The 57,671-nt window shown below is 46.4% G+C and carries 55 protein-coding genes (1 of these 55 running past the window's edge); 49 read left to right on the plus strand and 6 right to left on the minus strand.

Annotated elements, in window-relative coordinates; all coding sequences use genetic code 11:
- The 15 genes from NL647_RS18705 to fliJ form a co-directional block, all read left to right on the plus strand.
- Positions 1-809, plus strand: an 809-nt coding sequence (locus NL647_RS18705; protein ID WP_253650547.1) for a flagellin, incomplete at its 5' end; no start/stop codon positions are given.
- A 298-nt stretch (positions 810-1,107) separates the two neighbouring features.
- Positions 1,108-2,238, plus strand: coding sequence for a flagellin (locus NL647_RS18710; protein ID WP_005448343.1), 1,131 nt, complete (start codon positions 1,108-1,110; stop codon positions 2,236-2,238).
- A gap of 79 nt (positions 2,239-2,317) precedes the next feature.
- Entirely contained in the window at positions 2,318-2,746 is a 429-nt protein-coding gene (flaG, locus tag NL647_RS18715) for a flagellar protein FlaG (RefSeq protein WP_005448345.1), read from the plus strand.
- A gap of 20 nt (positions 2,747-2,766) precedes the next feature.
- Positions 2,767-4,779, plus strand: coding sequence for a flagellar filament capping protein FliD (gene fliD, locus NL647_RS18720; RefSeq protein ID WP_005448347.1), 2,013 nt, complete (start codon positions 2,767-2,769; stop codon positions 4,777-4,779).
- The gene (locus NL647_RS18725) at positions 4,780-5,085 is read left to right on the plus strand and encodes a flagellar protein FliT (RefSeq protein ID WP_005448349.1); all 306 of its coding nucleotides are present in this window, start codon (positions 4,780-4,782) and stop codon (positions 5,083-5,085) included.
- 12 nt (positions 5,086-5,097) lie between these two features.
- Positions 5,098-5,508, plus strand: a complete 411-nt coding sequence (gene fliS / locus NL647_RS18730; RefSeq protein ID WP_005438665.1) for a flagellar export chaperone FliS — start codon at positions 5,098-5,100, stop codon at positions 5,506-5,508.
- Positions 5,509-5,794: 286 nt separating this feature from the next.
- Complete coding sequence (locus NL647_RS18735) at positions 5,795-7,261, plus strand: sigma-54 dependent transcriptional regulator (protein ID WP_005448351.1); 1,467 nt, start codon at positions 5,795-5,797, stop codon at positions 7,259-7,261.
- 193 nt (positions 7,262-7,454) lie between these two features.
- Positions 7,455-8,492, plus strand: coding sequence for a PAS domain-containing sensor histidine kinase (locus NL647_RS18740; RefSeq protein ID WP_005448353.1), 1,038 nt, complete (start codon positions 7,455-7,457; stop codon positions 8,490-8,492).
- Entirely contained in the window at positions 8,492-9,901 is a 1,410-nt protein-coding gene (locus tag NL647_RS18745; RefSeq protein ID WP_005448355.1) for a sigma-54 dependent transcriptional regulator, read from the plus strand. The genes NL647_RS18740 and NL647_RS18745 overlap by 1 nt, the downstream gene beginning before the upstream one ends.
- Before the next feature lie 126 nt (positions 9,902-10,027).
- Positions 10,028-10,339, plus strand: coding sequence for a flagellar hook-basal body complex protein FliE (gene fliE / locus NL647_RS18750; protein WP_005448364.1), 312 nt, complete (start codon positions 10,028-10,030; stop codon positions 10,337-10,339).
- A 14-nt stretch (positions 10,340-10,353) separates the two neighbouring features.
- A complete protein-coding gene (gene fliF, locus NL647_RS18755; protein ID WP_005448365.1) occupies positions 10,354-12,096 on the plus strand; it encodes a flagellar basal-body MS-ring/collar protein FliF in 1,743 nt (580 codons plus the stop codon).
- Positions 12,089-13,144: a flagellar motor switch protein FliG gene (gene fliG / locus NL647_RS18760; protein ID WP_005448366.1), complete on the plus strand. Its 1,056-nt coding sequence runs from the start codon at positions 12,089-12,091 to the stop codon at positions 13,142-13,144. Before fliF ends, fliG begins: the two co-directional genes overlap by 8 nt.
- 116 nt (positions 13,145-13,260) lie before the next feature.
- Positions 13,261-14,061: a flagellar assembly protein FliH gene (gene fliH / locus NL647_RS18765; RefSeq protein WP_005448367.1), complete on the plus strand. Its 801-nt coding sequence runs from the start codon at positions 13,261-13,263 to the stop codon at positions 14,059-14,061.
- Between the two features lie 3 nt (positions 14,062-14,064).
- Positions 14,065-15,384: a flagellar protein export ATPase FliI gene (gene fliI, locus NL647_RS18770; RefSeq protein ID WP_005448368.1), complete on the plus strand. Its 1,320-nt coding sequence runs from the start codon at positions 14,065-14,067 to the stop codon at positions 15,382-15,384.
- A gap of 6 nt (positions 15,385-15,390) precedes the next feature.
- Complete coding sequence (fliJ, locus tag NL647_RS18775) at positions 15,391-15,834, plus strand: flagellar export protein FliJ (protein WP_005448369.1); 444 nt, start codon at positions 15,391-15,393, stop codon at positions 15,832-15,834.
- Positions 15,835-15,862: 28 nt separating this feature from the next.
- On the opposite strand, the gene NL647_RS18780 is transcribed toward fliJ, so the two are convergent.
- Positions 15,863-16,177: an NIPSNAP family protein gene (locus NL647_RS18780; RefSeq protein WP_050933676.1), complete on the minus strand. Its 315-nt coding sequence runs from the start codon at positions 16,175-16,177 to the stop codon at positions 15,863-15,865.
- A 262-nt stretch (positions 16,178-16,439) separates the two neighbouring features.
- Between NL647_RS18780 and NL647_RS18785 the strand changes: the two genes are divergently transcribed.
- The 31 genes from NL647_RS18785 to NL647_RS18935 all read left to right on the plus strand — a co-directional run bounded on the left by NL647_RS18785 (position 16,440) and on the right by NL647_RS18935 (position 45,541).
- A complete protein-coding gene (locus NL647_RS18785; protein WP_253650548.1) occupies positions 16,440-18,554 on the plus strand; it encodes a flagellar hook-length control protein FliK in 2,115 nt (704 codons plus the stop codon).
- Positions 18,555-18,593: 39 nt separating this feature from the next.
- Entirely contained in the window at positions 18,594-19,094 is a 501-nt protein-coding gene (fliL, locus tag NL647_RS18790; protein ID WP_009696009.1) for a flagellar basal body-associated protein FliL, read from the plus strand.
- Positions 19,095-19,101: 7 nt separating this feature from the next.
- Positions 19,102-20,148 carry a flagellar motor switch protein FliM gene (fliM, locus tag NL647_RS18795; RefSeq protein WP_005448375.1) on the plus strand — a complete coding sequence of 349 codons (1,047 nt, stop codon included), beginning with the start codon at positions 19,102-19,104 and terminating at the stop codon, positions 20,146-20,148.
- A 98-nt stretch (positions 20,149-20,246) separates the two neighbouring features.
- Positions 20,247-20,657, plus strand: a complete 411-nt coding sequence (gene fliN / locus NL647_RS18800) for a flagellar motor switch protein FliN (protein WP_005448377.1) — start codon at positions 20,247-20,249, stop codon at positions 20,655-20,657.
- Position 20,658: 1 nt separating this feature from the next.
- Positions 20,659-21,072: a flagellar biosynthetic protein FliO gene (fliO, locus tag NL647_RS18805; RefSeq protein ID WP_005448379.1), complete on the plus strand. Its 414-nt coding sequence runs from the start codon at positions 20,659-20,661 to the stop codon at positions 21,070-21,072.
- Positions 21,059-21,928 (plus strand): flagellar type III secretion system pore protein FliP, encoded by an 870-nt coding sequence (gene fliP / locus NL647_RS18810; protein WP_017817802.1) that lies wholly within the window; start codon positions 21,059-21,061, stop codon positions 21,926-21,928. The genes fliO and fliP overlap by 14 nt, the downstream gene beginning before the upstream one ends.
- A 27-nt stretch (positions 21,929-21,955) precedes the next feature.
- Positions 21,956-22,225, plus strand: a complete 270-nt coding sequence (fliQ, locus tag NL647_RS18815; protein ID WP_005433008.1) for a flagellar biosynthesis protein FliQ — start codon at positions 21,956-21,958, stop codon at positions 22,223-22,225.
- Positions 22,226-22,233: 8 nt separating this feature from the next.
- Positions 22,234-23,016 (plus strand): flagellar biosynthetic protein FliR, encoded by a 783-nt coding sequence (gene fliR / locus NL647_RS18820; RefSeq protein WP_005448385.1) that lies wholly within the window; start codon positions 22,234-22,236, stop codon positions 23,014-23,016.
- 9 nt (positions 23,017-23,025) lie between these two features.
- A complete protein-coding gene (gene flhB, locus NL647_RS18825; RefSeq protein ID WP_005448387.1) occupies positions 23,026-24,156 on the plus strand; it encodes a flagellar biosynthesis protein FlhB in 1,131 nt (376 codons plus the stop codon).
- 226 nt (positions 24,157-24,382) lie between these two features.
- Positions 24,383-26,482 carry a flagellar biosynthesis protein FlhA gene (gene flhA / locus NL647_RS18830; protein ID WP_005448388.1) on the plus strand — a complete coding sequence of 700 codons (2,100 nt, stop codon included), beginning with the start codon at positions 24,383-24,385 and terminating at the stop codon, positions 26,480-26,482.
- Positions 26,483-26,511: 29 nt separating this feature from the next.
- Positions 26,512-28,023, plus strand: a complete 1,512-nt coding sequence (gene flhF, locus NL647_RS18835) for a flagellar biosynthesis protein FlhF (protein ID WP_005448389.1) — start codon at positions 26,512-26,514, stop codon at positions 28,021-28,023.
- Positions 28,024-28,037: 14 nt separating this feature from the next.
- Positions 28,038-28,925, plus strand: a complete 888-nt coding sequence (locus tag NL647_RS18840) for a MinD/ParA family protein (RefSeq protein ID WP_009696006.1) — start codon at positions 28,038-28,040, stop codon at positions 28,923-28,925.
- Positions 28,918-29,652, plus strand: coding sequence for an RNA polymerase sigma factor FliA (locus NL647_RS18845; RefSeq protein ID WP_005448391.1), 735 nt, complete (start codon positions 28,918-28,920; stop codon positions 29,650-29,652). The genes NL647_RS18840 and NL647_RS18845 overlap by 8 nt, the downstream gene beginning before the upstream one ends.
- A gap of 45 nt (positions 29,653-29,697) precedes the next feature.
- Entirely contained in the window at positions 29,698-30,066 is a 369-nt protein-coding gene (gene cheY / locus NL647_RS18850) for a chemotaxis response regulator CheY (protein WP_017635949.1), read from the plus strand.
- A 119-nt stretch (positions 30,067-30,185) separates the two neighbouring features.
- Positions 30,186-30,926 carry a protein phosphatase CheZ gene (locus NL647_RS18855; RefSeq protein ID WP_005448392.1) on the plus strand — a complete coding sequence of 247 codons (741 nt, stop codon included), beginning with the start codon at positions 30,186-30,188 and terminating at the stop codon, positions 30,924-30,926.
- Positions 30,927-30,935: 9 nt separating this feature from the next.
- A complete protein-coding gene (locus tag NL647_RS18860; RefSeq protein ID WP_017189312.1) occupies positions 30,936-33,176 on the plus strand; it encodes a chemotaxis protein CheA in 2,241 nt (746 codons plus the stop codon).
- A 29-nt stretch (positions 33,177-33,205) separates the two neighbouring features.
- Positions 33,206-34,321: a chemotaxis response regulator protein-glutamate methylesterase gene (locus NL647_RS18865; RefSeq protein WP_253650549.1), complete on the plus strand. Its 1,116-nt coding sequence runs from the start codon at positions 33,206-33,208 to the stop codon at positions 34,319-34,321.
- A gap of 8 nt (positions 34,322-34,329) precedes the next feature.
- Positions 34,330-35,109, plus strand: coding sequence for a ParA family protein (locus tag NL647_RS18870; RefSeq protein WP_005448395.1), 780 nt, complete (start codon positions 34,330-34,332; stop codon positions 35,107-35,109).
- A complete protein-coding gene (locus tag NL647_RS18875; RefSeq protein WP_253650550.1) occupies positions 35,099-36,250 on the plus strand; it encodes a chemotaxis protein CheW in 1,152 nt (383 codons plus the stop codon). The genes NL647_RS18870 and NL647_RS18875 overlap by 11 nt, the downstream gene beginning before the upstream one ends.
- 36 nt (positions 36,251-36,286) lie before the next feature.
- Positions 36,287-36,781, plus strand: a complete 495-nt coding sequence (locus tag NL647_RS18880) for a chemotaxis protein CheW (RefSeq protein WP_005438733.1) — start codon at positions 36,287-36,289, stop codon at positions 36,779-36,781.
- Positions 36,782-36,795: 14 nt separating this feature from the next.
- Positions 36,796-37,287, plus strand: a complete 492-nt coding sequence (locus tag NL647_RS18885) for a DUF2802 domain-containing protein (RefSeq protein ID WP_005447967.1) — start codon at positions 36,796-36,798, stop codon at positions 37,285-37,287.
- A 199-nt stretch (positions 37,288-37,486) separates the two neighbouring features.
- On the plus strand, positions 37,487-38,104 hold the full coding sequence (ccmA, locus tag NL647_RS18890; protein WP_005447968.1) for a cytochrome c biogenesis heme-transporting ATPase CcmA: 618 nt from the start codon (positions 37,487-37,489) through the stop codon (positions 38,102-38,104).
- A 1-nt stretch (position 38,105) separates the two neighbouring features.
- Entirely contained in the window at positions 38,106-38,774 is a 669-nt protein-coding gene (gene ccmB / locus NL647_RS18895; protein WP_005447970.1) for a heme exporter protein CcmB, read from the plus strand.
- Positions 38,775-38,883: 109 nt separating this feature from the next.
- A complete protein-coding gene (locus tag NL647_RS18900) occupies positions 38,884-39,627 on the plus strand; it encodes a heme ABC transporter permease (protein ID WP_005447972.1) in 744 nt (247 codons plus the stop codon).
- Positions 39,628-39,638: 11 nt separating this feature from the next.
- Positions 39,639-39,845, plus strand: a complete 207-nt coding sequence (ccmD, locus tag NL647_RS18905; protein ID WP_005447974.1) for a heme exporter protein CcmD — start codon at positions 39,639-39,641, stop codon at positions 39,843-39,845.
- The gene (ccmE, locus tag NL647_RS18910) at positions 39,842-40,327 is read left to right on the plus strand and encodes a cytochrome c maturation protein CcmE (RefSeq protein ID WP_005447975.1); all 486 of its coding nucleotides are present in this window, start codon (positions 39,842-39,844) and stop codon (positions 40,325-40,327) included. The genes ccmD and ccmE overlap by 4 nt, the downstream gene beginning before the upstream one ends.
- Positions 40,324-42,309: a heme lyase CcmF/NrfE family subunit gene (locus NL647_RS18915; protein WP_005447977.1), complete on the plus strand. Its 1,986-nt coding sequence runs from the start codon at positions 40,324-40,326 to the stop codon at positions 42,307-42,309. The genes ccmE and NL647_RS18915 overlap by 4 nt, the downstream gene beginning before the upstream one ends.
- Positions 42,310-42,864, plus strand: coding sequence for a DsbE family thiol:disulfide interchange protein (locus NL647_RS18920; RefSeq protein ID WP_005447979.1), 555 nt, complete (start codon positions 42,310-42,312; stop codon positions 42,862-42,864).
- Complete coding sequence (locus NL647_RS18925; RefSeq protein ID WP_005447981.1) at positions 42,861-43,346, plus strand: cytochrome c-type biogenesis protein; 486 nt, start codon at positions 42,861-42,863, stop codon at positions 43,344-43,346. Before NL647_RS18920 ends, NL647_RS18925 begins: the two co-directional genes overlap by 4 nt.
- A complete protein-coding gene (gene ccmI, locus NL647_RS18930; protein ID WP_005447982.1) occupies positions 43,346-44,563 on the plus strand; it encodes a c-type cytochrome biogenesis protein CcmI in 1,218 nt (405 codons plus the stop codon). The genes NL647_RS18925 and ccmI overlap by 1 nt, the downstream gene beginning before the upstream one ends.
- 198 nt (positions 44,564-44,761) lie before the next feature.
- A complete protein-coding gene (locus NL647_RS18935) occupies positions 44,762-45,541 on the plus strand; it encodes a VacJ family lipoprotein (protein WP_009698566.1) in 780 nt (259 codons plus the stop codon).
- 90 nt (positions 45,542-45,631) lie between these two features.
- Here the strand turns inward: NL647_RS18935 and NL647_RS18940 are convergent, their stop codons facing one another.
- The 4 genes from NL647_RS18940 to NL647_RS18955 form a co-directional block, all read right to left on the minus strand.
- Positions 45,632-46,924, minus strand: a complete 1,293-nt coding sequence (locus NL647_RS18940; protein WP_038898824.1) for an outer membrane protein transport protein — start codon at positions 46,922-46,924, stop codon at positions 45,632-45,634.
- 309 nt (positions 46,925-47,233) lie between these two features.
- Positions 47,234-48,511, minus strand: coding sequence for an outer membrane protein transport protein (locus NL647_RS18945; protein ID WP_253650551.1), 1,278 nt, complete (start codon positions 48,509-48,511; stop codon positions 47,234-47,236).
- A 298-nt stretch (positions 48,512-48,809) separates the two neighbouring features.
- Positions 48,810-49,541, minus strand: coding sequence for a DUF3379 domain-containing protein (locus tag NL647_RS18950; protein ID WP_005447994.1), 732 nt, complete (start codon positions 49,539-49,541; stop codon positions 48,810-48,812).
- Positions 49,534-50,109 (minus strand): sigma-70 family RNA polymerase sigma factor, encoded by a 576-nt coding sequence (locus NL647_RS18955; protein WP_026000239.1) that lies wholly within the window; start codon positions 50,107-50,109, stop codon positions 49,534-49,536. The genes NL647_RS18950 and NL647_RS18955 overlap by 8 nt, the downstream gene beginning before the upstream one ends.
- 631 nt (positions 50,110-50,740) lie before the next feature.
- On the opposite strand from NL647_RS18955, the gene fadI reads away from it, so the two are divergent.
- A complete protein-coding gene (gene fadI / locus NL647_RS18960) occupies positions 50,741-52,048 on the plus strand; it encodes an acetyl-CoA C-acyltransferase FadI (protein WP_253650552.1) in 1,308 nt (435 codons plus the stop codon).
- The gene (gene fadJ, locus NL647_RS18965; RefSeq protein WP_114321043.1) at positions 52,048-54,162 is read left to right on the plus strand and encodes a fatty acid oxidation complex subunit alpha FadJ; all 2,115 of its coding nucleotides are present in this window, start codon (positions 52,048-52,050) and stop codon (positions 54,160-54,162) included. The genes fadI and fadJ overlap by 1 nt, the downstream gene beginning before the upstream one ends.
- A 70-nt stretch (positions 54,163-54,232) precedes the next feature.
- Here fadJ and NL647_RS18970 read toward each other — a convergent pair whose 3' ends face one another.
- Positions 54,233-57,010, minus strand: coding sequence for an insulinase family protein (locus tag NL647_RS18970; protein ID WP_253650553.1), 2,778 nt, complete (start codon positions 57,008-57,010; stop codon positions 54,233-54,235).
- Positions 57,011-57,387: 377 nt separating this feature from the next.
- Here NL647_RS18970 and sixA point away from each other — a divergent pair, with 377 nt between their 5' ends.
- Positions 57,388-57,671: the 5' portion of a phosphohistidine phosphatase SixA gene (gene sixA, locus NL647_RS18975; protein ID WP_061065315.1), read on the plus strand. 181 nt of this gene lie beyond the right edge of the window; 284 of the gene's 465 nt are visible here — the first part of the coding sequence; its start codon is at positions 57,388-57,390; the stop codon falls past the right edge of the window.

The raw sequence follows: 57,671 nt of genomic DNA on the forward strand, positions 1-57,671 counted from the left end.
GTGTTGCGATTCAAGAAGAAGTAACGGCACTAAACGACGAACTAAACCGTATCGCTGAAACAACATCATTCGGTGGTAACCGTCTACTTAACGGTACTTACGGTACTCAGTCTTTCCAAATCGGTGCAGATAACGGTGAAGCCGTGATGCTAAACCTAAAAGACATGCGCTCTGACAACCAAATGATGGGCGGCGTGAGCTACCAAGCTGAAAAAGGCAAAGATAAAGACTGGGGTGTTGAAGCGGGCAAAAATGACCTAAAAATCAGTCTGACAGACAGCTTCGGTAAAGAGCAAGAAATCAACATCAGCGCAAAAGCGGGTGACGATATCGAAGAGCTTGCGACTTACATCAACGGTCAAACAGACCTAGTGAAAGCGTCAGTAGACCAAGACGGTAAACTGCAAGTTTTCGCTGGTAACAACAAAGTTGAAGGCGAAGTGGAGTTTTCTGGCGGTCTTTCTGGTGAGTTAGGTCTAAGCGACGGTAAGAAAGTAACGGTTGATACCATCGATGTAACATCAGTAGGTGGCGCACAAGAATCTGTCGCTATCATTGATGCGGCGTTGAAATACGTAGATAGCCACCGTGCAGAGCTAGGTGCTTTCCAAAACCGTTTCAACCACGCAATCAGCAACTTGGACAACATCAACGAGAACGTGAACGCGTCGAAGAGCCGTATTAAAGATACCGACTTCGCGAAAGAAACGACTCAAATGACTAAGTCACAAATTCTATCGCAAGCGTCAAGCTCAATCCTTGCGCAAGCGAAACAAGCGCCTAACTCAGCGCTAAGCCTACTAGGTTAATTTTCAACCTAAAGGCAAGAACCTCATTGGCTCGTGGTGAGAGATGAGCGAGTAAACCCAGCTTCGGCTGGGTTTTTTTCTGCCTGTTTTAGATTAATAACCCAGCAGCTAGCCAACCCATTGAATATTAGAGATTCATCACATTTCAGTAAGCTAAAGAAAATAATCGCAAAAAATTGAAAATTTCTCCTAAAGGATATTTATAGGTCGCCGTTAAAGGGACTGAGAGAAATGAGATGTACCTAAGTGAGGTGAGAGACACGACGGTGCATCAACTAAAGCCTTAAGGAGATCAATTATGGCGATTAACGTTAATACTAACGTTTCTGCGATGACCGCACAGCGTTACCTAAACCAAGCGGCTGAAGGTCAACAAAAATCAATGGAGCGTTTGTCTTCGGGTTATAAAATCAATAGCGCGAAAGATGATGCTGCAGGTCTACAGATTTCTAACCGTTTGAACGCACAGAGCCGTGGTCTAGACATGGCTGTGAAAAACGCGAACGACGGTATTTCTATTGCACAGGTTGCTGAAGGTGCAATGAATGAATCTACCAACATCCTACAACGTATGCGTGACCTATCGCTTCAATCTGCGAACGGTTCGAACTCAAAATCAGAACGTGTAGCGATCCAAGAAGAAGTAACAGCGCTTAACGACGAGCTAAACCGTATCGCTGAAACAACCTCTTTCGGTGGTAACAAGCTTCTAAACGGTACTTACGGTACTCAATCTTTCCAAATCGGTGCGGACTCTGGTGAAGCAGTAATGCTTTCTATGGGTAACCTACGTTCTGATACTTCTGCAATGGGTGGTAAGAGCTACGCAGCAGAAGACGGTAAAGATGCGTCATGGACAGTGAGCGATAAAACTGAACTGAAAATGACGTACACCAACAAGCAAGGCGAAGAGCAAGAGCTTACTGTCCAAGCAAAACAAGGCGACGATATTGAGCAGCTAGCGACTTACATCAACGGTCAAAGCGAAGATGTAAAAGCGTCTGTTGGTGAAGATGGCAAACTACAAGTATTTGCTTCTTCTCAAAAAGTAACGGGTGACGTTGAGTTCTCTGGTAACCTAGCGGGTGAGATCGGCTTCGGTGACGCAAAAGACGTAACGGTTAAAGACATCGACGTAACAAGCGTTGCAGGCTCTCAAGAAGCGGTAGCTATCATTGATGGCGCACTAAAATCAGTAGACAGCCAACGTGCGTCTCTTGGTGCATTCCAAAACCGTTTCAACCACGCTATCAGCAACCTAGACAACATTAACGAGAACGTTAATGCGTCTAACAGCCGTATTAAAGATACTGACTACGCGAAGGAAACAACGGCAATGACTAAGTCGCAAATCCTTCAACAAGCAAGTACTTCAATCTTGGCTCAAGCGAAGCAGTCACCATCTGCAGCGCTAAGCTTGTTGGGCTAATCGGGTCGACTCAGCCTAGTGATTACGTCACCAAAGCGATAGACCTATCGTTAGCCCATAAGGTGGAAGGGAGATTGTAATGGAAATATCCTCCTACACATCGAACATCCAGCCTTACGGCACACCGAGTGGCACAAAAGTTGCTAAAGAAAATGGCGTAGGCGCGCCTAGCACAGCAAGTTCAAACGGTACCGCTTCGCCTGTAAAAGCGAACGATGCCGAACGCGATCTCTCTGTTCAAGCTGCACTTGAAATGGCGGATACCCGCCAAGAGCTGAACAGAGAAGAACGCGAAAAAATGGTTAAGCAAATGAATGAATTTGTCGACGCCATGAATAAGGGAGTGGCGTTTCGTGTTGATGAAGAATCGGGTCGAGACGTCGTGACGATATACGAAGCCACAACCGGTGATGTTATTCGTCAAATTCCTGATGAAGAAATGCTAGTGGTTTTGCGTCGCCTAGCTGAACACACAGCTAACAGCGGTTTGTTAGTTGAAAAGGTGTAAGTCGTTTTTGAGGTGATTTGATGAGTTTAGGCCCTTTGGGGATGTCTGGCGGCATGGATATCAATTCCATGGTCAGCAAAATTGTGGATGCCGAGCGTGTGCCAAAGCAGCAACGCATCGACAACGAGCGTGCGACAATTGACGCCAGCATCAGTGCCTACGGGCGACTCAGAGAATCGTTGGATACGATGAAGAATCTCATGACGAACTTTCGTCAGGAGAAGGCTTTTGCTGTTCGTACGGTAGATACTACCGACGATGCAGTGGTATCTGCGACCGCAACAACAGACGCTATAGCCGGTAAGTATGCTATCGATGTGTTGCAGCTTGCACAGAGTCATAAAGTGGCTTCTGACGTTTTGCCAGAAGATGCTAAGTTTGGACCTGGTAAGCTGCAGATTTCTCTTGGTGATGACACCTTCGACGTTAATGTCCGTTCTAGTTCTAAGCTAGTTGATGTCGTTCGTGGAATTAACGGCGCTAAGGATAACCCTGGCGTACGTGCTTCCGTTATTAACGACGTAGAAGGGCCGCGTTTGATCCTTGCTTCGAATCTATCGGGCAAGGACCATCAAATTAAAGTCAGTGTGGATGCCGATGCAGGTAACCCGCTGAAACATTTCGAATACAAAACTCTAGAAGACCGAGTGAACGCGCTTGAAGAAGCTCGTGAAGCGGCTGAAGCCGTACTTGGACCTCTAAAAGAACCAGAATCAACAACCGATGCAGACCAACCAGAACAGGTGGATGCAGACGGCAATCCTATACCTCCTGAAGAACAAAAAGCGGCAGAAAGTGCGCAAGATGGCGCATCCGATGAACCGATCTCTGCATCCGGCGCTGCTGCGGCGAAAGCTGGACAAGAAGCGATTGATGCCGCTAACAAGCGTGCAAGTATGCGCCCACAAGACAGCATTCCCGGTTGGACTGAAACGGCTTCAGGAACACTTCTCGATTCTTACCGTCCACCGGAACTCGAACTGGATGAGAAAGCGATTGAGAAAGCGCCAGATGTTCCTGGGTGGGATAACACCGCCTCAGGCACACTCACCGATTCATACGTAACAACGAAAGAAGCGAAACAACAGCTCGAACAAGAAAAAGCGGAAATCGAGCAAAAGATTGCGGATGAAAAACAAGAGCTTGACCAAAAAGTTGAACGAGGTGAGCTAACTGAAGCGCAAGCAAAACAAATTCATCGAGCCAAGCTTGAGCCAGAGGAGCGCGAACGTCTTGAAAAAATAGACGTAGCAGAAGCCAAAATCGCAGAAGCAGAGAAGTCTTTTGAAGCGTACTCGGGCATGATGGAAGTACAAGCTGGGCAAGACTCGCAAGTGATGCTTGATGGCGTTGCACAGCTGTCTAGTCACAACAACGTGATTGAAGATGCTATTGAAGGTGTCAACTTGACCCTTAAAGGCAAGTCCGAAGTAGGTAAACCTCCTGCCGAAATCGGCGTAGAATACGACCGCGGCAGCGTGCGTAATGACATTGAAAACTTTGTCTCTGCTTACAACTCGTTCTATCAAACATCGAAAGCACTATCGAGTGTTGACCCGACCACTGGTCAGAAAGGACCGCTTGCGGGCGACAGTACAGTGCGTAATGCCGATGCGAGACTGAAAGCGGTATTCTCAACGGCGATTGACAAAGCACCAGAAGATTTAAAATCCCTGACTGAGTTCGGTATCACGACCACACGTCAAGGCACATTAGAGATTAACTACGACATGCTGGATCGCCAGTTGAACAGCAACTTTAACGAGTTGGAAAAGTTCTTTGGTGGTAATACTGGTTTTGCCAAACGCGTGGAAGACGCGATTCAGGGCATTACAGGGTTTACTGGCAGTATTCGTACTCGTGAAAAAAGCTTAACTGAGCAGAACTATCGTTTAGGTGATGACCAAGCGGCATTAGATCGCCGTATGGATAGCCTTGAAAAACGCACCCACGCTAAGTTTGCCGCTATGCAAGATGCCACGGGTAAGATGCAAGGGCAGTTGGGCGCATTGATGAACGCGTTGGGTCAATAGATGCGAAGTGAACTCATTGAAATTAGTGATATTGATCAACTAATTGCGCAAGAACTAGAAAAAGTCGACTTTAATGCTGAAGAAATTCTTCGCTTGGTCGATATCAGGGAACGGTTATTGCAAAACCTGCTACCCATTGTCGAGAGCAATCCGTTGGTGAAGCAGGAAGCAGAGTGGCAAGACTTGCTCACTCGTACCAAAAGAATTGTTGAGCTGATGCAAAACGAAACCACGAACGTTGGTAAAGAGCTACATAAGTTCCGTTATGGTAAGCGTTCGCTTCAGCAGTACAAAAAATTTATATAAAAGAGGAATACTATGCGCGGTTCTTTGCAAGCATACAAAAAGGTATCAGTCGACAGCCAGCTGAGTGCGGCGTCTCCGCACAAAGTCATTCAAATGCTAATGGCAGGTGCGATTGAGCGTCTGATCCAAGGTAAAGCAGCAATGCAAGCAGGCAACATTCCAGCAAAAGGCGAGCGTCTAGGTAAAGCGTTAGACATCATAATTGCGCTACGCAGCTGCCTTTCAATGGACGATGGTGGTGACATTGCTTCAAACTTAGATTCACTTTACGAGTTTATGATCACTCAGATTTCTGCCGCGAACCACCAAAACGATCCTCAACCGATCGACGACGTTATCGACATCATCCGTGAGATCAAATCAGCGTGGGACCAGATCCCAACTGAGTTCCACAACCTAACTGCTGCAGAAGTTGGCATTTAATAAAGAAAACAATACCTTACTGATTTGGTAGGGTATTGTGTCTGATTGCACATCAAGTCGTTCAGCAAAGTTACAATCAAGCTCACACCTCTTTATTGCTTGGTTGCCTTATTTTTTTATTCAAATAAAATAGAAGTCATTAGTGGCCCTAATGGCTTTTTTTTGTTGCTGATTTTCCTATTTTGTCTATCGTTAATTGAGAGTGGTCCCACCTTTTCTGACACTCAATTGCGCAAATCAAGGTCTGGCCGCAACAACCCCATAATAAAGGCAATCATTCTTACTTATGCAAGGTTTGGCAAAGCTGCTTGTAATCGATGACGACGCACCAAGTCGTTTAAATATAAGCAATATATTGGAATTTGTTGGAGAAAGTTGCGAAGCTGTCAGTTCTGATCAGCTAGGCGATGTAGACTGGTCTAGTGTTTGGTCAGGTTGTATTGTGGCTAACATCTCTGCCGGTCAGGCTGCGACAGCAGTAATGACACAACTCAACGAAGCGTACCATATCCCTCTTCTCGTCATGGGCTCTTTCCCATTGCCTGTTGATGACTTGCCAAATTTTGTCGGTGAATTAGAGCAACCTCTAAACTACCCGCAACTTAGCGAAGCGTTACGTCACTGCAAAGACTTTCTTGGTCGCAAAGGTGTGAACGTTGTTGCAAGTGCTCGCAAAAACACTCTTTTCCGCAGTCTCGTTGGTCAAAGCCGTGGTATCCAAGAAGTTCGTCATTTGATTGAACAAGTATCAGGTACAGAGGCAAACGTCTTGATCTTGGGTGAATCAGGGACAGGTAAAGAAGTGGTGGCGCGCAATATCCACTATCATTCTGCTTACCGCAACGGTCCGTTTGTGCCAATTAACTGTGGTGCGATCCCACCAGAGCTTTTAGAAAGTGAGCTATTTGGTCATGAAAAAGGTGCATTTACCGGAGCTTTAACGGCACGTAAAGGTCGTTTTGAATTAGCAGAAGGTGGCACGATCTTCCTTGATGAGATTGGTGATATGCCAATGTCTATGCAAGTGAAGCTGTTGCGCGTATTGCAAGAGCGCTGCTTTGAGCGTGTTGGTGGCAATACGACGATCAAAGTAAACGTTCGTGTTGTAGCTGCAACTCACCGTGATCTCGAAACCATGATCGACGATGGCACGTTCCGTGAAGACCTCTTTTACCGCTTGAATGTATTCCCAATTGAAATGCCTGCGCTAAAAGCGCGTAAGCAAGACATTCCTTTGCTGCTGCAAGAGCTAATGACGCGTCTTGAAGCTGAAGGCGGACAACCAATTTGCTTCACTCCTCGTGCTATCAACTCGCTGATGGAACACAACTGGCCAGGTAATGTACGTGAACTTGCTAACCTTGTTGAGCGTATGGTGATCCTATACCCGAATAGCTTGGTCGACGTGAATCATCTTCCGACTAAATACCGCTACAGTGATATTCCTGAGTTCCAACCTGAAGGGAACCCATTCACAACAGTGGAAGAGCAAGAGCGTGATGTATTCCAAGATATCTTCTCTGAAAACTTCAGCTTTGAAGAGCAGAGCGATCTTGACCACAACATGAATGCACCTCAAGCACTGCCACCGGAAGGAGTCAACTTGAAAGAGTTGTTAGCCGATATGGAGGTCAACATGATCAGCCAAGCGTTAGAAGCGCAAGGCGGTGTAGTGGCGCGAGCGGCAGATATGCTCGGTATGCGTCGTACGACATTGGTTGAGAAAATGCGTAAATACAACCTACAGCGCTAGGTTTATCTGATAGCCAAAGTTCACACTTTCAACGGTGATTGGTTATCTTTTCTGATAACGAAAGCACCATTTTCCTAGTGTCAACTTCTTGTCGTTCGCATAACGCTATGATAAATATAGAAAATAGCTTGGTACGCTAATTGCTTACCAAGCTATTTTAGTTTGTAAGTGGCGACAATTCGACAGGCAGTGAATGGACAACAACACTAACCAATCCCATTTAGACTCAGTAGAGAATCAGGTAGAGCGTTATAAACAGGTTCTGGACGTAATGCCGGCTGGCGTGATCTTGTTAGACACGCACGGAGTGGTCCGTGAAGCCAACCCGGAAGCGCATCGAATTCTTGAGATTCCATTAGTCAACGAGAAATGGTTCAACATCATCCAAGCGGTTTTTGATCCGCGTGAAGATGATGGTCATGAAATTTCACTGCGCAATGGTCGCAAAGTGCGTTTGGCTATCTCTGCCTCGGCGACGGGTCAGCTTATCCTGATCACTGACCTAACAGAAACCCGCTTACTGCAATCTCGCGTGAGTGACTTACAACGTTTGTCATCACTCGGTCGTATGGTGGCGTCGCTCGCTCATCAAGTTAGAACGCCTTTATCAAGTGCGATGTTATATGCATCAAATTTAGGTGCGCCGAATCTCCCTCCTGCGACAAGAGAGCGATTTCAGAGCAAATTAATGGATCGACTGCACGATTTGGAGAAGCAGGTTAATGATATGCTGCTTTTTGCCAAAGGTGGTGATAATAAAGTCATTAAGCCATTTAACATTGCTCAGCTGGTGGCTGAATATCAGCCCATGGTGGAAACCGCACTGAAAAACAACAGCATCGATTACTTCCTAGAAGTTGAGGAAGAGCAGACTGAGCTATTAGGTAACGCGAATGCCATTGCTTCAGCATTGAGTAACTTAGTGATGAACGCGATTCAGATGTCAGGCAAAGAATCGCAAATTGATGTCTTTTTCCGCCCGGTAAACGGTGAACTGCGCATTTCTGTGCAAGACAGCGGACCGGGTATACCAAAAGAACTACAAGCCAAAATTATGGAGCCCTTCTTTACCACGCGTTCTCAAGGAACGGGGTTGGGACTTGCTGTTGTTCAAATGGTTTGCCGTGCCCATGACGGTCGATTGGAACTCATTTCAGAGCAGGGTGATGGAGCCTGCTTTACCATGTGCATTCCGCTAGAGCGAGTGCAAGCACATACTGGAGAATCATAATGGCGCAAAGCAAAGTGCTGATCGTAGAAGACGATGAAGGTCTTCGTGAAGCCCTAGTGGATACTCTGGCTCTGGCTGGGTATGAGTGGTTAGAAGCCGATTGTGCAGAAGACGCTTTAGTGAAACTGAAGTCGAACGCGGTAGACATCGTAGTTTCAGATGTACAAATGGCAGGTATGGGTGGCTTAGCGCTGCTCCGTAATATCAAACAGAATTGGCCAAATATGCCCGTTCTGCTTATGACGGCTTATGCAAACATTGAAGACGCCGTGTCGGCAATGAAAGAAGGTGCGATTGATTACATGGCGAAGCCATTTGCACCAGAAGTCTTGCTCAACATGGTAAGTCGCTACGCGCCAATTAAAAGTGACGACAATGGTGACGCGGTAGTTGCAGATGAGAAAAGTCTGCGTCTGCTTGCTCTAGCTGACAAAGTAGCGCGCACTGATGCCAACGTTATGATCTTAGGTCCTAGCGGTTCTGGTAAAGAGGTTATGTCGCGTTACATTCACAACGCTTCAAACCGTAAAGATGGTCCGTTTGTTGCCATTAACTGCGCTGCGATCCCAGATAACATGCTTGAAGCGACGCTGTTTGGCTACGAAAAAGGTGCCTTCACTGGGGCAGTTCAAGCTTGTCCAGGCAAATTCGAACAAGCACAAGGCGGTACCATCTTGCTAGATGAAATCAGCGAGATGGACTTGAGTTTGCAAGCGAAGTTACTACGTGTTTTACAAGAGCGTGAAGTGGAGCGTCTGGGCAGTCGTAAGAGTATCAAGCTTGATGTTCGCGTACTTGCAACCAGCAACCGAGATCTTAAACAGTACGTTTCAGAAGGAAACTTCCGTGAAGACTTGTACTACCGTTTGAATGTTTTCCCAATCGCATGGCCAGCACTCTGCGAACGTAAAGGTGACATCTCGCCACTTGCGCAGCATCTTGCTGAGCGCCATTGCAGCAAGATGGGTATGCCTGTGCCTAAGTTCTCTCAAGTTGCATTAGATAAGCTGCTTCAATACCCATGGCCGGGTAACGTTCGTGAGCTGGATAATGTGGTTCAACGTGCGTTGATTTTGAGTGAAAACGGTGACATAGATGCTGAACATATTTTGCTAGAAGGTGTAGATTGGCAAGATGCAAACAGTCTGCAACATGTTGTTCAGAATGCAGAAATGGTCGTACCGGATGTCAAGCCAGTCGCACAAGCTGAGCCAATCAACCGAGTAGCGTCTGGTGGCGAAGGTCTAGGCGGGGAACTCCGTGACCAAGAATACGCCATTATTTTGGAAACATTGATCGAATGTAACGGACGTCGTAAAGAAATGGCAGAAAAACTGGGTATTAGCCCACGAACTCTGCGCTACAAACTTGCTAAAATGCGTGACGCTGGTATCGATATTCCGGCTTAGTAATCACATAAATAGCCATAAGACGAAAGTGTGGGTAAACTACGGCACTATTGTCTTATGGCACAGTAATTGCTGTGTCAATAATCAGTTTTAGTTAATAGTCAAACTTTTGGCTTAGAGGTGACAATGAAAGTTGATGGTATTCAGGCAGAAATGCGCGCCATGATGGTGGAAGCGAGTAACACTGCTCCTACGGCGACAGGCGCGAAAGTTGGTGCAGATTTTGGTGATCTCCTAACAAAAGCCATCAATAACGTAAACTCACTTCAAAAAGCATCGGGTGACCTGCAAACGCGTTTTGACCGTGGTGATGCCGATGTTTCCCTTTCTGACGTTATGATTGCTCGTAACAAGTCCAGTGTTGCTTTCGATGCCACTGTTCAAATCCGCAACAAGCTCGTTGAGTCCTATAAGGATCTCATGAATATGCCAGTGTAATTTAGGTAATAAGTGTGGCAGACAAGTCTACAGATTTAACCGTCACTGATGGCGGCGCAGATGGTGCACTGATTGCTGGCTCAGATCTGGATGTGGAAAGCCAAAACCCAGATCTTGAAGAGCGCAGTGCGTCAAAATTCGATATGGCAGTAGGCGACCTCGATTTACTTCGTCAGGTCGTGTTAGTGCTGTCTATCTCTATCTGTGTTGCGCTGATCGTGATGCTGTTCTTCTGGGTGAAAGAGCCGGAAATGCGCCCATTAGGTGCTTACGAAACGGAAGAACTGATCCCTGTGCTGGACTACCTCGACCAGCAAAAAATCAATTACAAGCTAGATGGTAATACCATTTCGGTAGAAGCGAGTGACTATAACTCGATCAAGCTCGGCATGGTGCGTGCTGGTGTAAACCAAGCGACGGCGGCGGGCGATGATATTCTGTTGCAAGATATGGGCTTTGGTGTATCACAGCGTTTGGAACAAGAACGTTTGAAGCTCAGCCGTGAACGCCAACTTGCTCAAGCGATTGAAGAGATGAAGCAGGTACGTAAAGCTCGTGTGCTGCTTGCCCTGCCAAAACACAGTGTGTTTGTTCGCCACAACCAAGAAGCGTCTGCTTCGGTATTTTTGACGCTCTCCACAGGTGCGAACCTTAAACAGCAAGAAGTGGATTCTATCGTCGATATGGTCGCGAGTGCTGTTCCGGGCATGAAGACCTCTCGTATTACGGTAACCGATCAACACGGTCGCCTGCTTAGCTCGGGTTCTCAAGACCCAGCGTCAGCGGCTCGTCGTAAAGAGCAAGAGCTAGAGCGAAGCCAAGAGCAAGCCCTGCGTGAGAAAATCGATTCTGTGCTTTTGCCTATTTTAGGCTTCGGTAACTACACCGCTCAGGTGGATATCCAAATGGATTTCAGTACTGTTGAGCAAACCCGTAAGAATTTCGATCCGAATACTCCGGCAACCCGTAGTGAATACGCGCTAGAAGATTACAACAATGGCAACATGGTCGCGGGCATTCCTGGTGCATTGAGCAACCAGCCGCCAGCGGATGCGTCTATTCCTCAAGATGTGGCGCAAATGAAAGACGGCACATTGACTGGTCAGGGTTCGGTACGTAAAGAATCAACGCGTAACTTTGAGCTTGATACCACGATCAGCCATGAACGTAAGCAAACCGGTACGCTGGCTCGTCAAACGGTTTCTGTTGCGATCAAAGACCGCCGTACCGTGAATCCTGATACTGGTGAAGTGACTTATACACCATTGTCTGAATCTGAAATTAATGCAATTCGCCAAGTTCTGATCGGCACGGTTGGTTTCGATCAAAGTCGTGGTGACTTACTCAACGTTTTGAGCGTCAAGTTTGCTGAACCAGAGCTTGAGCAAATGGTTGATCCACCAATTTGGGAGCATCCAAACTTCAACGATTGGGTTCGTTGGTTTGCAAGCGCGTTGGTGATCATCGTGGTTATCTTGGTACTGGTTCGTCCAGCAATGAAGAAACTGCTCAACCCAGCCAACAACGACGAAGACGAAATGTACGGACCAGATGGCTTGCCAATTGGTGCGGATGGCGAAACCAGCCTGATTGGTAGCGACATCGAAAGCGGTGAACTGTTTGAGTTTGGCTCAAGCATCGATTTACCTAACCTTCACAAAGATGAAGATGTACTCAAAGCAGTGCGCGCTCTGGTGGCGAATGAGCCAGAGCTTGCTGCTCAAGTTGTGAAAAACTGGATGAACGAAAATGGCTAACGATATCGTACCTCAAGATGAAAACGGCGCAGGCGTTCCTGCGGAGTTTGATGTCTCTAGCATGACAGGCGAAGAAAAAGCGGCGATCTTGCTGCTCAGCCTGAATGAAGGTGATGCCGCCGGCATTATTCGTCACTTAGAACCAAAACAAGTTCAACGTGTTGGTAGTGCGATGGCACGTGCTAAAGATCTAAGCCAAGACAAAGTGTCTGGTGTGCACCGCGCGTTTTTAGAAGACATCCAGAAATACACCAACATCGGTATGGGCAGCGAAGACTTTATGCGTAATGCGCTGGTGGCTGCTCTTGGTGAAGACAAAGCAAACAACTTGGTTGATCAAATCCTACTGGGTACAGGCTCGAAAGGTCTGGATTCACTTAAATGGATGGACCCTCGCCAAGTGGCAAGCATCATTGTCAACGAGCACCCGCAAATCCAAACCATCGTACTTTCGTACTTGGAAGCGGATCAGTCTGCAGAAATTCTTTCTCAGTTCCCAGAGCGTGTGCGTCTGGATCTGATGATGCGTATTGCCAACCTAGAAGAAGTTCAGCCATCGGCACTGGCAGAGCTGAACGAGATCATGGAGAAACAGTTCGCAGGTCAAGCGGGTGCGCAAGCCGCGAAGATTGGCGGTCTGAAGGCAGCAGCAGAAATCATGAACTACCTAGACAACAACGTCGAAGGTATCTTGATGGAGCAAATTCGCGACCAAGACGAAGACATGGCGACACAAATCCAAGATCTTATGTTCGTGTTCGAGAACTTGGTGGAAGTGGACGACCAAGGCATTCAGAAGTTGCTGCGTGACGTTCCTCAAGATGTCCTACAGCGTGCACTTAAAGGTGCCGACGACTCTCTACGTGAGAAAGTCTTCAAGAACATGTCTAAACGTGCAGCTGAGATGATGCGCGACGATATCGAAGCAATGCCGCCAGTTCGCGTAGCAGACGTAGAAGCGGCGCAAAAAGAGATCCTGGCAATTGCTCGTCGTATGGCAGATGCTGGCGAGATCATGCTATCTGGTGGCGCGGACGAGTTCTTATAATCATTTCTTCGTTCCTTTTCTTCCTTCAAGCTGGGGAGAAAAGGAGCAAGCACTTCCTTAAATAACGCACTTTATTTTCAACATAAGTTTCAACATAAACAGATTGTAGGTTAAGCATGGCTGGCGATAGAAAACGTGGATTTATCCGTCCTGATGAAGACGATGCGATGATCGAACCTCAGCGCTGGGGTTTGCCTGATTATGGCGAGCCAAAAGCAAAACAAGCCAAGCAAACAGCGTTTAACTACGATCCGAGTTGGGTACCAAACTTTGACGAGCCGGAAGAAGAACAAGCGCTTGAACTGACAGAAGAACAGATTGAACTGATCAAGCAAGGCGCTTATCAAGAAGGTCTCTATCAAGGTCAAGAAGCGGGTTTTAAGCAAGGTTACGACAAAGGTAAAGAAGAAGGTGTTCAAGCTGGTCATGCAGAAGGTCTGGAACTGGGCAAAGCCGAAGGCGTAACGGCTGGACAAGAATATATCCAGCAGCAAGTGGAAACCTTTATGAACTTGGCAAACCAGTTCGCTCAACCTTTGGAGTTGATGAATGCTCAGGTTGAAAAGCAATTGGTCGACATGGTGCTATGCCTAGTTAAAGAAGTGGTGCACGTGGAAGTGCAAACCAACCCGCAAATTATTCTCGATACTGTAAAGCAGTCAGTTGAAGCACTTCCAATTTCTGGTCACCCAATCACCTTGCACCTGAACCCTGATGATGTTGCGATCATTCGCTCTGCATACGGTGAAGAAGAACTTGATTGTCGTAACTGGACTTTGGTGGCTGAGCCGTCATTAAACCGTGGCGACGTACAGATTGCTGCTGGCGAATCGAGCATCAACTATCGTATGGAAGAACGCGTGAAAAGTGTGTTAAACAGCTTCTGTGGCGCAAACCGCCATCAAGGGGGCGAGTAATCCATGCAAGCCTTGGCTGACCGTTTAAAAAACTACAAAATCGAAGGGCTAACCACGCGCCCAGTTGCTTCAGGCAAGCTCGTTCGCGTTGTAGGCTTGACCTTAGAGGCGACAGGCTGTCGTGCTCCGATTGGTAGTTTGTGTCTAGTCGAGACCATGTCCGGTCATATGGAAGCGGAGGTCGTGGGCTTTTCTGGTGATAACCTTTTCTTAATGCCGAGTGAGCAAATCACGGGCATTTTACCGGGCGCGAAAGTGACGCCGTTAACCAGTGAAGCCGGTTTGCCAGTCGGAATGGAACTGCTTGGGCGTGTTATTGATGGTGTGGGCAACCCACTTGATGGTCTTGGTCCTCTTTACACGGAGCATCGAGCTTCGTTCAATGCCGAGCCAATAAACCCCCTAGCACGTAAACCTATTTCTGAGCCGCTTGATGTCGGCTTAAAAGCCATTAACGGTTTGTTGACCGTAGGTAAAGGCCAACGTATCGGTCTGTTTGCTGGTTCGGGTGTTGGTAAATCGGTCACACTCGGTATGATGACGCGAGGCACGACAGCACAAGTCGTTGTCGTTGGTCTGATTGGTGAACGTGGACGCGAAGTAAAAGAGTTCATCGAAGAGATTTTGGGTGAAGATGGACGCCGCCGTTCTGTGGTGGTGGCTGCACCTGCCGATGCTTCTCCTTTGATGCGTTTGAAAGGCTGTCAAACGGCACTGACGATTGCCGAATACTTCCGTGACCAAGGACTAGATGTTCTCCTACTAATGGACTCTCTGACGCGTTTTGCTCAAGCACAGCGTGAGATTGCATTGTCTGTGGGTGAGCCGCCTGCAACCAAAGGTTATCCGCCTTCGGTATTTGCTAAACTGCCAGCGCTGGTGGAACGCGCTGGTAATGGTGGTGATGATCAAGGATCAATTACCGCTTTCTTTACTGTTTTGACCGAAGGTGACGATCTGCAAGATCCGATCGCCGATGCATCACGTGCGATCCTAGATGGTCACATTGTGTTGTCTCGTGAAATGGCGGATGCAGGTCATTATCCAGCCATTGATGTAGAGAAATCGGTGAGCCGTGTTATGCCGCAAATCACCACTGAAGAACATGTATTAATGTCGAAAGCGGTCCGTCAGGTGTTGTCGATTTGCCGTAAGAACCAAGATCTGGTATCGATTGGCGCTTACAAACCGGGTACTGATCCTGCTATCGATGGCGCGTTTACCCTTAAGCCAAAATTGGATGAATACTTGCAGCAACGCATGAAAGAGTCTGTGCCTTATGACATGTGTGTCAATATGTTGAAGAGCATCTTGGGTGGGTAATAGCGCATGAATAACGCCATGGAGTTCCTACTTGATCAGGCAAAAGAGCGCGAAGACCAAGCAGTATTAGCGCTCAATAAAGCCCGCACAGAGCTAGAAGATTATTACCGCCAAGTTGAGCAGATTGAAAAGTACCGTTTAGATTACTGCCAGCAACTGGTAGATCGTGGTATGGCAGGACTCACTGCGAGCCAATACGGTCACTTGAATCGCTTTTTAACCCAGCTTGATGAAACGCTTTCCAAACAAAAGCAAGCCGAAAGCCACTTTAAAGAACAGGTGGTTAACTGCCAAGATTACTGGTTAAACATGCGTAAAGAGCGTATGTCTTATGAGTGGATGATCGAAAAGCGCGAGAAGGAAAAGCAAATTGCGGAAGCCAAGCGCGAACAAAAGCAGATGGATGAGTTTTCTACCTTACTGTACAGCCGGAAACCGCAACGATTCTAAATGTTCTTACTCTCGATGCTGGCGTAGATTATATTTCTACCGATTCCAACAAGGTCACTTTGACGGAATCTTGCTCAATTAACTCAAACACTTTTGGTCGAATTTCTCGAATCCACCACTCGTTGTAGGTTTCGGCGTAAAGTGATTGGCGTGCTTGTTCACTGTCAAATTCGCGCAGCCAAACAAAGTAGTCATGTCCATCTTCGCCTGTATGAACATACGTGTTTAATACGCGCATGCCTTTGGAGCGTTGATAGGGAAGTAACTCGTTCTTCATCCACGTTAACCATTGCTCTGTTTTGCCAGTTTTGATTTTGTATTGGCGTAATTCTGTGACTTTCAAAGCGATTCCTTAAAGGTTGAGCGAGGTTTTTTATTTACTCCTCAACGACTCCGCAGTCAAATTAATAAAGTCACTAGATTTACGGCAAGTTTAATCTTTGTTCCATCCGTATCCCTTCTTTGCTCCGTCAGAAATTCCACACTATAGGTTGGCGTGATTTTTGCAATTTAACCGACAGTATCGGGTCTCATGACCCAAGTTTGCCGCCAATGAGCAATCCGACAGCGCCATGCTCAGCGCTGCCGATAACGAGAGTTTCTATATGAATGTGAATTTATCCAATGTTTCTGCAACCAGTAAGGTATCGGTTTCCGATTCTTCGAATAAAGTTGCTGCAGAAGACCCTGAAAGCAAAGGTTTTTTTGAAACCTTAGCAGGGGTGTTTACCGATTCACAAAAATCAGAAAAAGCCGTCGCAAAACCTGATGCGTCAGAAGCTTCGGCAGAAACCACAGATGACGCTGCAAAGGTAGCATCGGTAAGCTCAGAAGGTGAGAGCCAAGAAAAAGTCGTGGCAGACGGTGAAAAAACAACATCGTCAGAGTCCACCGATGCGCTGCTGACACATAATCAGTCAACGAAGTCGTCAGAGGGGGCAGATAATGAGCAAGCTGCCAATTCAGAAAAACCAGGCTCGGCAGCAAAAGTGGCTGCGGTAAATTCGTCGGTAGACGGGCATGTTGTGAAAAGTGAAGACGGATCTGAGTCTGTATCGGCTCTGGCTACATCATCAACGACAAGCCAAACTCAAAACGTAAAAGTTGCTGATACAGAACAAGCTCAAAGTGCTCATGTAAAAAACGCGATGGGAGAAGGTGAGCAACTTCTTGGTCGTATAGAGCAAGCCAACCAGACTCTTAAACCTACTGAGTCTTCAGTTGATAGCGGCAAAGCCTTGCCACCAGAACTTAATGTTACACAAACAGGGAACGATAAGGCGCAAAGTGTACCACTCACTCCTAAGCAGCAGGCGATTCTTGCTGCTGGGTCTGTCCAGCAAGGGGAAGCAGTTTCTTCGACTGGTAATGAGAAGGTCGTATTCGATGCTAATGGTAAGCCTGTCGTCGTTGCTTCTAAAGACATGACTGAGCAACAAGCCTCAAACCTAGTGCAACAACAAACAAGTGCTCAAGCTCCTGCGCAAATTGATTGGAATTCACCTAGTGCGCAAGCTGCCCATACGGAAGCAACGGTGAATGCAACTACGCAAGCCGCAGTGAATGGTCAAGTCGTTGCGCAAGGCGTGCAACCTCAAACAATGCAAGGCGCTGAAGTATTTGCTGGTGCTGAAGCACTAACCGCTTCGGCTGCACTACAACAAGGCTTATCTGGTGACGCAGAAGCGGTACCTGTTAAACGAATTACGCTTGATGAATTACACATCATCGATACCAAACTGGCACAAGGTAAACCACTTTCAAAACAAGAAATTGATGTGATTGAAGGGTTAAAAACGGGTGAGTTGGTTGCGGATATTCCAGAACAAGATCTTGCTCAGTTTGTCGCCTTGCCAAGTGATGTTAAAGCTGCGATGGTGGAGCATCAGGTGGCCCACACTCCGACTCGTGTTACAACATCAGCAGTGGCGGCTCAGCAAGCACATCATATTGTTGCTCAGGACGCTAAACACGCAGCCGCACAAGCCACTGCGCAGCCAGCCGTGGCGACCAACGTTGATAAAGCTGCTATGTCAGCCATGCCAGAAGCTTTGGTTGCTGCAAACATGAATCCGACCGCGCACGCAACATCAAGCGCAGAGTTAAGTAAGAAAGTTATGAACGCGAGCCTTGCAGCCGGTGCGCTAAAAGGAGCAAGCAGTAAACAAGATAAGCCAGAACCACAACATGGACTGGCGGGGCAACTTCAAGCTGCAGCAGGTCAACAAGGTGTGACGGCTCAGCAACAAGCGCGAGTGGATGCAGCTCAACAAGCCCAACTGCCTTTGCAGCTTACCAAAGAGCTCGCTAATGACCAGGTGGCAGAAAAAGTACAAATGATGATGTCGAAGAACTTGAAAAACCTCGATATTCGTCTTGACCCACCTGAGTTAGGGCGCATGCAAATTCGCATGACAATGAACAACGATCTCGCTAACGTGCATTTTACAGTGGCGAATCCACAGGCACGTGATTTGATCGAACAGACAATGCCACGCCTTCGAGAGATGCTGGCACAACAAGGTATGCAGTTGGCGGATTCTTCTGTACAGCAGCAGAGCAGTGGACAGCAGCAAAGTGGTTACGCAAATGCTGAACAGAATGGTCAAGGCGGGCAAGGTCGTGGATTTTCTGGTCAGTCAGATGAAAACTTTGATGCCGACACGAATCTTGATTTGAATGTCGTTTCAAAGCGTGATGGAATTAGTTTTTACGCATAAAATAGCGGTCTAGAAAAAGCAGAACAATAAGAGACAGTAATGGCAGAAGAACAGTTACAAGGTGCGGATGCGCCAAAAGGAAAAAGTAAATTACTGATCATCATTATCGCAGTGGTGGTTTTGCTGGTTGGTGGTGGTGCCGCCGCTTTCTTCTTAATGGGCTCTGATGAGCCAGCGCAAGCGGAGCAGACCGAGCAAGCACAAGCGCAAACAGCGGCTGAGCCGATCGCTTATGTGAATATCGCGCAACCCTTTATTTTTAACGTGACGGGCGACCGTCGTGACAGACTGGTACAAATCAAAGCGCAATTGATGGTGCGTGGCAGTGAAAATGAGCAATTAGCTCGTTACCACTCTCCGTTGATTGAGAGTTCATTGTTGTCAACTTTTGCATCGGCAACCGTTGAGCAGCTTCGTTCCCCTACGGGACGTGTTGAGCTGCGTGACCGCGCTTCTGACGATATCAAAGCTGCACTCAATGCTGCTGTTGGTAAGCCAGTGATTGAAAAAGTACTGTTTACAGATTTTGTGATTCAATAGGTAAAACGTGACCGATCTATTAAGCCAAGACGAGATTGATGCGCTTCTGCATGGGGTTGACGATGTCGATGACGTTGATGAACCCATAGATAACGACACCGAAGGTGCCGTCAATTTCGATTTCTCGTCTCAAGACAGGATTGTACGTGGTCGAATGCCGACGCTCGAACTTATCAACGAGCGTTTTGCACGACACATGCGTATCAGCCTGTTTAACATGTTACGTAAAACCGCTGAGGTCTCGATTAACGGCGTACAGATGATGAAGTTTGGTGAATACCAAAATACTCTGTACGTTCCAACCAGTTTGAACATGGTGCGTTTCCGTCCACTAAAAGGTACGGCATTGATCACCATGGAAGCGCGTTTAGTCTTCATCTTGGTAGAAAACTTCTTTGGCGGTGATGGTCGCTTCCACGCCAAAATTGAAGGTCGTGAATTTACCCCAACTGAACGTCGCATCATCCAGCTTCTATTGAAGATTGTTTTCGAAGACTACAAAGAAGCATGGTCGCCGGTCATGGGGGTGGAATTTGAATACCTTGATTCAGAAGTAAACCCAAGCATGGCGAACATTGTCAGCCCGACTGAAGTGATTGTCGTAAGCTCATTCCATATTGAAGTGGATGGCGGCGGTGGTGACTTCCATGTGGTGATGCCGTACTCAATGGTTGAGCCTATTCGAGAATTGCTCGATGCTGGTGTTCAATCTGACAAGATGGAAACCGACGTTCGCTGGAGCTCTGCACTGCGTGAAGAGATCATGGATTGTCCGGTTAACTTCCGCGTCAATCTGCTTGAGAAAGACATCTCCCTACGTGATTTGATGGAGTTGCAACCGGGCGATGTGATCCCGATTGAAATGCCAGAACATGCGACCATGTTCATTGAAGATTTACCGACTTACCGCGTGAAGATGGGGCGCTCTGACGACAAGCTTGCGGTGCAAGTTTCTGAAGAAATTGAACGCCCACACGTAGTGAAAACCGATTTAGCCTTCTTAGGTAAAGACATTATGTCTGAGCTTGAGAATGACGACGATACAGACGATTAAGAAATCCTTACTCCCTAAGTCGCAACAGCTGCTAGTACTCACAACAGGGACAAAGCAAGCTCACAGTGCGCAAGTAAGGTTTAACACAGGACAGAAAAATGGAACCGAGTGACGATCAAAAGCTAGCAGACGAATGGGCAGCCGCTCTTGGCGAGGACCCGTCTGCGCCTTCAATTGATGTTGATGAAGTATTGGCAGCGCCACTGGAAGAGTTGAAAGACACCTCTAGCCCAATCTCTGATGATGAGCGTCGTAAACTCGACACCATCATGGATATCCCCGTGACTATTTCGATGGAAGTCGGTCGTTCGCAGATCAGCATCCGTAACCTATTGCAATTGAACCAAGGTTCGGTTGTGGAGTTGGACCGATTGGCTGGTGAGTCGCTCGATGTATTGGTTAACGGTACTTTGATTGCTCACGGTGAAGTCGTGGTCGTCAACGATAAGTTTGGTATTCGTCTTACTGACGTGATCAGCCAAACTGAACGCATTAAAAAGCTGCGCTAATATGAGCAGTTCAATCAAAACTCGATTGAAGCAAATAACGGGAGCACTTGGCTTAATGCTAAGTGCTCCTTATGCATTTGCTGCCGCGCCAAGCAACTTAGATTTGGCGACGACACTGGGCTCTTTGGTGCTGGTTATTGGTGTGATTCTTCTGCTCGCTTGGATGCTAAAACGCATGCAAGTGCCAGCATTGGGTCAACAAAAAGGGCTGCGTATTATTAGCCAGTTACCGGTTGGTACTAAAGAACGAATTGCGGTTGTTCAAGTAGGAGAAGAGCAGTTTTTGGTTGGTATTACTAGCCAATCCATTCAAACGCTTGCCAAACTTGAAACGCCACTGAAAGAGGAAGAGTTGGCCACCGGTGCTTTTGCTAGCCAGTTCAGCCAGCTAATAAAAAAACATGACAAAGGATAATTCAATCCGCCTGATGTTCAGCGTGTTTGTGCTGATGGTCGGAATGCTGTTTTCTTCACTTTCGTTTGCTCAGGCAGAGGAGTCGCCGTTACCTGCTAACCTCGCTCAAGGTGACAGCGTGACCGTGAAAGCGATGGAAAGTGAATCAGGCTCAAGTCGCACTATGTCAGTGACCAATGGGGGCGGTATTCCTGCTTTCACTATGACCACCAACGCCGATGGTAGCGAAGATTACTCGGTTACCTTACAAATCCTTGCGTTGATGACGATGCTTGGCTTCTTGCCAGCGATGGTGATCTTGATGACCTCGTTCACTCGCATTGTGGTCGTGATGTCGATCTTACGGCAAGCCATGGGTTTGCAACAGACGCCTTCCAACCAAGTCATCATCGGTATTGCGCTCTTTCTTACCTTTTTTGTCATGTCACCGGTGTTAAATGAGATCAACGATAAAGCGGTTCAGCCTTATTTGAATGAACAAGTGACGGCGCGTGAAGCCTTTGATGCGGCTCAAGTGCCGATGAAAGCGTTCATGCTCAAGCAGACTCGAATCAAAGATTTGGAAACTTTCGTCAATATGTCTGGCGAAGAGGTGACAAACCCAGAAGATGTGTCGATGGCGGTGTTGATTCCTGCTTTCATTACTTCTGAGCTTAAGACCGCTTTCCAAATTGGTTTCATGCTGTTCTTACCATTCTTGATCATCGACCTAGTTGTTGCGTCGGTGTTGATGGCTATGGGTATGATGATGCTATCACCAATGATCGTATCGCTACCATTTAAGCTGATGCTGTTTGTGCTGGTGGATGGGTGGAACCTGATATTGTCGACACTCGCCGGCAGTTTTGCCCTTTAGATTGGCACAGAGAGAAGAGGGTAAGACATGACTCCTGAAATGTTTGTCGAGCTTTTCCGTGATGCACTTTGGATGGTGCTGATCATGGTCTGTGCCATTATTATCCCAAGCTTGCTTATCGGTCTTGTTGTCGCGATTTTCCAAGCGGCAACCTCTATCAACGAACAAACGTTGAGTTTCTTACCTCGTTTGATTGTGACTTTATTGGCGTTGATGTTATTTGGTCACTGGATGACACAGATGTTGATGGAATATTTCTTCGGTCTGATTGAACGTCTTCCACAGGTGCTCTACTAGAGGCGCATATGGAGTATCCTACCGATATAGTCCTCGACTGGATCGCGAATTACTTCTGGCCCTACACACGTATCTCTGCCATGTTGATGGTGATGACGGTGACAGGGGCACGTTTTGTTTCGCCTCGAATTCGACTCTACCTAGGTTTAGCGATCACTTTTGCCGTTGCTCCGGCGATTCCAGCTGTGCCGCAGGATATTGAGCTGCTCTCTTTTCGTGGTTTCATGACCATTGCGGAACAAATCATAATTGGTGTTGCGATGGGCATGGTGACCCAGTTTATGATTCAAACCTTTGTTCTACTTGGTCAGATCTTGGGTATGCAATCGAGCTTGGGTTTTGCGTCCATGGTCGACCCAGCAAACGGCCAAAACACACCTTTGCTTGGTCAGCTGTTCATGTTTTTAGCGACCATGTTCTTCCTTGCTACCGATGGGCATTTGAAAATGCTGCAACTGGTGGTGTTCAGCTTTAAAACCTTGCCGATAGGTTCTGGCTCGCTTAATGCGGTGGATTTTCGCGAAATGGCGGGTTGGCTTGGCATCATGTTTAAGACCGCTTTGAGTATGTCGTTGTCTGGCATTATCGCGCTGCTTACGATTAACTTATCATTTGGTGTAATGACCCGTGCCGCGCCTCAGTTGAATATCTTCTCGCTTGGTTTTGCGTTTGCCTTGATGGTCGGTTTATTGCTTTGTTGGTACATTTTGGCGGGTTTGTACAGTCATTATGAATTGTTCTGGGCAGTGGGTGAGGAGCAGATTTGTAACCTCATTCGCTTAGATTGCTAGGAGGCTGGATTGGCAGAGTCAGACGGTCAAGAACGCACCGAAGAAGCCACGCCCCGACGGTTACAACAAGCCAGAGAAAAGGGACAGGTTGCTCGGTCTAAAGAGCTCGCATCAGCATCGGTATTGATTGTTGGTGCTATCGCCTTAATGTGGTTTGGCGAGTCTTTGGCACGCTCGTTGTTTTCCATTATGAGCCGCTTATTTGATCTCAAACGCGATGAGATTTTTGATACGGCTAAGTTGTTCGACATTGCATTTGGTGCGATGGGCGATCTGCTGTTTCCACTTTTTCTTATCCTCATTACCTTGTTTATTGCTGCAATGATTGGCGCGGCTGGTGTGGGGGGCATTAGCTTTTCTGCTGAAGCGGCGATGCCAAAACTCTCCAAAATGAACCCGCTTAGCGGCTTAAAGCGTATGGTGGGCATGCAGAGTTGGGTAGAGCTTATCAAGTCCATCTTAAAAGTCGCACTTGTGACGGGAATGGCGATATACCTCATCCAAGCCTCACAAGCGGATTTGATTCAACTTAGTATGGACGTGTATCCGCAGAACATATTCCATGCGCTGGATATCTTGCTTAACTTTATTTTACTGATCAGTTGCTCGTTGCTTATCGTTGTTGCGATCGATATTCCATTTCAGATTTGGCAGCACGCCGATCAACTAAAAATGACCAAGCAAGAAGTCAAAGACGAATACAAAGAGACCGAAGGTAAACCGGAGGTCAAAGGTCGTATTCGTATGCTGCAACGAGAAGCGGCTCAGCGTCGAATGATGGCTGATGTCCCTCAGGCGGACGTTATCATTACCAACCCGGAGCACTTTTCCGTCGCACTGCGTTATAAACAGAAAACCGACCGTGCGCCTGTAGTGATCGCCAAAGGTACCGACCATATGGCGATGAAGATTCGAGAAGTGGCGCGCGAACATGACATTACTATTGTTCCTGCTCCACCTTTGGCGCGTGCGCTTTACCACACCACAGAGTTGGAACAAGAAATCCCAGATGGACTGTTTACTGCCGTAGCACAAGTGCTCGCGTTTGTGTTCCAACTTAAGCAGTATCGCAAACGTGGCGGTCAACGACCTAAGATTCAAGATTATGACCTGCCTATCCCTCCTGAACATCGCCACTAATGAAAATAATTGCATTGATGGATTAGACAAAAATTCACATTAGATCAAAGGATTGTAATTTCTTTGAGCAACTAGTCATTATTTTGGCGTTAATCATGGTACACACATTGCTTATATCGCCCTAATCAACAACAATACCTAAACTTTTAGGCGAAAGCTGTCGCGTAATACTAATAGTATGTTTGTACTAACGTGATGCTCCAGACCGATTGAGACACCTCGCAGTATGAAGTTAAGCCTGCCTTTTGCAGATAAATTACCACGAATTCCACAGCGCTCCATGCCTGCCATTGGTGCGCCTGTTATGGTATTGGCCACCCTTGCAATGGTGGTACTACCCATACCAGCGTTTCTGTTGGATTTGTTCTTCACTTTTAACATCGCCTTAGCCATGGTGGTGTTGTTAGTGACCGTTTACACACGTCGTCCACTCGACTTTGCGGCTTTCCCAACGGTGCTGCTTATTGCAACCTTATTACGTCTGGCGTTGAACGTTGCATCTACTCGTGTGGTACTGCTTTATGGTCATGAAGGGGGTAACGCTGCGGGTAACGTTATCGAAGCGTTTGGTAACGTAGTTATCGGTGGTAACTACGCCGTCGGTCTTGTGGTCTTCCTCATCTTGATGATCATTAACTTTATGGTTGTTACCAAAGGTGCTGGTCGTATTTCTGAGGTAAGTGCTCGCTTTACCTTGGATGCCTTACCGGGTAAGCAGATGGCGATCGATGCGGACTTGAACGCCGGTTTGATTGACCAAGACCAAGCGCGTTTACGCCGTTTTGAAGTTACCAAAGAAGCCGACTTTTACGGTTCAATGGATGGTGCGTCAAAATTCGTAAAAGGTGATGCGATTGCAGGTATCTTAATCCTGTTTATCAACATTATTGGCGGTCTGTCGATTGGTATGGCGCAATACGGTTTGGGCTTCTCTGAAGCGATGCAAATCTATACCTTGCTGACCATTGGTGACGGCTTGGTGGCGCAAATTCCATCGCTATTACTTTCTATCGCTGCGGCGATGATGGTAACGCGTCAAAATACTGATGAAGATATGGGTGAGCAGCTGATTTTTCAGATGTTCGACAACCCAAAAGCATTGATGATTACTGCTGCTATCCTTGGCGTGATGGGTATCGTTCCGGGCATGCCGCACTTCTCGTTCTTGTCACTGGCGGCAATCGCGGGTGGTGGTGCCTATTGGCTGGACAAAAAACAGAAACAAAAAGCCAAAGAGCCAGCATTACCAGCGAAAGCTGAAGATGGCAGTGAGCCGATCTCTCAACGTGAACTGTCTTGGGATGATGTGCAACCCGTCGACATCATCGGTCTAGAAGTCGGGTACCGTTTGATTCCTTTGGTTGACCGTGACCAAGGCGGAGAGTTGCTAGAACGTGTAAAAGGGGTACGTAAGAAGCTTTCGCAAGATTTTGGTTTCTTGATCCCTGCGGTTCATATTCGTGACAACCTTGAGCTGACACCTAATAGCTATCGTATTACGCTCATGGGAGTTGCCGTTGGTGAGGCAGAAATTCGCCCAGACCAAGAGCTGGCGATTAACCCTGGACAGGTTTACGGCATGATCGAAGGTGAGCCAACCATGGACCCGGCATTCGGTCTGGAAGCGGTTTGGATTCGTGAAGAGCAGCGTGAACATGCTCAAGCGTTAGGTTACACGGTGGTTGACTCTTCAACCGTGCTAGCGACGCATTTAAGCCAATTGCTTACCAATAACGCGTCGCAATTGATTGGTCACGAAGAAGTACAGAACCTATTGGAAATGCTAGGGCGCAGTGCACCTAAGTTGGTTGAGAATTTTGTCCCAGACCAACTTCAGCTTGGTGTGGTAGTGAAAGTACTGCAAAACTTACTTAACGAAGCCATTCCGATTCGTGATATTCGAACCATTGTGCAAACCTTGGCGGAGTACTCAAGCAAGAGTCAAGAACCTGACATTTTGACTGCTGCCGTTCGTATCAGTTTGAAACGTCTAATTGTTCAGGAAATCAATGGTATAGAGCCAGAGTTACCAGTGATAACGCTTATACCTGAACTGGAACAAATATTGCATCAAACAATGCAGGCATCAGGTGGCGAATCTGCCGGTATCGAACCGGGATTGGCAGAGCGACTTCAGTCCTCTCTGAGCCAAGCGACACAAGAGCAAGAACTGAAAGGGGAACCTGCGGTTCTGCTGACATCTGGTGTATTGCGTTCAACACTGGCTAAGTTCGTTAAGAACACAATACCTAACCTCCGCGTACTGTCTTACCAAGAAATACCGGACGAGAAACAGATCAGAATTGTGCAAGCGGTGGGCAACTAAGCCCTTCGCATCATTAATGGATTCATAGTTTGAAAATTAAACGATTTTTTGCCAAAGACATGCGAACTGCGTTGCTCCAAGTGAAAGAAGAACTTGGCGCAGAAGCGGTGATCATGTCGAACAAGAAAGTGGCGGGCGGTGTAGAGATCGTTGCAGCGATTGACGGTGAGTCTAACGCAGCACCAACCTCACAAGCGCAATCGCTTCCTAACCGTGGCGCAGCTCAATCAAATCGTTATAGCGAACAACGTCAAATGCCGTCATCTGCTTCAGAGCGTTTCCAAGATCGCCGTTTAGATGATGACAGAATTAGCCTAAACGCGAACAAAGATAAATCAGGCTCAATGACGCAACGTTTCGCGAACATGCTCAAGCAATACAGCAGCGGTGCAGCCGAGTCAGATGACCATGTCGCAGAGAATGAAGATTCTTTGTCCGCATTGCTGCAGCGCCAAAATAAGCACCGTGAAAGCTATAACCAAGAGAAACCTGCGCCTTACCAACCAGACTCGCCACTGGCGAAACTGATTGCGCAAGACAACCGATTTGACCGCCCAACTCCTAAGTTGGATCCAACGCGCTATGACCGTCGCCGTCCATCGGATGAACGCGATGACTCTGCCGATGAGCTAGAGAACATGCGTGAAGAGATGACGTCGATTCGTCGTTTGTTGGAACATCAAGTGTCGGGTTTGATGTGGCAAGAGGTAGAACGCCGCGAGCCATTAAGAGCAATGCTGATTAAGCGTTTGGAGCGTATGGGTGTTTCACCTGAACTTGCCGACCAAATGGCTTGCTACATTCCAGAAGATACGAAACCAGCGCGAGCGTGGAAAGCACTGCTGTCTCTTGTGGCGGATCAGATCAACATTCCGAAACAAGACATTCTGAAGCGTGGCGGTGTCGTCGCATTACTTGGTCCAACAGGAGTGGGTAAAACGACTACGGTGGCTAAGTTAGCGGCACGTGCGGCAATGGAGTTTGGTGCCGATAATGTTGCCCTTGTGACAACGGACACATATCGTATAGGTGCACATGAGCAGCTCTCAATTTATGGAAGAATTATGGGTTGTCCTGTAAGAGTTGCTAAAGATTCTAACGAGTTAGCCGATGTTATATATCAGCTACGAAACAGAAGACTGATTTTGGTCGATACGGCAGGGATGGGGCAACGAGACGTAAGACTCTCTGAGCAGCTCGATACCTTAATGCAAGAAAGCGGAGAAGTGATTCACAGCTACCTTGTTTTGCCAGCTACTGCACAACGTCGAGTTCTGCAGGAAACTCTGGATCACTTCCGACGCATTCCGCTGTCGGGTTGTATTTTGACTAAGCTTGACGAGTCGTTAAGTCTAGGCGAATTCATCAGCGTGGTGATTCAGAACGCGATGCCAGTGGCATACATTGCCAACGGTCAGCGCGTACCAGAAGACATTGTGATAGCACAACCAAAATACATGATTGCGAAAGCAAATGAACTGTTAGAGAAGTCGACAGAGAACGAACCTCACTTTTGGAATAGTGATAACGAAGGACTCTAGGGCGGCGGACTACTATGACTGAGAATATGATACACGATCAAGCAAGCGGCCTCCGTCGCTTAACACAACCATCATTGACTAAAGTAATCGCTGTTACTGGCGGCAAAGGTGGTGTGGGTAAATCAAACGTAACACTGGGTCTGGCGATCTGCATGGCACGCCAAGGCAAAAAAGTGATGGTTCTCGACGCAGATTTAGGTCTAGCTAATGTGGACGTTATGCTCGGAATTCGTTCAAAACGTAACCTAGGGCATGTCCTTGCGGGTGAATGTGAGCTAAAAGATGCGATTGTTGAAGGCCCTTATGGTATAAAGATAGTCCCTGCAACTTCTGGCACACAAAGCATGACTGAGCTGTCTCACGCTCAACATGCTGGACTCATCCGTGCATTTGGTAGTCTTGAAGAGGAAATGGACGTACTGTTGATTGATACAGCTGCGGGCATTTCTGACATGGTGATTAGCTTTTCACGAGCAGCTCAAGATGTTGTGGTTGTGGTTTGCGATGAGCCAACTTCAATCACTGATGCATATGCATTAATCAAGCTGTTGAGTAAAGAACACCAGGTTCAGCGCTTCAAAGTTGTTGCAAATATGGTCAGAAGCTACCGTGAAGGCAGAGAATTATTCGCAAAGTTGACTCTAGTCACAGAGCGCTTCTTGAATGTCAGCCTTGAACTCGTAGCATGTATTCCATTGGATGACAAAGTACGTCAAGCCGTGAAAAGACAGAAGATCGTTGTGGACGCATTCCCACGTTCTCCTGCGGCTTTAGCGATCAGCTCATTAGCGAACAAAGCACTAACGTGGCCACTACCTAAAACACCAAGTGGACACCTAGAGTTTTTTGTGGAAAGGTTGCTAAATCGTACTGAATTCGCAGAGGACCCTTTTGGTGAATAAAGCGATTACCTATAACCAACATGGCAAATTTAATAGCCAGCAGGCGTTCATTGAACGTTACTCGGTGTTGGTTAAGCGTATTGCTCACCACCTGTTAGGCCGTTTACCGCCGAGTGTTCAGGTAGAGGATTTAATTCAGGCCGGCATGATCGGTCTTATCGAAGCTCAGCAGAATTATGATGGTTCTAAAGGTGCGAGCTTTGAAACTTATGCGGGTATCCGTATTCGCGGTGCAATGTTAGATGACATTCGCAAAGGCGACTGGGTACCTCGTTCTGTTCATAAGAACAATCGCGAAATTAACCAAGCGATCGCAGAGCTGGAAGGTGTACTAAATCGCGACCCATCTGATGCTGAAGTAGCAGCGCATCTTGGTATGACACTAGACCAATATCATAGTGCTCTTACCGATATAAACTGTTCAAAATTAGTGGGAATTGAAGATTTAGGCGTCTCTGATGATGTGATTTCACCGGCTGATGAGACCGATGACAGCAACCCGTTTAAGGGCGTAGCTGATGAATCGTTCAGAAAAGCACTGGTTGAATCAATAAAACAGCTTCCAGAGCGTGAAGCTTTAGTACTTTCGCTTTATTATGACGAAGAACTCAATTTGAAAGAGATTGGCGATGTGTTGGGTGTGAGCGAATCTCGCGTAAGCCAAATACTGAGTCAAGCGATGCAACGTTTACGCACCAAGCTCAGTGCGTGGACACAAAATGACTAAACACACTGATTTTACGATTCAGTGGAGGCAATTTTGAATAAAAACATGAAGATCCTTATTGTTGATGATTTCTCAACAATGCGCCGTATTGTTAAAAACCTGCTTCGTGACTTGGGTTTCAATAACACTCAAGAAGCGGACGATGGTTTAACTGCATTACCTATGCTGAAAAAAGGTGACTTCGACTTTGTTGTAACCGACTGGAACATGCCAGGTATGCAAGGCATCGACTTGCTGAAACACATCCGTGCTGACGCTGAACTGAAGCACTTGCCTGTGCTAATGATCACAGCGGAAGCAAAGCGTGAGCAGATCATCGAAGCAGCGCAAGCAGGCGTTAACGGCTACATCGTTAAGCCATTTACAGCTGCAACGCTTAAAGAAAAATTAGATAAAATTTTCGAACGTTTATAACTCTCTCTTTCTCTTTGTTAATCGAGTCATCACTTCTAATACCTACTACTAAAGGGTGGCTCGCTTGACGTTTAAAAAGCGATAAGAAAGAACTAAACGTAAAAAAGGGTCTATTCAGGATGATCTCACTAGAGCAGGCGAAGTCGCTCGTTCAGATGCTAGAAAACGGGGAACAGGACCAAGCCAATGAGCTTGTTGCCTCGATATATGAAAGCGATGGGAATCCGATGCTAAAAGAAATCGGAACATTAACCCGCGACCTTCATGATTCACTTAAGCACTTCAACATCGATCAACGCATGACAGAAATTGCGAAAGCGGAAATCCCGGACGCAAGGGACCGTCTGCAATACGTGATTGATAAAACTGAGTTGGCAGCGAATAAAACGATGGACGCGGTTGATTGCTGCTTACCTATCGCCGACAACCTGCATGAGTGCCTTCAACAAGTTCGCCCTCAGTGGAACGAACTCATGCACGGACGCATCGAATTAAGCGATTTCAAAGCACTTTGCCACCGTATCGATGGGCTGTTAGTTCAAGTCGAAGGCGATAGCACTGAATTGCGCGGTCAGCTGACCGAAATTCTTATGGCACAAGACTTCCAAGACTTAACGGGTCAAATCATTCGCCGCGTGATCACGCTTGTCAATGAAGTGGAAGATCGCCTGGTTGAGATCTTGACCGTGTTTTCTGGAAATAAACCAGAAGAACAGACTCAAGTTTTGCCAGAACCGTCAGATAAAAAGATTAAACAATCAAGCGAAGCAGAAGGCCCGATTCTTCACCCTGAACTCAGGGAAGATGCGGTTTCATCGCAGGACGAAGTCGATGACTTGTTGTCCAGTCTTGGATTTTAAAGGTAACGTATGAGCTACGATTTAGACGAAGATATTCTTCAGGACTTTCTAATTGAGGCTGGGGAAATTCTTGAGCTGCTGTCTGAGCAGTTGGTTGAACTGGAAAATAATCCAGAAGACAAAGATCTCCTAAACGCGATTTTCCGCGGCTTTCACACTGTAAAAGGTGGTGCAGGCTTCCTATCATTGGCAGAGCTGGTTGACACTTGTCACGGTGCTGAGAACGTGTTCGACGTATTGCGAAACGGTCAGCGTTCAGTCACGCCAAGTTTGATGGACACCATGCTAAAAGCGCTTGATACGGTTAACCATCAGTTCCAAGCGGTTCAAGACCGTGAACCACTGGATGCAGCCGATCCTGCACTGTTGGAAGAACTTCATCGTTTATGCAAACCTGAGTCTGAAGACGAAGTCGTTGCGGCGGTTGAAGTGCCAGTTGCTGAGCCAGAACCAGTTATTCCAGAGCCAGTTATCGAACAACCAGCAGCGCCAGTAGAAGCAGCACCTTCTAGCGTGGGTTCTGTTGATGAAATCACTCAAGACGAGTTTGAGAAACTGCTGGATGAGTTACACGGTAAAGGTTCTGCTCCGGGTGCATCTGCGCCAGCAGCACCAGTGGCTCCAACGCCAGTAAGTGCACCTTCATTAGACAGTGGTGATATCACTGATGATGAATTTGAACGTCTTCTTGACGAGCTGCATGGCGTAGGTAAGAGCCCGTCGGCATCAGAAGTGGCACCAGTAGAAACGCCTAAAGCGCCAGAGCCTGCTGCTCCTACTGCGTCAGCATCAACTGACGGCGATCTGATGACCGATGAAGAGTTTGAAAAACTTCTCGACGAATTACATGGTTCGGGTAAAGGTCCATCTATCGAAGAGTTAGATTTTGCGACTAAACCAGCATCAGAAAATATTACGCCTGAAGCGCCAAAAGCAGCTCCAGCACCTCAGCCTGCTCCAGTAGCGGCTGCGCCTTCTCCAGCGCCAGCTCCGGCACCTAAGCCAGAAGCAAAACCGGTTGCAGTAAAAGAAGAAGCAAAAGCAGCAGCGCCTGCGGTTAAGAAACCACAAGCAGAAGCAACAGTGCGTGTTGATACTTCAACTCTAGACACCATCATGAACATGGTGGGTGAGCTTGTATTGGTGCGTAACCGTCTACTAAGTCTTGGTTTGAATAGCAACGACGAAGAAATGTCGAAAGCAGTAGCAAACCTAGATGTTGTTACCGCGGACCTTCAAGGTGCGGTAATGAAAACGCGTATGCAGCCAATCAAGAAAGTGTTTGGTCGCTTCCCACGCGTTGTTCGTGACTTGGCGCGTAACCTAAATAAAGACATCGTGCTTGAAATGCGCGGTGAAGAAACCGATCTTGATAAAAACCTAGTAGAAGCACTTGCAGATCCATTGATCCACTTGGTGCGTAACTCGGTTGACCATGGTATCGAAATGCCAGACGACCGCGCGAAAGCGGGTAAATCTCGTACTGGTAAAGTGATTCTGTCTGCATCGCAAGAAGGTGACCATATTGAACTGGCTATCGTTGACGATGGCGGCGGTATGGATCCAAATAAACTCCGTGGTATCGCAGTAAAACGCGGCATGATGGATGAAGACGCAGCAGCACGCTTGTCGGATAAAGAGTGTTTCAACCTCATTTTTGCACCAGGCTTCTCGAGCAAAGAGAAGATTTCTGATATCTCTGGTCGTGGTGTAGGTATGGACGTGGTTAAGACGGCGATCAACACCTTGAACGGTTCTATCGATATCGATTCAGAATTAGGTAAAGGCACTAAGATCACCATCAAAGTACCACTGACGCTTGCGATCCTACCAACACTAATGGTTGGTGTTGGCGGTCATCCGTTCGCACTGCCTCTTGCATCGGTTAATGAAATCTTCCACTTAGATCTTAGCCGTACCAACGTTGTTGATGGTCAACTAACCATTATCGTACGTGATAAGTCTATCCCACTGTTCTACCTACAAAACTGGTTAGCTTCTAAGTCGCCACGTGTAGAAGAGCGCATTGGTCATGGTCATGTTGTTATCGTTCAAATTGGTAGCCAACGTGTCGGCTTTGTGGTGGATACATTGATTGGTCAAGAAGAAGTGGTTATCAAACCACTGGATAACCTATTGCAAGGCACGCCAGGTATGGCAGGTGCAACGATTACCAGTGACGGTCACATCGCATTGATTCTTGATGTGCCAGATCTACTTAAGCAATACGCTGCAGCTTCGCGCATTTAAGCGAAGCTGGAGTTGAAAAAAGGAATAAGATGGCGATTAAAGTACTAGTCGTTGATGATTCGAGTTTTTTCCGTCGTCGCGTTAGCGAAATCATCAACTCAGAATCGCGCCTAGAAGTGATAGACGTTGCGGTTAATGGCAGAGAGGCGGTTGAGAAAGCCAAAACTCTAAAACCTGACGTCATCACTATGGATATTGAAATGCCAGTCATGGACGGTATTACTGCCGTGCGTGAAATTATGGCTACGTCTCCTACGCCAATCCTAATGTTTTCGTCCCTGACTCATGATGGGGCGAAGGCTACGCTTGACGCACTAGACGCTGGTGCATTGGACTTCTTACCGAAGAAATTTGAAGATATTGCTCGTAACCGTGATGAAGCGGTATCGCTACTCCAACAACGTGTCATTCAAATTGCTTCTAAGCGCGCATTTATGCGTCGCCCAATGGCGAAACCTGCTGCGACTGCACCGAGCTCAACAACTCGCCCATTAGCATCACGCAATACTGCGCCTGCCGCAGCAACTGCAAGTCGCCCTGTGGCAGCAAAATACCGCTCTTCAGGTAAGAAATATCAGTTAACAGCTATCGGTACTTCCACTGGTGGTCCTGTTGCTCTGCAAAAAATTCTGACTCGTTTACCCGTAAACTATCCGCATCCAATTGTGCTGATCCAACATATGCCAGCTACTTTTACTGCTGCTTTTGCAAGTCGTTTAAATACGCTTTGTAAGATCCAAGTAAAAGAAGCTCAAGATGGTGATGTATTGCAAGCTGGCGTTGCCTATTTGGCGCCAGGCGGTAAGCAAATGATGATCGACGGTCGTGCAGGTGCTGCTCGTCTGCGCATTATCGATGGCGGCGACCGCATGAACTACAAACCTTGTGTGGATGTTACGTTTGGCTCTGCTGCAAAAGTATACGGTGACAAAGTATTGTCGATGGTACTGACAGGTATGGGGGCTGACGGTCGTGAAGGCGCACGCATGTTGAAATCAGCAGGCTCAACAATTTGGGCTCAAGATGAAGATAGTTGTGTGGTTTACGGTATGCCACAAGCGGTTGCGAAAGCGGGCATCTCTACAGAAGATTTACCTCTCGACCGCATTGCGGAACGCATGTTGGTAGAAGTGGGCTTAGCGTAGGAAAGATCATGATCGTTTGGAGTGTTGCTAACCAAAAAGGTGGGGTAGGGAAAACGACATCAACTGTGACGTTGGCTGGGCTATTGAGCCAAAAAGGTCATCGTGTATTGATGGTTGATACAGACCCTCATGCGTCACTGACGACTTACCTTGGTTATGATCCGGATGCAGTAACGTCGAGCTTGTTTGATTTGTTCCAATTGAAGACGTTTTCACGTGAAACAGTAAAGCCGTTAATCGTGGAGACTGAACTTGAAGGAATGGACATCATCCCGGCACATATGTCACTTGCAACGCTTGACCGTGTGATGGGAAACCGCAGCGGCATGGGCTTGATCTTAAAACGAGCGCTTCAAGCCGTAGCAGAAGATTATGACTATGTGTTGATCGACTGCCCGCCGATTCTTGGCGTAATGATGGTCAATGCGCTAGCAGCGAGTGATCGTATCCTTATCCCTGTTCAAACTGAGTTCTTAGCGATGAAAGGTCTTGAGCGTATGATGCGCACTTTGACCATTATGCAGAAGTCTCGTCCAGGTGGCTTTAAAGTGACGATCGTACCAACCATGTACGATAAGCGCACAAGAGCTTCGTTGCAGACACTGACTCAGCTTAAGAAAGATTATCCGAATCAGGTATGGACTTCTGCGGTGCCGATTGACACGAAATTCCGTGATGCAAGCTTAAAGCATTTACCAGCATCACACTTTGCTTCTGGTAGTCGTGGTGTGTTTGCTTACAAGCAACTGCTGATTTACTTGGAGAGGTTGGCGTTCGATGAGCAATAACGACGTACTTTCCAGTGAACAGGCGCTCGATGATTACTTCAGCGCATTGCTTGGCGAAGAGGTCGAGGTCATTGAGCAAGAAGAAGAGCTTGACTTACTCGCTCAAGAACTATCATCTGCAGAGCCAGAGCCAGAGCCAGAGCCAGAGCCAGAGCCAGAGCCAGAGCCAGAGCCAGAGCCAGAGCCAGAGCCAGAGCCAGAGCCAGAGCCAGAGCCAGAGCCAGAGCCAGAGCCAGAGCCAAAATTACAAATACAATACGCGGAACCAGAGTCGTACCAATACAGCGATACTTACTCACCTGAGTTAGAAGCGCCTAATTTGGAAGACGTTCAACGATTGTTAAGCCAGCTGGAATCCACCAATGTAGTGGCTGAGTTGGATATCGATGACATTTTGGATCAAAACACGATTGATATCGCAGCCGAAGCTAAATCAATCGAACCAGAAATTGAAATCGAAGCTGCGGCAGTTGCCGTGGATGAAATTCAAGAGTGGGATATCGAAGAAGAATTGATTCCTGCTGTTGAGACCGAGCAGCCAGAACCAGTTTGGACTCAACCTGAAACTGAAGCGTTTGAGCCTGAAGTTGACGTTGAAGCCGATGTGGAAGTCGAACAGCACATTGAGACAGAAGCCGAACTGGAAACGGAAACAGGCTCATTGTTGCCAAACACTTGGGAAAGCACGCAACGTAGCGAAGATTTTCAGGTGCTGTACTTTGATGTTAATGGTGTGACGTTTGCCGTTCCACTTGATGAGCTCGGTGGTATCCATCAAATTACGGAACTGAACCATTTGATAGGTCGTCCTGCATGGTACCTAGGTTTGCAAACCAGTCGTGAGCAACAATTTGATGTTGTCGACACTGCGAGGTGGGTGATGGCTGATAAGCTTCATGACGAAGAGTACAAAGATAACTACCAATACGTCGTTATGCTTGGTGAAAGCATGTGGGGGTTGGCAAGTAACCAATTAATGGGTACTGAGACACTCAATATCGACAAAGTCCGTTGGCGTGAACAAGCAGGTAAGCGCCCTTGGCTAGCGGGCATGGTGAAAGAAAAAATGTGTGCTTTAATTCATGTCCAAGCACTTATAGACATGCTAAACGCTGGTTTAGATGTAAAATCACTGAATTAGATTTTTGGTCGGGAACGACAATTACGAGGATTAACTATGTCTCAAGCTTTTGAAGTAGAAGTGAAGAAAGATACATCGAACGACGAAGTTCTTCAGTGGGTGACGTTCCAACTAGAAGAAGAAACGTACGGCATTAATGTAATGCAAGTTCGCGAAGTTCTTCGCTACACAGAAATCGCTCCGGTTCCAGGTGCGCCAGATTACGTACTGGGTATTATCAACCTACGTGGTAATGTCGTAACGGTTATCGATACACGTTCACGTTTTGGTTTGATGGAAGGTGAAGTTACTGACAACACTCGCATCATCGTGATTGAGTCTGAGCGTCAAGTTATCGGTATCTTAGTAGATAGCGTCGCTGAAGTTGTTTACCTACGTTCTTCTGAGATCGACACTACGCCTTCTGTAGGTACGGACGAAAGCGCGAAATTCATCCAGGGTGTAAGCAACCGTGATGGCAAGCTACTTATTCTTGTTGATCTGAACAAGCTGCTAACTGATGACGAATGGGATGAGATGGCTCACCTATAATTGGCTGATGAATCATGGCTGACGAAACCTTCCTATCTTTACCGCTCTTAGTGGGCGGTCTAGCATTTGCCTTCTTGATTTTGCTTTTGTTGCAAATTCGCGTTCGTGCGGGTCTGCAAAAGCAAATGGACCAGCAGCGTGCGCAAGCACGTCACGCAGAAAAAGAAGTGCAAAAGCTAAACAAGCAATTGTTGGAAGTGCGTTCAGTGGTCGTTGGTTTAGGTCAAAAGGTCACTGAGCAACAAGATGTGATTCAACATCTTAATGAGCGCATTCGTGAACTTGAGCACGCAGATACAGATGGTCGTTTGTACAGCCGTGCTTCTAAAATGGTTCAACTTGGCGCTGACATCAATGAGTTGATTGAAGAGTGTGAATTGCCAAAAGCAGAAGCAGAATTGATGCTTTCTCTGCAGAAAAAACTGGCAGGTCAAGAGAAGATCCCTCCACTTAGCGGTCAACCATCAGATGATCCGACATACCCACCTCGTGGACGACGTCGATAAAGAATGAAAAAAGAAGCTTCGGCTTCTTTTTTTATTTTTAAAATAAAAACTTATAATCACTTATGGTTATTTTTATTAAAATGTGACTATAAGTTAACAAAAACTCACGAACTTACATACATCATCGCTTTCTTATCCTGTTTTGTCACAACTAAGCTGTGCTAATATAGCGACTCGTTCATTTTTTAGTTGAAGCCCTATGTTAGAAGTCTCTAACCTAACTGCGATCCGTGATGACAGGGTCCTGTTTGAAAACCTGCAATTCGAAATTAAACCTGGAGAGTTGGTCCAGATTGAAGGACGTAACGGTACAGGCAAAACCACATTGCTGCGTATTGTGACAGGGTTAGGGGACAGAGAAGAAGGCATCATCAAATGGAAAGGCGAAGAGGTTGAAAAGTCTCGTGATGTTTTCCATCAGGACCTTTTGTTCCTAGGGCATCAAACTGGCGTTAAACGCGAACTTACTGCGTTTGAAAACCTGCGCTTTTACCAATCTATCCATAATAATCGTTCCTCAGATGAAGAAATCTTTGCTGCTTTAACCCAAGTGGGTCTTGCAGGCAGAGAAGATGTGCCTGTAGCACAACTTTCTGCAGGACAGCAGCGTCGCGTTGCATTGGCAAGACTGTGGCTAAGTAATCAAATTTTATGGATTTTGGACGAACCGTTAACTGCAATCGATAAGCAAGGTGTGAAGGTGCTTGAATCGTTGTTTGCAAATCATGCAGACAATGGTGGCATTGTGATTTTAACGACACACCAAGATATGTTTGCAGACAGCCCGAAACTTAGAAAAATAAAACTGGGTGACTAATATGATTTCGGCAATGTCGACCATTATCCGCCGCGAGCTTTTGATTGCATTTCGCCGTCAAGCAGACATCTTGAACCCTTTGTGGTTTTTCATCATTGTTATCACACTTTTCCCTCTTAGCATCGGTCCAGAGCCTAATTTGTTAGCACGTATTGCAGCAGGCATTGTTTGGGTTGCTGCGTTGCTATCCGCCTTATTATCATTAGAACGTCTATTCCGTGATGATTATCAAGATGGTGCGCTTGAGCAAATGATGCTAATGCCGATCCCACTGCAACTTGTTGTGATTTCCAAGGTCATAGCTCACTGGTTGTTAACGGGATTGCCTCTGATCTTAATCAGTCCATTGTTGGCGATTCTATTATCTCTTGATTTTAATACTTGGCTGTCTGTTGTGCTGACATTGGTCATCGGTACACCGACGTTGAGTTTTATCGGTGCTATTGGTGTAGCACTGACTGTTGGGTTACAAAAAGGCGGCGTTCTTCTAAGTTTGCTAATTCTCCCGCTTTACATCCCAATTCTAATTTTCGCTACGTCCGCGATTGATGCCGCAGCACTGGGTATGGCGTATAACGGGCAATTAGCGATTTTAGGCGCAATGTTGATGGGGGCTGTCACTCTCACACCATTCGCCATCAGCGCAGCATTGAGAGTTAGTGTTAACTAACTCAGTAAAGTGCGCGTTTAGCGACGTTTGATCAAAGAATTATTATTAAAGCACTGCTACGGTCTCGACCCTCTGGACAGTGTCCCTGAAGTAAGAGTGAGAACTTAACATGTGGAAATGGCTACATCCTTATGCCAAGCCAGAAGCAGCTTATCACCTGAGCGGTAAGTTTCTTCCTTGGTTTTCTGTATTGGCCCTCGTATGCCTATCGGTTGGTACCGTCTGGGGGCTCGCATTTGCACCTTCGGATTACCAGCAAGGCGATAGTTTCCGAATCATTTACATCCACGTACCTTCGGCTATTTGGTCTATGGGCGTGTACATGTCGATGGCTATAGCTGCATTTATCGGCTTGGTTTGGCAAGTACGTCTATCTGACATGGCAGCACTGGCCATGGCGCCTATTGGTGCGGTATTTACCTTTATTGCTCTGTTAACGGGTGCCGTTTGGGGTAAACCTATGTGGGGCACTTGGTGGGTATGGGATGCTCGTCTAACCTCTGAACTTATTCTTCTATTCTTATACCTTGGTGTTATTGCACTTTACCACGCGTTTGACGATCAAAAGACAGCGGCAAAAGCTGCGGGTATTTTGGCAATCGTTGGTGTGGTCAACCTACCGATTATCCACTTCTCTGTTGAGTGGTGGAATACGCTTCACCAAGGCGCGACAATCACCAAATTTGAAAAACCATCCATCTCATCCAATATGCTTTGGCCGTTGCTGCTAAACATTTTTGGTTTTGCGTTCTTCTTTGGCGCGGTAACGATGGTGCGCTTCCGTAACGAAATTATCAGCAAAGAGAGTCATCGCCCTTGGGTGCAAAAACTCGCGGCTGAAAAAACTCAGTGAGGTAATTGAATATGCATTTTGAATCTCTGAGCGAACTCTTTGCCATGGGTGGCTACGCAGGTTACGTATGGAGCGCGTTTGGTATTACTTTCTTATCTATGATCATTCTTTTAATTTCGAGTATCCGCCGTGGGGATGCGTTGTTAAAAGAAGTGAAAGCGAAAATTGATCGTCAAGCGCGAGTCGACGCGGCGAAGAATATGGAGAACACGTTATGAACCCGAGACGTAAAAAGAGGCTAGGCATCGTTCTGGCTATCTTTATCGGTATTAGTGCAACCATCGGTTTGATGCTTTATGCGTTGAACCAAAATATGGATCTATTCTACACGCCGACGGAATTGGTAAATGGTAAACCTGACGGTACTAAACCAGAAGTTGGTCAGCGTTTGCGTATCGGCGGCATGGTGGTTGTAGGCTCAGTTCGCCGTGACCCAGAGTCACTAAAAGTGAGCTTTGATCTGCACGACGTGGGTCCTAAAGTGACGATCGTGTACGAAGGTATTCTCCCTGATTTGTTCCGCGAAGGTCAGGGTATTGTTGCTCAAGGTGTTCTTGAAGACGCAACAACCGTAAAAGCTTTTGAAGTGTTGGCAAAACACGATGAAGAGTACATGCCACCTGAAATTGCAGAAGCAATGAAGAAGACTCACGAGCCTCTGCAGTACACATCAGAACAGAAACAAGGAAGCGGCCAATGATTGCTGAAATCGGTCACTTTGCCCTCATACTTTCGCTAGCAATGGCATTGTTGCTAAGCATATTGCCGTTATGGGGTGCATCAAATAACAACACTATGCTGATGAACACAGCACGACCACTTTCATGGTCGATGTTCGTCATGCTGTTTTTCTCATTTGCGATTTTATGTTGGGGATTCTACACCAACGACTTTACGCTCCAATACGTTGCAAGTAACTCAAATAGCCAACTGCCTTGGTACTACCGCTTAACGGCTGTTTGGGGCGCGCACGAAGGCTCACTACTGCTTTGGGTACTTATCCAAGCTGCGTGGACAGTCGCGGTCGCTACTTTCAGCCGTGGTATGCCACAAGAATCCGTTGCGCGTGTACTTGCGGTAATGGGCATGATCTCAGTGGGCTTCCTACTATTTATCATCCTGACTTCGAACCCGTTCCTACGCACTTTGCCGTTCTTCCCGGTAGATGGTCGTGACTTGAACCCGCTTCTTCAAGACCCAGGTTTGATTGTTCACCCACCTATGCTTTACATGGGGTACGTAGGCTTCTCGGTTGCCTTCTCGTTCGCGATTGCGTCTTTGATGACTGGTCGTCTTGATACGGCTTGGGCTCGTTGGTCTCGTCCTTGGACAACCGCTGCTTGGGTATTCCTAACACTAGGTATCGCCCTAGGTTCTTGGTGGGCATATTACGAACTCGGCTGGGGTGGCTGGTGGTTCTGGGATCCAGTAGAAAACGCATCATTCATGCCTTGGCTAGCGGGTACAGCACTGATGCACTCTCTAGCGGTAACCGAAAAACGCGGTACATTTAAAGCGTGGACGGTACTTCTTGCTATCTCTGCATTCTCTTTGAGTTTGTTAGGTACCTTCTTAGTGCGTTCCGGTATTTTGGTATCGGTACACGCGTTCGCGTCTGATCCATCACGCGGTATGTTTATCCTAGGTTTCCTAGTCTTTGTTATCGGCGGCTCACTCCTGCTATTCGCAGTGAAAGGGGCAGCGGTTCGCGTACGTGGTAATTTCGATTTGGTGTCGCGTGAGAACGCGCTGCTTGCTAACAACGTGCTTCTGATTGCTGCGCTAGTCGTAGTATTGGTTGGTACCTTGTTACCATTGGTTCACAAACAAATTGGTCTTGGTTCAGTATCTATCGGTGCACCATTCTTCGACATGCTGTTTGCGTGGTTGATGATGCCGTTCGCCTTCCTACTAGGTATTGGTCCTATGATTCGTTGGAAGCGCGACAATCTATCTAAGCTTATTAAGCCAATGATTGTTTCTGGTGTGCTTGCTTTCGCACTAGGTGCTGTGTGTGTATTCCTGTTCGCCGATTTCTTCTCAGCGATGGCTTACATCGGTTGGGTAATGGCAATCTGGATCATTGCAATGCATGGCTTTGAACTGTACGAGCGTGCTACTCACCGTCACAGCTTCGGCGAAGGTGTTCGTAAACTTCAACGTAGCCACTGGGCAATGATGCTTGGTCACATTGGTCTAGCCGTTACTGTGATTGGTATTGCGATGGTGCAAAATTACAGTATCGAACGTGACGTGCGTTTGGCTCCGGGTGAGCACTTCAAGATTTACGGTTATGATTTCTACTTCTCAGGTCTACGTGACAAAGATGGTCCAAACTACGATGGTTACATCGCAGACTTTGAAATCACGAATGATGGTAAGTATGTGAACACGTTGCACGCTGAAAAACGTTTCTACCGTACAGCGAAGTCAATGATGACTGAAGCGGCAATCGACCGCGGTATCACTCGCGACCTATATATTGCGATGGGTGAACGTCTAGAAGATAACCGTTCTTGGGCGGTTCGTATTTACTACAAACCATTCGTTCGTTGGATCTGGGCTGGTTCATTGATCATGTCTTTGGGTGGTGCGCTTGCTATCTCTGATAGACGTTACCGCTTCCGCAAAACGGCTAAGAAAGGCGATAAGTCAAAGCTAGCGGAGCAGGAGGCAAAATAAATGAATAAGAAAGTCTTATTTATCCCGTTGGTAGCTTTCATGGTATTGGCGGGTATCTTCGCAACTCAGTTGGTTCGCAACCAAGAGGGTGACGATCCAACGAAACTTGAGTCAGTACTGGTTGGTAAGCCAGTACCTGAGTTCCATCTAGAGGATTTAGCTGAACCTGGTAAACAGTACGATCAGTCGATCTTTAAAGGCGAACCACTGTTGCTTAACGTTTGGGCGACTTGGTGTCCGACTTGTTACGCTGAACATAAGTACCTCAATGAGCTTGCAGGGAAAGGTGTGAAGATCATCGGCATGAACTACAAAGATGATCGCAATAAAGCGGTAGGTTGGCTGAACGATTTGGGTAACCCATACCTGATCAGCTTGTTTGATGGTAGCGGCATGCTAGGTCTAGACCTTGGTGTGTACGGTGCACCAGAGACATTTATCATCGATGCAAACGGTGTGATCCGTTACCGTCATGTTGGTGATGTAAACCCTCGCAACTGGGCGGAAACGTTGGAGCCGCTGTACACCAAGTTGGTTGAGGAGGCGAAGCAATGAGAAAGTTTTTCTTAGCGGCTTTTGCTGCGATGACATTTTCTCTTGCTGCTCATGCAGCGATTGAAGTGTATGAGTTTGACAATCTAGAACAAGAACAGCAGTTCAAAGAGCTTGGTCATACTCTTCGTTGTCCTAAATGTCAGAACAACACCATCTCTGATTCGAATGCAGAATTGGCTCAAGACTTACGCCATAAGGTGTACGAAATGACCAAAGAAGGTAAGTCGAAAGATGAGATCGTGGACTACATGATTGCTCGTTACGGCAACTTCGTAACGTACAATCCTCCGTTTACTTTTGCGACTGCAATTCTGTGGCTAGGTCCACTAGCAGTGGTATTAGGTGGCTTTGGTTTAATCGTGCTGCGTAGCCGAAAATCAAAAGCAAAAGCAGTTCAAGCAAGTAACGAACAATGGGACGAAGAAAAAGAAGCGCGTCTCAAATCATTGCTTGATGAAGAGAACAACGGAGATAAGAAGTAATGACACTATTTTGGGTTTCTACCGTTGTTCTTACGCTGATAGCTTGTGTCTTAGTTGCACTGCCGCTGCTTAAGCAAAAAGCCAACAACGATGAAGTGTTACGTGATGAGCTTAACAAAGCGTTCTATAAAGACCGCCTATCTGAGCTTGCTGAAGAAACAGACGAAGGTCTAGTCGAGAGCCAAGATGATTTGATTTCCGATCTGAAGCAATCTCTTCTGGACGATATCCCTGGTGATAAAAAGCAAAAGGAAACACATGTTTCTCCGATTGCTGTTTTGATCCCATCAGTGATTTTGACAGTGGTATTGAGCTACGGTCTTTACTACAAGTTTGGCGCATCTCAAGACGTTGTGAAGTGGCAGGAAGTAAACGATAACCTTCCTGAACTTTCTAAAAAGCTAATGTCTGCAGCATCTGAGCCACTCAGTGATGATGAAATGGCTGATCTCTCTTTGGCTCTGCGTACACGCCTGCATTACCAACCTGAAGACTCAACCGGTTGGTTGCTATTAGGTCGTATTGCTTTGGCGAACCGAGATGTGACGACTTCCATTGATGCAATGGAAAAAGCGTACAAGCTAGAACCAAAAGATCCAGATGTTCAACTTGGTTACGCACAAGCTCTGATGCTTTCCCAAGACGAGATGGATCAAGCTACGGCTCGTTCTCTGCTTGGTAAACTGATGCAACAAGATTACGTTGACCTACGTGTCTTCTCTCTACTTGCGTTTGATGCATTTGAGCGCCAAGATTTCCCAGCCGCGATTAAGTATTGGGGTATCATGCAGCAAATGATCGGTCCTGAAGATAGCCGCTATGAAATGCTAGGTCGCAGTATCGAAAGTGCACGTAAGCAAATGGGTGAAGCGGTTTCTCCAGACAAGAGTGTGGCAGTGACTATTAACGTAGCTCCAGAAGCTCAACTTGATCCAAATGCGGTATTGATTGTGTCAGTACATCGCGCAGATGGTTCTCCGATGCCTGTCGCGGCAGCTCGCTACCCATTAGGTACATTCCCTCGTACAGTTGTACTAGATGATGGTAATGCGATGATGGACGGTCAGAAGCTATCTTCTCTAGATAAGTTGATGGTTCGCGTTCGTGTTGACTCGGATGGTAACGTTGCAACTCGTGACCAAGATTGGCATGGTGAAAGCCAAGTCGTTGATTTTGGTCAGCCAGTAGAAGTGATGATAGATAAACAGTATCAATAATTCATGAACGTCTCTAATAATTGACACTTAAGGATTGTTAGGACGGTTTTGTGGTATGACTACCAACTATCGAGTAGAATAATAAAGGCCAGCGCATGCTGGCCTTTACTTATATACCCAAATGACTTTTTCCAAAGTACTAAACGTACGTAAAACACAGGTCATTTAGGGGTATTAATCGTCGTTATGGAACGTAGAATGTATAACAAGGGTAAATCCATCTTCTTGTTGCTGTTCGCTGTTGGACTGGTTGGCTGTTCAACTGCACCCGAGGAAGCGGTAACAGAAGAAAACGAAACTAATCAAACAACTTCTGATGTTTATGACCCATTGGAAAGTTTCAACCGCACAATGTGGGAACTGAACTACGATTATCTTGACCCGTACTTAGTTCGCCCAGTGTCTCTTGCGTATGTTGATTATACGCCTGTGCCAATTCGCTCTGGTATTGCTAACTTCCTAGCTAACTTAGACGAACCTGCGAGTGTGGTGAATAACCTAGTCATGGGAAATGGCACTAAAGCCGTTGATCACTTTAACCGCTTCTGGATTAACTCGACATTCGGTATCTTAGGTCTGTTTGACGTTGCAACGGCTGCTGGTATCACCAAGTACGACAACAAAGAGTTTAGTAGTGTGGTTGGTCACTATGGTGTAGGTAACGGTCCATATTTTATGGTGCCGGGCTACGGTCCATATACATTGCGTGAAGTAACAGACACTGTGGATGGTATGTACTTGCCACTTTCATACCTAAACTTCTGGGCAGGCTTAGGTAAATGGGCGCTGGAAGGTATGGAAAAACGTGCCCTGTTAGTACCACAAGAAGCACAGCTTGAAGCATCGCCTGATCCATATGTATTAACTCGTGACGTTTACATTCAACGTCAAAACTTTAAAGCAGAAATCAGTACGACTGATGAAGTAGATGCGGAAGAAGAAGCGTACTTAGACGAGTATTTAGAAGAAGACTTCTAATCGCTTTATACAGAAAAACAAAAAGGCTTGGTGAAAACCAAGCCTTTCTTTTTATCGGTAACTTTCTTTTATCGATAAATAGCGTTCAGATTAGAACTTGTAGTTCGCTTGAACACCGATTAGCCATACGTTACCTGTTACTTCACCAGAGAATTCTCCACCAAATGTAGCAGGATCTTTCATTGGTGGCATACCATCAGTGCGACCTTCATACATTGAAGCATCTTTCGCAAAAATATAGGTAAAGCCAGCGTCTAGTGTTAGATTCTTAGACCATTCGTAACCAGCACCAATACTTAACCATAGACGATCCGTTTCAGGGATAGTAGCTGTACGGTTTTCGTCACTCACAGCAGAAGTGTCGTATGCAACACCTGAGCGTAGCGTCCATTTTTGGTCAAGTTTGTAAGTAGTACCTACAGCGAAGCGGTAGTTATCTTCCCAGTTTTCTTCTTTGATCAAATTTGATGCTTCACCTGGGAAGTCGGCTACTAGCTCTTTAAAACTACTCCAATTAGTCCAGTTGATGCTCGCATGAATCGCTAATTGTTCATTTAACTGATGGTAGCTTGCTAATTCCGCTGTTGCTGGCAGAGCTAGGTCCATCGAGCCATTTTTATGAGCATTTGGATCTGCTGGGTTGAAACCAAGACCTTTTGCATAACCTTCTAGTGTTAGATCTACTTCAGATTTGTAAGCAAAACCAATACGGTTATTAGCGTTGATTTGCCATGCAGTGCCTACTTGCCAGCCCCATGCCGTATCGTCACCTTCCATGTATTTAAGAGTGGTTCCTGCTAGCTTGTCACCCATCTGTGGTGGCATAACTGCGCCGAAGCTGCCATCTGCCATGACATAGCGGATACCGCCACCAACACTAAGCTTTTCGTTTAGCTTGTATGCTGCATTTAGGTTCGCTTCCATTGAGAATACGCTAGCTTGGTTACCAAAGTTAGCTGCGGCAAAATCTTTACCTAGGTCCGTTTCCATACCGTAGTTAGTGCCAAGGGCAAAGCCAATAGCAAATTTGTCATTGTATTGGTGAGAAAAGTAGAAGTTCGGAATGACAGCATCGTGTGCAAAGTCATGAGAGTTTGCAGCGTTTGGACCATTCACGTAAGTCGACGTGCCATCAACATCGATGTTTGGGTTTACATAGATAGCGCCAACAGACACTTGTGTGCCTTCTAGGTAAGTTAGCATAGCTGGGTTACGCCATTGTGCACTTGCGTTATCAGCCATTGCCGCTTCACCAGCGTATGCACGACCTAGACCAGTCGCAGAGTATTCTGCAAGTTGGAAACCTGCTGCGTTTGCAACGCCCGAAGTACTAAGTAGACCGAATGCCACTGCTGTTGATAGGAGAGTCTTGTTGGTTTTCATTGTAATGTTCGCTGAGTTATTTATAACGTGGGGCGAAAGTTTACGTCTAGAGTTATTACTTTAAAAATGAAAAGCCAATAAAACAGTGTTTTCAGGTAAATTATCTATATATTTTAATCTATGCAGAATATCTAACTAACTGTAATGGCGGTGTGAAAAAAACTCAGCGAACACTTGTGAGTCATAATCGTGAGTTTTGATTACACGTGTGCGCCAAAATTGGGTGAATGTAAAACGATAGATAAGAAAAAAGGCTGGAATTCCAGCCTTTTATATAGAGAGTGTTTATATTAGCTTGCTACGTGATGCTTAGAAGCTGCGGCTGTATTGTAAGCCGAATAGGATAGCATCTGCATGCGTTGTCGCTGACAATGATGAAATATTTGCAGGACTTAGAGGGTTGCTTGGATCGTACTTTGGATTTGGTGTTGACTCATTGACTTTCACATCTTTACCCATCAAGTAAGTAAAGCCGAAGTCGACGTTAGACTCGCTATCGATATGGTATGTGAAACCTGCAGAGAACCATTGACGGTCTGAGTCAGGTACTGATACTGAAGTTAGTGAATCTTGAGCACTTGTGTCGTACATGTAACCAGTACGAAGTGTCCAGCTATTGTTTAGGTAGTAAGTACCACCGATTGAGTAGTGCCAGCCATCTTGCCATGCATACTGCTTGTCGTAGCTTGAGCCAAGTGGAGAACCTTTAAGGTTGCGGAACTCAATTTGGTCAAAGTCGCTCCAACCAATGTATTGGATAGAGTAGTGAACTGCAAACTTAGTGTCGGTGATTTTGTGGAAACCTGAGAACTCAGCCATATCTGGTAGAGGCAATGTGATCTTCTGACCTTTGTCGTCTTCTGCTTCCATTTCTGGGCTGTAGCGGTAAGACAAACCAAAACGGTTGTTCTCATCTAATTCATACACAGTGCCTAGGTTGAAGCCTACAGCCCAACCATCAGCTTTATCTACGTCTACAAGTGTACCAAGCATGCCATGTTCACGCTTCATCGTACCTTCACCATAGATTAGGTCCAGACCAGCACCAAAGCTCCATTGATCGTTTAGGCGGTAAGAACCCGCAACGCCGAAGTTTGCACTTTTAACGTCGGTAAGACCGCCGTATTCTTTTGCAACAAAACTATCACCGAATTCTGTTTTAGTACCAAAGTTAGAGTATGCGTTTACACCCCATGCAAACTTGTCGTTAACTGGCACGATAAGGTGGATATTTGGTGCAATAGAAGTATCGCCAGCATCGTCATAATTTGAATCTGTTGGTTTAACCAAGCCGTTTGTTGCTTGGCATTGAACACCACAGTATTTTGCATCTTTAACTTCAATCATCGAAGTGATGCTTTCAAAGCCTACTGACAGTTCCATTTTGTCAAATAGAGCCATTGCCGCAGGGTTGCGAGCCATTACAGAAGCGTTATCTGCAATTACCGCATCACCGGCGAATGCACGACCGATACCAGTCGCTGATTGTGCGTTTAGCTGGAAACCAGCCGCCATTGCTTGACCAGATGCCATTGCAACCGTCACTGCTAGGAGAGTCTTTTTAAACAGACGCGTATTCTGAGTCATTTTTTATTCCTTATTAGTTTCGTCTCTTTGGACGATAAGTTGAGCTTTTGCTCAGTGGCGCAGATAGTAGTATTAAGAGTGGACCATACAAATCCGACCATTGGATAAATTTGAATAAAAATTGCAGAAATGATGTCTAAATGTCGGGAAATTGCATCTAAAGTGCATAATTTAGAGTTTTAACTCTAAACTCAATAGTTAGCGTGAATGCTTTTTGTATTATTCATAAACAAAAAGCCGCTAAATTTCGAAATTTAGCGGCTTTTTAGTAGCTAGTAGTGTCGTTTCGCTGAAGTTATTACATCGGCTCCATCATTGGAGCAAGTTTTGCTGCAATCGCATCGATGTCTTCACCGCTGTTACCAACAAGAATCATGCTGGCTTTACCCACAGGCTTCACAACACCGCTCATACCATCTTTATCAAAATCGACTTTCTGGTCGCTCTTCACGTCAGTAACAAACATGGTTACTTTGCCTTCTTTACCTTGGAAAACCATATGAAGGGCGTTTGACTCACCAAAGCCGCAATGGTTTAAGTAGTAAACATGGTATGGAAAGCTACCATTAAGTTGATAATGGAACGGCATCATTTTCGCGTTTACTTGCTTGCTTGAAACATCCTCATCGAGGTTGCGTACAAATGACTCTTCCGCCACCACGTGTTTCATTGCGGTATCTGCTAGGCTCGCTTGAGCTGGAGAGACAATAACGTTCCCCCAGTTGATTTGACCTACCAATAAACCAGCAGTAAAAGCAACCGATGCAGCCAACGCCATTGCTTTGCGAGCAAAGTTCGGTCTAACCACATTATCGTTATCAAGCGCATTCGACGTTTGATTAAACAGAATTTTGTCGGCTAGATCTTCAGGCACATCCACATTCATGGCTTGCTTGATTTTAAGGTCGAGATCCAAAACGTCATCAACAAACTTACTGTTAGCGTCGTTCTCAGCTAAAGCTTGAAGAATCTCTTCATCCTTCTGTTTTGGATCCGACAAAATACGACGACGAAATTCTAAATCATCCATTTTTTTGTCCTCTCTGAGTATCTTGAGAATCCAACATCTCTTTTAATTGATTACGGGCGCGGAAAAGGCGCGTCATTACAGTGTTCTTGTTTAGATCAAGAATGCTGCCGATTTCTTCTCCACTGAAACCACCAACAACTTGAAGAAACAAAGGCTCACGGTATTCGACGTCAAGCTTCATTATTTGAGCTTGTAGCCATTCCTGCTGATGATGTGGGTCATCGCTAACTTTAGCATCATTGCCGTAGTCATCGATATCAACCAAATCAAATTGTTTACGCTCGAAGCGGCGCGCGTTTTCTCGTCTCAATATAGTAATAAGCCAAGATTTTGCTGCCTTTTCATCTTGAAGACTATCCAGTGACTTCCATGCGCGCAAACAGGTTTCTTGAACCAAATCTTCTGCAATCGCCTTGTCTTTGCATAACCAGTAAGCGTAGCGATACAAGTCTCTGTGATAGCCCCGAACAAGAGCTTCGTATTTTCTTTGTCTGTCCATATCAGAGTTGACCGGACTGTTGGAATTTTTCTTTCCAAACATTTTAAATATTGCCACAGGAGCCTCCATCTTGCTCTGTGAGGTCATATATACCGATTGTATTTATGAACGATCCGACTACATCGAGATGTAGTGTCGCAGCAGCACAATATACTTCTTCAATGATCAAGCACTTATTTGAAGTGATGATAAATTATTCTATATAGTTTTAATAAGCGTTTTCATGCAACTATTTTAGAGTGATCAAGACTCTTTCGTACTTTGATACGTTCAGAAACTATAAAATCACCATAAAATTGATCTATTTCAAAATCTGATGCAGTGAAGGGGCTATAGTACATCTTGTCATCTAGTTAGTCATTGACGACTAACATGTTGAGCAAGATGACACTTCCTTTTGAAGGCTGACTTTACTTTCTCCTAATCAGGAAACTGATTAATTTTACAATTGGCGTATGTTAATTGTTTTATAGATATTCCGACCACACAGTTTTGTGTGGTTTTTTTTTGCTTCAATTTTACCTTCCGCACACTTCTCTTCATTTTAACTCACTATAGTTAATCATTCTTAATCGCCTAAGAATCAACGAACTAGAGCAATAGATCTACTCGCTTCACGTTTATTTAAACGCATGTTTGATAAATTTAACAAACTGATTACAATGCATCAGGTCAGACCTCTTGTATTTAAGGAGAAACAATGGGCAAGCAGGAAGTGAAAACACGCCACGGTGAACGTGTTGCTATTGTCGCAGGGCTACGAACCCCCTTTGCTCGTCAAAGCACTGAGTTCAGCCAGGTGCCAGCGGTCGATTTAGGCAAAATGGTAGTGAGCGAAATGCTTGCTCGCACAGACATCGATCCGAAACTCATCGAACAAGTGGTATTTGGACAAGTAGTTCAAATGCCAGAAGCGCCAAACATTGCACGTGAAATTGTGCTTGGTACAGGAATGCACATCCACACTGACGCTTACAGTGTTACTCGCGCGTGTGCGACTAGCTTCCAAGCTGCAGTCAATGTTGCTGAGAGCATTATGGCGGGCGGCATTGATGTTGGTATCGCGGGTGGTGCGGACTCTTCATCGGTTTTACCAATTGGTGTTTCTAAGAAACTTGCCGCGAACTTGCTTGCGCTAAGTAAAACCAAAACGCTGGGTCAAAAGCTCAACATTCTCAAAAAACTCAGCTTTAAAGATTTAATGCCAGTACCGCCGGCTGTGGCTGAGTACTCGACGGGTCTTTCAATGGGGCAAACTGCCGAGCAAATGGCGAAGTCACACGGCATTACTCGTGCAGAGCAAGACGCTTTGGCGCACCGTTCTCACTCTCTAGCTTCGCAAGCTTGGAAAGACGGCAAAATCCAAGACGAAGTGATGACGGCTTTCCCAGAACCTTACAAAAAATGGATCTCTGAAGATAACAACATTCGTCATGATTCGACATTAGAAGGCTACGCAAAACTGCGTCCGGCTTTCGACCGTCAATACGGCAGCGTAACAGCGGCGAACAGTACACCATTAACCGATGGTGGTGCGGCGGTGATGCTAATGCGTGAAGGCAAAGCGAAAGAGCTTGGTATGGAAATACTTGGCTACATCCGCGGTTATGCGTTCTCAGCCATTGGTGTAGAAATGGACATGCTAATGGGACCAACATACGCGACGGCAAAAGTGTTGGAGAATACAGGTCTAGAGCTTTCAGACCTGACGCTTATTGATATGCATGAAGCCTTCGCTGCCCAAGCACTGGCGAACGTGAAGATGTTTGCTTCTGATAAATTTGCCCAAGAAAACCTAGGTCGCTCGAAAGCGATAGGTGAAATCGATATGGATAAGTTCAACGTCCTTGGCGGTTCCATTGCCTATGGTCACCCATTTGCCGCAACTGGTGCACGTATGATGACGCAAACGCTGCGTGAGCTTAAACGTCGTGGCGGTGGTCTTGCGTTGAATACCGCATGTGCCGCAGGTGGTCTTGGTGCAGCAATGATTTTGGAGGTTGAGTAATGAGCGAGCAAAAAGCATTTAGTCTAAAGATTGATGAGCAGAACATTGCTTGGCTAGCCATCGATGTGCCAAACGAGAAAATGAACACGCTGCAAGCGGCGTTTGCAGATGAGATGAAAGAGATCTTCGCTCAACTAAAAGACACCAGCGGCGTGAAAGGGATGATCATTCATTCTTTAAAACCAGATAATTTTGTTGCTGGTGCCGATGTTCGTATGCTTGAAGCGTGCACAACGGCGAACGAAGCGGAAGCATTGGCTAAGCAGGGGCAAGAGTTATTCCAGCAACTGTCTGATCTGCCTTATCCAGTTGTTGCTGCGATTCACGGTCCATGTTTAGGCGGTGGTTTAGAGCTTGCGTTAGCGTGTGACTACCGTGTGTGTACCGATTCCGATAAAACGCGTCTTGGTTTGCCTGAAGTGCAACTTGGTTTGTTGCCTGGTTCTGGTGGTACTCAGCGCCTTCCTCGTCTGATTGGTCTGTTGCCTTCGTTAGACCTCATCCTTACAGGTAAACAACTGCGTGCCAAGAAAGCGAAAAAACTTGGCGTTGTTGATGCGTGTGTACCAGAGACGATTCTTCTTGATGTAGCTAAGCAGCTTATCGAAAAAGGGAAGAACAAAGGTAAGAAGAAGCAATCGACAAAAGAGAAGTTGATGTCGGGCAGTGGTTTAGGTCGTAAGTTTGTGTTTGAGCAAGCCGCGAAGAAAACCAATGAGAAGACCCGCGGTAACTATCCAGCAACGGTTGCGATTCTCGAAGTCATTCAGCACGGTCTTGAAAAAGGCTTTGCTCAAGGTCAAGAGCTTGAAGCGAAGCGCTTTGGCGAATTGGTGATGAGCTCGGAATCGAAAGCACTGCGCTCTATTTTCTTTGCTACCACTGAAATGAAGAAAGAAAACGGTGCGGAAGCCGAGCCAGCAGCTGTCAACAGAGTTGGCGTGTTGGGTGGTGGTCTAATGGGGGCAGGCATCAGCCATGTATCTGTTGCGAAGGCGAAAGTGCCAGTACGTATTAAAGACGTCAGCAATGATGGCGTGCTTAACGCGTTGAACTACAACTATAAGTTGTTCGAAAAGCAGCGTAAGCGCCGTATTATCTCTAAAGCGGGCCTGCAATCGAAAATGCTGCAACTGTCTGGAGGCGTTGATTTCACAAGCTTCAATCATATTGATGTGGTTATTGAAGCGGTGTTTGAAGATCTTGACCTTAAACAGACGATGGTTGCGGATATTGAAGCGAATGCAAAACCAGAGACCATCTTTGCGACCAACACGTCTTCGCTGCCAATTCACAAAATTGCGGAAAAAGCAGAGCGTCCGGAAAACATCGTCGGTCTGCATTACTTCAGCCCAGTAGAGAAAATGCCACTGGTGGAAGTGATTCCTCATGAAACTACGTCAGAAGAGACCATTTCTACGGTTGTTGCGCTTGCTAAGAAACAGGGCAAGACACCAATTGTCGTGAAAGATAAAGCAGGCTTCTATGTAAACCGCATTCTTGCGCCTTACATGAACGAAGCTGCACACATCTTGCTGGCAAATGAGCCGATCGAACAACTTGATGGAGCGCTGCTCGACTTCGGTTTCCCAGTAGGTCCTATCACCTTGTTGGACGAAGTCGGTGTGGATATCGGTGCTAAGATCATGCCGATCTTGGTTAACGAATTGGGCGAACGATTTAAAGGTCCAGACGTATTCGACACACTACTGAATGACGGTCGTAAAGGTCGTAAGAGTGGTAAAGGCTTCTACACCTACAAAGGTAAGAAGAAAGAAGTCGATAAGTCCGTGTACAAGCTATTGAACCTGACGCCAGAATCCAAGCTGAGCGACAACGACATTGCACTGCGTTGTGTGCTGCCAATGCTAAACGAAGCGGTTCGCTGTTTGGACGACGGTATTATCCGTTCTCCACGCGATGGTGATATCGGTGCGATCTTTGGTATTGGTTTCCCACCATTCCTAGGTGGTCCATTCCGTTACATGGATCAATTCGGTTTGAAAGAACTGGTTGAGAAAATGAACGAGTTCGCATCGAAATACGGTGATCGTTACGCGCCATGTGATGGCTTACTCACTCGTGCGGGTGAAGGTCGTAACTTCTACGATTAATGGCTAGCACGAAAAATAGAAAGGCTTGCGCGGTGCAAGCCTTTTTTGTGTCAGTGCTAATAACAATGATTTACCCGAGACCGAAGTCTTTCGGGCGCAGTTGAAACTCTTCTATCGAGCCAACCTCTAAGCCAAGATTGATTCGCGGCGCGTCTTCATGAGCGATGCCTTGTGAATGCATTACCAAACGATTCGCAGTACGAGGTTTAAGCTCATTGACCACAAAGCGAATCATGTCAGTGCGAGTTAACTCTTTAAGCTCTTCCAACACTTTTTCACGCTGATTAAAGTCGGTGTCTTTGTTACCAATTGCTACCCATAGGCGCTGCGCTCGCCCGCGTAATGTAGTGTCAGGCGTTGCAATTTGGTTCCACAATCCGCGTTTACTGCTGTGCCATTGGTATTCATTGAGCTCTAACAGCACCATGTAGAACGCATTTAAAAACTCATCGATTGAGGTTACCAGTTCGGCTGGTGCTGCATTCGGTGACTGCACATAAAGCACAATGCCCGGGTGGCGGTTCAGCGGCATGTTCCCCGTGCCAACCATGTAGCCTAGCTGTTGTTTAGTCCTGATTTCATGGAAGAAGGTTGCCGACATTAGGTGGTTAGCCAAGGAATAAAGTGCAATGTTACGAGGAGAGATGTCTTCACATTGATGATAAATCACCACTGCTGAGTCTTGCTGGTTACAGTTTACTTCGCGTTGGAAACTGCCGTTTTCACCCAGCATGACGAGTGGGCGAAGCGCCTCTTCGTAACGTTGTTCTTTCACACGCAATGCGTCTTTCAATGTGTTTGCCATGTCATGAGCTTGCTGACGCTGCCAATCGCCATAAACGAACATCTCAACGTGTAGCTCAGCCAGAATCGATTCAACGAACACTGACAGCTCATCCACTTCAATCTCTTCCAATGCTTCAACCAATGTTGCGAATGGAGGATTGTTCGGTTGGAGTAAGCCTGTTAATGCATTAAAAAGCTGTGAAATAGGGCGATCTTGTGATGAATTCCGCCAATTGCGTAACAGTTGTTGCTTAATGGTCTCAAAGCGAGCAGGGCTGAACTCACGTGCAGCAAAGCGATGCAGAATCATTTCCAGCAGCTGTGGTAGTTTCTGGCTAAAACCCGATAATGTCAGCGTGACACCGCCTTGGTGAGCATACATGTTGTAACCCATGCCTGCGATTTCAGCTTGATAAGTCTCTTTTGCCAGAGAATCGAGGAACATCTCAACACATAGTCGCGTTTTCACGATGTTTTTCGGTGATGCTACCGCGTGTGAACTGTCAATGGCGACGTAAACGACACCTTTTGGTACTCGGAATTCATCGTCTTGCAAGTGCCATAAACGGAAGCCTTCAACATCTTCCACCAACTCCGGCAATGAGCCACCGTTTTCAAACGGTTTTGGATCGAGTTCGTAGCAAATGTATGGGTTCTTTTCTGGGAGAACGAACTGCCAACTTGGGTCGATTTGTTGATAGAAACGGCGTTGTTCTTCGCTGAACGGCGTTACCGAATAAGGCGTGAAGTACCACTCTGCGGTTTGGTTGTATTCCAAGCCTTTTGCTATCAATGTAACGCGAACGTTTTCAACCGAAAGATATTGAAGTAATGAGCGTTGAAGCGCTTCATCATAGCCCGCCATTTTGTAGTCACCATAAACCGTGTCTTCCGGTTGATAGTGCTGCATATTGATCACCAAATGGCTGACCAAGTCCATTGGGCGCGATGGCTCTTGGAAGCGAAAAGCAGACTCTAATACCGCTTGTTTTTCCAAATAGCGCCACTCATCCATGCCATCTTGTTTGATCATGGAGAGATATTGGAATACCGCTTGAACGATGTCATCGATATGATCCAAGCCGTTCGGCGTCAGGGTGCAACTTACGGTGAAGTCGCGGTAGTTGCTGCCGCTCGCACCGCCACCTGCTGAGAGGGAGGTAATCCAGCCTTTCTCTTTGAGTTGAAGCATCAGACTGCCTTCGCCTTCATAACCCAACAGGTGAGCAAAGTAGGAGAGGGGCTTCACGCTATAGTGCGCATCCATTCCCGGCATTGGAAACGTGAGAATCAGTTTACGGAATTCTTTAATTGGCTCGACTTGAACCAAGATGCCTGTGCTGTCTTCGGTGCCAATAGGCACATCGATCGACTTGCCGCGTAGCTGGTGGTTTGGGATGTCGGCAAACATGGTTTCTACCCACGCTTGCTGCTCATCAAGAGATTGCGGACCAAACAAAGTCAGCGTCATCAAATCGGCAGAATACTGCGAGTGGTGAAATTCAACTATCTCGTCGCGGATGGATTTGCCATCGCGATCGCCAAGTGTATCTAAGTTACCGACAGAAAATTTTGAAAACGGGTGCTCAGGGTTGATGACTTCTTTGTTGACTTGGTACAGACGGCGAGAATCGTCGTTCAGTTTGAGCTTGTATTCGGAGTCGACCGCTTGGCGCTCTTTGTCTAACGCTTCTTCGTTAAACAGTGGTGCAGTAAAGAATTGGCTGAATCGATCAAGCGCGGTTTCAAAAGCAGTTGGTGTGACATCGAAGAAGAAACAGGTGTGCTCGGTGCCCGTCCAAGCGTTGTTGGTGCCACCATGTTGACTAATATAACTTTGAAACTCGCCCACTTTAGGGTATTTTTCCGTACCCAAAAAAAGCATGTGTTCTAGATAGTGTGCCAGACCTTGGCGATCCATCGGATCATCGAAGTGTCCAACGTTTACTGCTAGGGCTGCTGCCGACTGTTGAGCCGTGTCGGAATGAATCAGCAACACGCGCAGGGCATTACTCAATGTAATGTAGCGGTATTGATTTGAATCGTTTGGACTTAGGTGCACGATGCGTCTCCAGATTTCGCATTACAGTAATTATGATCCCCGAGCGGGGAGGCGCAAAGTTTGCGCTTCGACAAATACTGCTTGCCGCATTTTTGTTATTCGTAAGAGTACTGCATAAGCCCATCAGCAAATTGCTATGGGGTTCGAGCTATTTGAAGGAATGCACTGAGTTCATAACTTCATCGTAGAATGTGATGAACTGAGTATATTCTTTTTAATAGATTGTTAAGAAAGTCGCTATCTTTAGCAAGCGAATTGGTATAATGAACCGATAATTATATCAGTATTTTTGTTTCGACATCATTAAAGTTAGCCCGCTATCCGTATAAAGATAGCAGTCAACCTTTTGGTAGCGTTAGCTATCCCTAGGAAATAACATGAAAATATTTATCTTGCGTCACGGTGAAGCAGAGCATTTTGCGAACACCGACGCAGAAAGACAACTGACCCCAAGAGGCAGAACTGAATCGGAAGCAGTTGCCCGAGCATGTAAAGAGCAAGGTTTTGCTCAATTCGACAAAGTACTGGTGAGCCCGTACATTCGAGCGCAGCAAACTTGGCAAGAAATCAGCGCACACTTTTCGGCTAAGGGCATCGAAACGTGTGAAGACATCACGCCTTACGGTCAATCCGACCAAGTGTTTGATTTCGCTAATGCGTT

This window comes from Vibrio sp. Y29_XK_CS5, assembly GCF_024181835.1.
Taxonomy (GTDB): domain Bacteria; phylum Pseudomonadota; class Gammaproteobacteria; order Enterobacterales; family Vibrionaceae; genus Vibrio; species Vibrio harveyi.

Excerpts from the sequence above, each read along its gene's own strand:
- ccmI (WP_005447982.1), top strand. The coding sequence starts at position 43,346 with ATGACACTATTTTGGGTTTCTACCGTTGTTCTTACGCTGATAGCTTGT.
- NL647_RS18925 (WP_005447981.1), top strand. The coding sequence starts at position 42,861 with ATGAGAAAGTTTTTCTTAGCGGCTTTTGCTGCGATGACATTTTCTCTT.
- NL647_RS18955 (WP_026000239.1), bottom strand. The coding sequence starts at position 50,109 with ATGGAGGCTCCTGTGGCAATATTTAAAATGTTTGGAAAGAAAAATTCC.
- NL647_RS18940 (WP_038898824.1), bottom strand. The coding sequence starts at position 46,924 with ATGAAAACCAACAAGACTCTCCTATCAACAGCAGTGGCATTCGGTCTA.
- fliS (WP_005438665.1), top strand. The coding sequence starts at position 5,098 with ATGCGCGGTTCTTTGCAAGCATACAAAAAGGTATCAGTCGACAGCCAG.
- NL647_RS18950 (WP_005447994.1), bottom strand. The coding sequence starts at position 49,541 with ATGGATGATTTAGAATTTCGTCGTCGTATTTTGTCGGATCCAAAACAG.
- fliP (WP_017817802.1), top strand. The coding sequence starts at position 21,059 with ATGACAAAGGATAATTCAATCCGCCTGATGTTCAGCGTGTTTGTGCTG.
- NL647_RS18945 (WP_253650551.1), bottom strand. The coding sequence starts at position 48,511 with ATGACTCAGAATACGCGTCTGTTTAAAAAGACTCTCCTAGCAGTGACG.
- NL647_RS18785 (WP_253650548.1), top strand. The coding sequence starts at position 16,440 with ATGAATGTGAATTTATCCAATGTTTCTGCAACCAGTAAGGTATCGGTT.
- fliO (WP_005448379.1), top strand. The coding sequence starts at position 20,659 with ATGAGCAGTTCAATCAAAACTCGATTGAAGCAAATAACGGGAGCACTT.
- NL647_RS18875 (WP_253650550.1), top strand. The coding sequence starts at position 35,099 with ATGAGCAATAACGACGTACTTTCCAGTGAACAGGCGCTCGATGATTAC.
- fliI (WP_005448368.1), top strand. The coding sequence starts at position 14,065 with ATGCAAGCCTTGGCTGACCGTTTAAAAAACTACAAAATCGAAGGGCTA.
- ccmB (WP_005447970.1), top strand. The coding sequence starts at position 38,106 with ATGATTTCGGCAATGTCGACCATTATCCGCCGCGAGCTTTTGATTGCA.
- fadI (WP_253650552.1), top strand. The coding sequence starts at position 50,741 with ATGGGCAAGCAGGAAGTGAAAACACGCCACGGTGAACGTGTTGCTATT.
- ccmA (WP_005447968.1), top strand. The coding sequence starts at position 37,487 with ATGTTAGAAGTCTCTAACCTAACTGCGATCCGTGATGACAGGGTCCTG.
- fliR (WP_005448385.1), top strand. The coding sequence starts at position 22,234 with ATGGAGTATCCTACCGATATAGTCCTCGACTGGATCGCGAATTACTTC.
- NL647_RS18915 (WP_005447977.1), top strand. The coding sequence starts at position 40,324 with ATGATTGCTGAAATCGGTCACTTTGCCCTCATACTTTCGCTAGCAATG.
- NL647_RS18725 (WP_005448349.1), top strand. The coding sequence starts at position 4,780 with ATGCGAAGTGAACTCATTGAAATTAGTGATATTGATCAACTAATTGCG.
- NL647_RS18860 (WP_017189312.1), top strand. The coding sequence starts at position 30,936 with ATGAGCTACGATTTAGACGAAGATATTCTTCAGGACTTTCTAATTGAG.
- fliD (WP_005448347.1), top strand. The coding sequence starts at position 2,767 with ATGAGTTTAGGCCCTTTGGGGATGTCTGGCGGCATGGATATCAATTCC.
- fadJ (WP_114321043.1), top strand. The coding sequence starts at position 52,048 with ATGAGCGAGCAAAAAGCATTTAGTCTAAAGATTGATGAGCAGAACATT.
- flaG (WP_005448345.1), top strand. The coding sequence starts at position 2,318 with ATGGAAATATCCTCCTACACATCGAACATCCAGCCTTACGGCACACCG.
- NL647_RS18935 (WP_009698566.1), top strand. The coding sequence starts at position 44,762 with ATGTATAACAAGGGTAAATCCATCTTCTTGTTGCTGTTCGCTGTTGGA.
- NL647_RS18920 (WP_005447979.1), top strand. The coding sequence starts at position 42,310 with ATGAATAAGAAAGTCTTATTTATCCCGTTGGTAGCTTTCATGGTATTG.
- NL647_RS18735 (WP_005448351.1), top strand. The coding sequence starts at position 5,795 with ATGCAAGGTTTGGCAAAGCTGCTTGTAATCGATGACGACGCACCAAGT.
- NL647_RS18865 (WP_253650549.1), top strand. The coding sequence starts at position 33,206 with ATGGCGATTAAAGTACTAGTCGTTGATGATTCGAGTTTTTTCCGTCGT.
- NL647_RS18710 (WP_005448343.1), top strand. The coding sequence starts at position 1,108 with ATGGCGATTAACGTTAATACTAACGTTTCTGCGATGACCGCACAGCGT.
- fliJ (WP_005448369.1), top strand. The coding sequence starts at position 15,391 with ATGAATAACGCCATGGAGTTCCTACTTGATCAGGCAAAAGAGCGCGAA.
- fliQ (WP_005433008.1), top strand. The coding sequence starts at position 21,956 with ATGACTCCTGAAATGTTTGTCGAGCTTTTCCGTGATGCACTTTGGATG.
- NL647_RS18855 (WP_005448392.1), top strand. The coding sequence starts at position 30,186 with ATGATCTCACTAGAGCAGGCGAAGTCGCTCGTTCAGATGCTAGAAAAC.
- ccmD (WP_005447974.1), top strand. The coding sequence starts at position 39,639 with ATGCATTTTGAATCTCTGAGCGAACTCTTTGCCATGGGTGGCTACGCA.
- NL647_RS18870 (WP_005448395.1), top strand. The coding sequence starts at position 34,330 with ATGATCGTTTGGAGTGTTGCTAACCAAAAAGGTGGGGTAGGGAAAACG.
- cheY (WP_017635949.1), top strand. The coding sequence starts at position 29,698 with ATGAAGATCCTTATTGTTGATGATTTCTCAACAATGCGCCGTATTGTT.
- ccmE (WP_005447975.1), top strand. The coding sequence starts at position 39,842 with ATGAACCCGAGACGTAAAAAGAGGCTAGGCATCGTTCTGGCTATCTTT.
- NL647_RS18740 (WP_005448353.1), top strand. The coding sequence starts at position 7,455 with ATGGACAACAACACTAACCAATCCCATTTAGACTCAGTAGAGAATCAG.
- fliN (WP_005448377.1), top strand. The coding sequence starts at position 20,247 with ATGGAACCGAGTGACGATCAAAAGCTAGCAGACGAATGGGCAGCCGCT.
- fliE (WP_005448364.1), top strand. The coding sequence starts at position 10,028 with ATGAAAGTTGATGGTATTCAGGCAGAAATGCGCGCCATGATGGTGGAA.
- NL647_RS18900 (WP_005447972.1), top strand. The coding sequence starts at position 38,884 with ATGTGGAAATGGCTACATCCTTATGCCAAGCCAGAAGCAGCTTATCAC.
- fliL (WP_009696009.1), top strand. The coding sequence starts at position 18,594 with ATGGCAGAAGAACAGTTACAAGGTGCGGATGCGCCAAAAGGAAAAAGT.
- fliG (WP_005448366.1), top strand. The coding sequence starts at position 12,089 with ATGGCTAACGATATCGTACCTCAAGATGAAAACGGCGCAGGCGTTCCT.
- flhA (WP_005448388.1), top strand. The coding sequence starts at position 24,383 with ATGAAGTTAAGCCTGCCTTTTGCAGATAAATTACCACGAATTCCACAG.
- NL647_RS18885 (WP_005447967.1), top strand. The coding sequence starts at position 36,796 with ATGGCTGACGAAACCTTCCTATCTTTACCGCTCTTAGTGGGCGGTCTA.
- NL647_RS18745 (WP_005448355.1), top strand. The coding sequence starts at position 8,492 with ATGGCGCAAAGCAAAGTGCTGATCGTAGAAGACGATGAAGGTCTTCGT.
- NL647_RS18880 (WP_005438733.1), top strand. The coding sequence starts at position 36,287 with ATGTCTCAAGCTTTTGAAGTAGAAGTGAAGAAAGATACATCGAACGAC.
- NL647_RS18840 (WP_009696006.1), top strand. The coding sequence starts at position 28,038 with ATGACTGAGAATATGATACACGATCAAGCAAGCGGCCTCCGTCGCTTA.
- fliH (WP_005448367.1), top strand. The coding sequence starts at position 13,261 with ATGGCTGGCGATAGAAAACGTGGATTTATCCGTCCTGATGAAGACGAT.